Origin of the sequence: Chryseobacterium sediminis (assembly GCF_008386505.1) — a bacterium.
GTDB classification, from domain to species: domain Bacteria; phylum Bacteroidota; class Bacteroidia; order Flavobacteriales; family Weeksellaceae; genus Chryseobacterium; species Chryseobacterium sediminis.
In genome coordinates, this window is record NZ_VUNZ01000006.1 from 115,344 (window position 1) to 156,775 (window position 41,432).

The window sequence follows — 41,432 nt, forward strand, 5'->3', positions numbered from 1 at the left end:
AGGACACGGCAGAGCAATCATCAGTCTTGAAAGCGAAGAAGATCAGCAGGTTTTGTTCGATCTTATTATCAAAGAAAAATTAAACGTTCGTCAGGCAGAGCAGGCTGCTGCTGCATTGAAGAATCCAAAGTCTCCCGCTGCAAAAAAAGCAAAAGTGGAACTTTCCAATAACTATAAAAAAGCCCAGAAGACCATCGCTGATATCTTGGACGTAAAAGTAGAGATCAAATCTTCTGGAAATGGTAAAAAAGGTAAAATTGTTCTGGACTTCAAAAATGAAGAAGAGCTGGAATATATTTTATCCCATATTAAATAATGAAGAAAATATTTTTCACATTTTTCTTGTGTATCGCTGCACTGGCCTATTCACAAGTAAATCCTATTGATACCGTTCGGATGCAGACTCCTCCGAAAGAAGAACCACGTGTGGTAAAACCAGGTAAAACGGAAGCAAAGATCATCGAAGATCTTGAAAAAGCAAATGGTCCCACAGTAAAAACCATAAAGCTGAATCCTACCAGAGCAGGATTATATTCTGCCGTTCTACCGGGATTAGGACAGTTTTATAATAAAAAATACTGGAAAATTCCGATTGTTTGGGGAGCCGTAGGAGCCGGAGTTGGTATTGCTGTATGGAATGACAACCAATACAAAAAATATCGTGAATACTACATCGCGAAACTTAACGGAACACCGAATGAGTTTGTGGACAGTCACCCGTTTTTAGATAAAAAAGCATTGGGGAACGCTCAGGACAGAGCGAAGAGGCAAAGAGATTACGCCATTGCGATTACAGGACTTATTTATATCTTGAATATTGTAGATGCCGTAGTAGATGCCCATCTTTACGAAAGCCGTCATGACCCGGATTTGGTTTTTAAACCATCGGTTATTCAGGATCAGTACGGGTACAGCGCTCCAAAAACAGGATTTAGTTTAAGTTATAGATTTTAAAAGACAACATATCTGCAAAAACTCCGGTTGAAAGCAGTATTTAAAATAAAAAAGATTATATGAAAATAGCATTAGTTGGTTACGGTAAAATGGGTAAGATCATTGATGAGATCGCGCAGAAAAGAGGTCATGAAGTAGTTGCCCGTCTGAAAGAAACCCCAACGGCTGAAAATCTTAATAATCCGGATGTTGTGATTGAATTCTCATTGCCGGAAGTGGCATTTGAAAACATTAAAGCTTGTCTTGAAAATAAAATTCCGGTGATCTGTGGAACTACAGGATGGCTGGATCAAAAAGAAGAAATAGAAAAACTGGCTGTAGAAAACGGTACTGCATTCCTATATGGTTCCAACTTTAGTTTAGGAGTCAATTTATTCTTTGCTTTAAACGAAAAGCTTGCCGATCTGATGAAAAATGTAGATGAATATTCCTGCCAGCTGGAAGAGATTCACCACATCCATAAAAAAGATGCTCCAAGCGGAACTGCGATATCTATTGCAGAAGGAATTATCCAAAACAACCCTAAATTTGATGCCTGGAAACTGGAAGAAACAGAAGGCAAACAATTAGGGATTTTTGCAGTACGTGAAGATGAAGTTCCGGGAACTCACAGCGTATATTACAGAAGTGAAGTAGACGAAATCGAGATCAAGCATACCGCTTTCAACAGAAATGGTTTTGCGCTGGGAGCTGTAGTAGCAGCCGAATGGATCAAAGATAAAAAAGGAAACTTCACAATGAAAGATGTTTTGGGGCTTTAATTTGTAACAAATTCTGTAAATTGCAGACCAATAAACAGAAAATGATGAATAGTGAATTGTAAACAGCGGACTGCTTTTATCATTTATTACTCATCATTTTTATCATAAGAATAGGCACAAAAAATTTATGAATTATTTTTTAACTTATACAGTATATGTCCTCATACTATCCGTATTGATGGGCGTTTCATCTTGGAAACTGTTCAAGAAAATGGGGTATAGCCCTTTATTTGCTTTTATCCCTTTCTACAACTATTTCATCATCCTGAAAGAAACAAAACATCCGAAATGGTGGGCAATCCTGTCTTATCTTCCGATTGTAGGACCAATCATGATGTCTGTTTTCCATCTTTACTTAGTGAAAAAGTTTGGAAAAACCCTTTTCAAAGATCAGATTCTTACAGTGATCCTGCCGTTTATTTATATGGCTGTGATTAACTATTCTAAAGATGTAGAGTTAGAAGATGAAAATGCAAACGACCTGTTCCTTACAGACGAAGAAAAAAACGATAAAAAGAAAGATACATTTGTAGGTTCTATTACCTTCGCGGTAGTTTTTGCAACTATTATCCACGTTTTTGTAACGCAGCCTTTCGGGATTCCTACAGGATCTATGGAAAGAACATTACTGGTGGGTGACTTCCTTTTTGTAAACAAATGGAGCTACGGGTACAGACTTCCAATGCGTCCGGTAGCAATCCCTTTCCTTCAGGGGACCATTATGGATACAGGACAGAAAGGTAATCCGAAAGACGATCCAAAATCTTACGTAGACGCAGTTAAGCTTCCTTACACAAGAATTTTACAATTCAACAAGCCACAGAAAAATGATGTGGTAGTTTTCAACTATCCTCAGGATTCCGTACATACAGCGATCGACAGAAAAGATCCTTACGTAAAACGTTGTGTTGCTACAGCAGGTGATACTTTTGAAATGAGAGCCGGAAGACTTTTCGTAAACGGAAAGCCGGAAACTGTTTTAGGAGATCAGGAAGTACAGCACAGATATATTGTGACAACGGATGCTCAATTAGATATCCCAACTTTATATAAAGCTTATGGATTTTTACCGGTTCAGGAGTTTCAGCAGGATAACGGAGGATTTATTTATGGTTTTCAGGGGCTGACAGATAAGACGGCCAAAGAAATTAAAGAACTTCCTCATGTTCTGGATATGAAAGAAGAAGTTTCAGCAAAAGGTGAAGCTGCTGTATATTACAGAGATGAAGCCAAAACTAAGATTGATACTACACAGTCTATCTTCCCAATCAACAAACCTTGGAATCAGGATTGGTATGGACCGCTTAGAATTCCTAAAAAAGGAGATGTTGTGGCCATCAATCAGGAAACACTTCCAACCTATCAGTGGATCATTTCTGAATATGAGCATAACAGCTTAGAGAAAAAAAACGGGAAAATCTTTATCAACGGGAAAGAAGCCAGCCAGTATACTATTCAGCAGGATTATTATATGATGGTGGGGGATAACAGAGATGCTTCATTAGATGCAAGATTCTTTGGTTTCGTTCCGGAAGAAAATATTGTCGGAAAACCAATGTTTACATGGATGAGCCTTCAGGGGGCTTTTGCTGACAGCAGTTCTACTTATCAGGCGCCATTTAAAATCCGTTGGGAAAGAATGTTCAAAGCAACCAATACAGGAGAAGCCAATAAAACCTCTTACTGGTGGATTGCAGCGATGATTCTTATCTTATTCTTCGGATGGGAGTATTTCGTGAAATTATTCAGAAAGAAAAAAACTGAAGACGACTAATAGAAAAATTAAACTTAAAATAGAATGAAGTATTTGAAAAAATACTTCATTTTTGTATTATGAATATGAAGAATGTATTATTGCCGGCATTTTATTTGCCCCCAATTTCATGGTTTTCAGTGCTATTAAATCCTGAGAATGAAATTACATTGGAACAGTTTGAGAGCTTTCCCAAGCAGACTTATAGAAACAGAGCGAATATCTATGGAGCCAACGGAAAACTGTCCTTAATAATTCCTATCCATCATAACGGGAAAAGAGAATTTAAAGATGTTGAAATCTCATACCGTGAAGATTGGAGAGCCCTTCATTGGAAATCAATAAAGACAGCATATCAAAGTTCTCCTTACTTTGAATACTATGAAGATAAATTCAGAAAAATATTTGAACTTCAGGAAAAGTACCTTCTTGATTTTAACCTTAAAGGCATAGAAATCATCCAACAGATATTAAAAACAGAAAAGGCACACTCTTTGAATGAAGAATATATCAAAAATCCTGAAAGTATTAATTTCAGAGAAAAGTTTTCGGCAAAGCTTCCTTCCGAGTTTCAGATGGAAGAATATTACCAGACATTTTCTGATAAATTAGGATTTTTGGAAGACTTGTCGGTTCTTGATCTTCTATGTAATAAAGGTCCGGAATCGCTTATGTATATAAAAAATATAAAACAATCATATTAGCATACCATCGCTATTAATGAAATTTTCAGCATAAAGCAGGTGAAGTTGGCGATGGGTATATCTCTTTAAAAAATAAATTTCAACATATGAAAAAGGTATTATTAGCTGCAGTTTTTTTAGCAGGTTTTAGTTTCTCTTTTGCACAGGAATCTAAAGCTAAAAGTATTGATCCAAACGAAGACAAAGATCTGATGACATGGTATCATAAGGACTTTACCACTTCAAAAGTGTATGGAGTAAATACGGCAAATGCTTATAAATACTTAGAATCTAAAGGACTGAAGCCTAAAACCGTTGTGGTAGGAGTTTTGGATAGTGGAGTACAGGTAGACCATCCCGGATTGGTAAAGAATCTTTGGTCAAATCCTAACGAAATTCCCGGAAATGGTAAAGATGACGATGGAAACGGATATATTGATGATGTACACGGTTGGAACTTCATAGGAGGTAAAAACGGTGATATTGATATCGACAACATGGAAGTGACAAGAGTTGTTGCCAAATACAAACCTGTCTTTGAAGGTAGTGATTCTACTAAGAATAAAGCAAATCAGGCTCAGATGAAAGAAGAGTTTGATATGTATATGAAGGCCAAAGATATGTTCAATAAAAAAAGTATCGAGGCTCAGCAAAATTTCAAAACCTATTCTATGCTGAACGAGCTGATTCCTAATATGGTAAAATTATTAGGAGGTAAGCCTGTAACAGCTGAAACACTTTCAGCGATTAAAGCCCCTACAGACCAGAAAGATGCAATCGCATTGGAATTCCTGGGCCAGATTTCTCAAAGCCCTGAGTTCAAAGGGAAATCTTCCGCTGAATTTGAAAAAAAGATGAAGGAAGAGATGAAGGAGGCAATAGACCATTTTGCTCCGGCAGCAAAACAATACGATCTTTCATATGATCCTAGAAAAGAGATCGTAGGTGATAATTATGATGACTATTCTGAAAAAAGCTATGGTAACAATCATTACGAAGGACCGGATGCAGAACATGGAACTCACGTAGCAGGAATTATCGCAGGACTTCCACAAGGAAAAGAAATTCAGTATGGGGTAGCTTCAAAGGTTGCTAAGATCATGTCTGTAAGAACAGTTCCAAATGGTGATGAAAGAGATAAAGACGTTGCTAATGCTATCAGATACGCAGTAGATAACGGAGCGAAAGTTTTAAATATGAGCTTCGGGAAACCTGTTTCCCCGGGTAAAAATGTAGTTTGGGATGCTTTTAAATATGCTGAAGATAAAGGGGTGCTTTTAGTAAAAGCTGCAGGTAACGAAAATGAAGATGTAGCAGAACACTTGGCATATCCTACCAATTTTAAAAATGTTACGGATGAAAAACCATTTGTAAGCAATGTTCTTGTAGTAGGAGCAAGTACCAATAAAAACAGCGCTTTGAGAGCAGATTTTTCTAACTACAATAAAAAAATGGTAAATGTTTTCGCTCCTGGAGAAGAAATTTATTCTACCGTTCCTAAAAACGAATACAAATACCTTCAGGGAACTTCTATGGCTTCCCCTGTTGTAGCTGGTGGAGCTGCTGTTTTATTAGCATATATGCCAGATCTGAAACCTTATCAGATCATTGAAGCACTTGTGAAAAGCAGCAATCCGAGTACTGCAAACGGATTCACAGACCAATCGCAGGCAGGAGGTGTTATCGACCTTAAAAAAGCCGCAGAATATGCTTATACCAATTTCTACAAAGGAAAGCCGTCAGGCACTGCTAAGCCTTCGAAATCTGTAAAAAAGGCTGTTAAAAAATAATTTATCTCCCTGTTTTTAAGGAGAAACCATAAAAAGTCCGAATTTTTTTCGGACTTTTTATTTTTTATTTTAAATTTTGGCACGGTTTTTTGTAACTTTATAATAACAAAATAATAAACAACAAAATGAAAAAGTTACTACTTGCAGGGATGTTGGGAACATCACTTTTTGCAGTTTCGTGTTCCTCTGTTAACAAAGCAGCTACATCTCAAAATCAAAGAGCCGACTTCTTGAAAATGAAAGGAGACTGGCAGATTGTAAGCATTGATTATGATAAAGGTTATAAAATTAAACCTTTTGATGAAGGTGCAGACGCACAGTGTTTCGTAGGAAGCCACTGGAGACTAATTCCTAATAACTGGACAGGAGCATATACTTTAAATGGCGGTGGAGATTGCCCGGCGATTACACAACCTATCAAATTTGAAGTAAAAGGTGGTAATACATTTATGTTTAAAAAAATTGCTTCAGGTACTAAAGCAAAACAAAATACTGCCGGTTATACAATGACGTTAATCAACCAGGCTACAGATCAGTTTTCACTTGAGCAAGATGTTCCTTTTGAAGGAGGTAATGTAAAAGTAGTTTACAACTTCCAGAGAACAGGAATGAAATAATTTATCAACATAAAAGATCAAAAAAAATGAAATTTACAAAAACATACGTAGGAGCCCTTTTCTTGTCATCAGCATTATTATTGACAAGCTGTGAAGCGGTTCAGAATTCAAATCACCAACAAAGAGGTACAGCAGTAGGTGTTGCTTCAGGAGCAGTACTTGGAGGTATCTTAGGTAACAATGTAGGAAAAGGAGGAAATGGAGCTATTGGTGCTGTATTAGGAGGTATTATCGGTGGTGTAGCTGGTAATGTTATCGGTAACAAAATGGATAAGCAGGCTAGAGATATTAAAGAAACTTTACCGGGTGCCCAGGTAGAAAGAGTAGGAGATGGTATTAAAGTAACAATGAATGAAAGCATCGTTAACTTTGCATTCGACTCTTCAAATCTTACTTCTGTTGCACAAACTAACCTTGATAAACTAGCTGAGGTATTAGCGAATAACCCTGATACCAATATCAATATCTACGGACATACAGACAGCGTAGGTAAAGACGCTTACAACATGGCATTGTCTCAAAGAAGAGCGGATGCTGTAAAAGCTTATTTAACAGGAAAAGGAATTGCATCAAGCAGAATGTTCACAAAAGGTGAAGGTAAAAATATGCCGGTTGCAAGCAATGATACTGATGAAGGAAGAGCTAAAAACAGAAGAGTAGAGTTTGCGATCACTGCAAATGAAAAAATGATTAATGATGCCAAACAAGGGCAGTAATTAATTTTACATATAAATATTTTCGTAAAAGACCGCCTAGGCGGTTTTTTTTGTATTTTTAGGCTGGAAATTTTGAATTGATTACTTTTGCACTTGAAACAACATAAATGAAGAAATATTTAAAGCTGCTCCGCGTAGAGCAATGGGTGAAAAACCTTTTTGTATTTGTCCCGCTCTTCTTTTCAGGTAATATTACTAACGTAGACCTGCTTCTCAAAAGCATTTTTGCATTTGTTATATTTTCACTTGCTGCAAGTGTAGTGTATATTCTGAATGATTATAATGATATTGAAGCAGACAGAAAACATCCTGAAAAAAGAAGAAGACCCCTGGCTAGCGGTGCTATTTCAAAAGCGAAAGCTATAGGAATTCTGATCGGTCTGGTCATCACGGATATTGTTCTTGTATTTTTTACACAACTCTATTTCCATGAGCTGCTTTGGAAGTTTGCCATCATCATAGGTTTCTATGTAGTAATGAATCTTGCCTATACATTTAGGCTTAAGCATGTTCCGATCATCGATATTTTTATTATTGCGATAGGATTTGTACTTCGTGTATTGGCTGGAGGTTATATTACCGGAATCAGTATTTCACAATGGGCAATCCTCTTAACATTTGTATTGGCACTTGTACTGGCCATTGGAAAAAGGAGGGGAGAATTGATCAACGCACAGGTTTCAGGAAAAACAAGAAAAGCATTGGACGGGTATAACGTTCAGTTTGCAGACATTGCATTATCTATTTCAATTACGCTGGCTATTGTGTGTTATCTGATGTTTACCCTGTCACCGGAAGTTCAGGAAAGATTCCATGAAAGAGTTTTTTATACGGTAATCTTTGTAGTTTTTGCCCTATTAAGATACCTTCAGCAGACTTTGGTTTACAACAGAACGGAATCTCCTACAAAGATTGTGTATCGGGACCGTTATATACAGGTTACCCTATTACTTTGGGTGGCTGCATTTTTAATTCAAATTTATTTTAAGAAATGAAGCCGAATTTCACACAGAAAGTTACAAACTGGGGTAATTTCCCGGTAGTGGAGAAAGAAATGAGATCAGAGGACAGTTTCAAAAAAATAAAAGAATTTGTACTCAATCACAACGAGATTATTGCCAGAGGAAACGGAAGATGCTATGGAGATGCCTCGTTGGGAGAATCTATATTTTCAACAAAAAAATTAAATAAGTTTATCAATTTTGACCGTTTAAACGGAGTGATAGAATGCGAATCCGGAGTGCTGCTTTCAGATGTTCTGGAAATTGCGGTTCCGCAGGGATATTTCCTGTACGTTACTCCCGGGACGAAATTTATATCAGTAGGAGGAGCTATTGCTTCTGATGTTCATGGGAAAAACCATCATGCAGAAGGATGTTTTTCAGAATATGTGATTGAATTTAAGCTCATGACGGAGAATGGAGAAATTATTACCTGTTCCAGAGAAGAAAACTCAGAGAAATTCTGGGCTACCATTGGTGGAATGGGACTTACAGGGATTATTCTTACAGCAAAATTTAAGCTTAAAAACATAGAATCCGCATACATTCGTCAGGAAAGTATCAAAGCAGAAAATCTGGATGAAATCTTTAAACTGTTTGATGAAAGTGAAAACTGGACTTATACTGTTGCATGGATTGACTGCCTTCAGAAAGGAAAAAATATTGGAAGAAGTATTTTGATGAGAGGGGAACATGCCTTCCAACACGAACTTCCCCAAAGTTTTTCAAAAACTCCTTTGAGATTAAAGAAAAAATTGTCACCTACAGTTCCTTTTTATTTTCCGGGATTTGTACTGAATGCACTTACGGTAAAAATATTCAACTGGTTATACTATAAAAAGCAGGCGAAGAAAGAAGTTAAGAATTTTATTGATTACGAAACATTTTTCTATCCTTTGGACGCTATTAATGATTGGAATAAAATCTACGGGAAATCCGGTTTTATACAATATCAGATGGTGATTCCTAAAGAAACGGGAAAAGAAGGAATGAAAAAAATCCTTGAAACGATTGCCAATAGTGGGAACGGATCATTCTTAGCGGTTTTAAAACTTTTTGGAAAACACAATCCGGAAGCTTACAACTCATTCCCGGTGGAAGGGTATACGCTGGCCTTAGATTTTAAAGTTAATTCAAAACTAAAAAAATTGGTAGATCAGCTTGATGCCATTGTTCAGGAGTTCGGAGGAAGAATTTATCTTACCAAAGACAGTATGAGCAGATCATCACTTACCAATTATCTGAAAAATATTCAAAATCCTAAATTTGTGTCTTTACAGCACAAAAGAATCATAAATAACAACTCATAATGATAGTTCTGGGAAGTACATCTGAAGTAGCACAGGCTTTTGTGGAAAAAGCACTTCAGGAAGGAGAAAAGTTTGAAAAAATCTATCTTTTTACCTCAAATAAAGAAACTACAGAACGGTTTGCAAGACATATAGATGTGAAGTTTCTGCAGCAGGCAGAAGTTATTGAACTGGATCTGACTAAAGAAATTGATTACAACAGATTTGATAATATCAATTCAAATGTATTATTTTGTGCCGTAGGATATTTAGGAGAAGGAACAGAAGAAGGTCTGTATGATAACAGGAATACGGAACGCATCATAGACATTAATTATTCAAAATTGGTTCCCGTAATGAACTATTTTGCACATAAATTTGAAAGCAGAAGATCCGGGACGATCATCGGGCTTTCATCAGTAGCAGGAGACAGGGGAAGACAGAGTAATTTTATCTATGGAAGTGCAAAAGCAGCGTTTACAGCCTATTTGAGTGGTTTGAGAAACTACCTTTTTGATAAAAAAGTCCATGTTCTTACCATAAAACCAGGGTTTATGGCAACCAAAATGACAGAAGGCCTGCCGTTAAATCCGAAACTTACAGCAACACCGAAGCAAGCGGCTGCCTGTATTTATAAAGCCTTCAAAAAGGAAAAAAACGTGGCATATGTTTTGCCGATTTGGAGTATTATTATGATGATTATCAGGAATATCCCTGAATTTATATTCAAAAAATTAAAGCTTTAAAAAGAAATGAAAAAATTGTATTGTTTTGATTTTGACGGAACTTTGACCTATAAGGATACTATGTTTATGTATCTTAAATTCTACGATTCTACAAAATACCGGATACAATTTTTAAGACACGTACCCCTCTTTATCCTGTTGAAGCTGAAGCTGGCAGAAACGGAAAAAGTGAAAAAAAGCTTTATCGGATCTATTTTAAAAGGGCAGACTCAGGAAAAAATCGAAATGAAGTCTAAACAATTCTTTGAACTTCATTATCCTAAAATTGTGAGGGAGAATGCATTGGACTTTATAAAAAATATCGATAGGAATAATACACAAAGTTTATTAGTAACCGCATCCTTAGATATTTGGGTAAAGCCTTTCGCTGAGGAACTTAAAATGGAGCTTGTTTCTACGCGGGCAGAGTTTAAGAACGGAGTTTTCACAGGAAATTTTGTGGGAAAAAACTGCAACGGAAAAGAAAAACTTGTAAGAATTAAAGCAGAAATTAACGATTCCAGGTACGATAAAATTATTGCATTTGGAGATACTTCAGGAGATCGGCCAATGTTGAAATGGGCAAATGAGGGACATTACCAATTTTTTCATTAATTTTGGGAGATAAAATTGTAAAAAATGAAAAGCCTGTTAATTGCATGTGCGGTAATCTTCATGAGTTGTGCCAATGTACCATCTCAGAAGTCTTCTGCCCCACAGGAAAATGCGGAACTCCTTGTTTCTGAATCTCAGGGAGGAACTGATAAACCTGGCTTTAAGATAATTAAAGACGAAAAAGAGTTTCGTAACATTATCGCAGGAAGTTTTGGTACCGCAGATCTTGGAAAAGATTCCTATGTAAGCTATCCGAAATTTCCGAAGAATAAAAAAGTTGTTATATACAATTTGGGAACCTTCAGGTCAGGAAGTCACAAAATTGAAGAAATCAAAAGCGTATCTGTGAAAAATCAGATTCTCTATGTAGAAGTTCCGGCCGGAGAACCTTCTGGTGGGATGGAAATTCAGGTGATATCCAGTCCGTGGTTTATTTTTACTGTTCCCACAGATTATAAGTTTACCTCCGTAGAATTAAAATATTCAAAATAATAATGGATAAAGTATATTTAGATAATGCCGCAACCACTCCGCTTGCAGAAGAAGTTATAGATGCAATGGTGGGCACTATGAAGATGAATTTCGGAAACCCGTCTTCAACGCACAGCTTTGGCCAGGAAGCAAAAATCCTTATTGAAAATGTAAGAAGACAGGTTGCAGACTATCTTCATGTAACTCCTGCTGAAATCATTTTTACTTCCTGTGGAACCGAATCCAACAATATGATCATCAAATCCTCGGTAGAACACCTTGGAGTGGAAAGAATCATCAGTTCTCCTCTGGAACATAAATGTGTTTCTGAAAGCATTCTGGATATGAAAAGCAGAAAAGGAGTAGAAGTAAGCTACATCCGCCCGAATGAAAAAGGAGATATTGACCTTGCAAAATTAGAAGAGCTTTTAAAAGCTTCAGATAAAAAAACATTGGTAAGCTTAATGCACGCCAACAATGAAATCGGGAATATTATTAACCTTAAACAGGTTGCCCAGCTGTGTAAAGAGCATAATGCACTTTTCCACTCAGATACTGTACAGACGATGGCTCACATGAACCTTGATTTCTCTGATATTCCTGTAGATTTTGCTTCCTGCAGCGCCCACAAGTTTCACGGGCCGAAAGGAGCCGGATTTGCATTTATCAGAAAAGCTACAGGGTTAAAAGGTATTATCACCGGAGGACCTCAGGAAAGAAGCCTTAGAGCCGGAACAGAAAATGTTTGCGGTATCGTTGGATTAGGTAAAGCATTAGAGCTTTCACTGAACCATATGGAGGAATATACCAACCATATGCAGGACATCAAAAATTACGCGATTGAAAGACTTTCTGCAGAAATTGAAGGAATTAAATTCAATGGTAGAAGTGCTGAAAAGGAAAACAGTCTTTATACCGTTTTAAGCGCGTTATTACCTTATAAAAACCCATTGATAGGACTTCAGCTGGATATGAAAGGTATTGCCATCTCTCAGGGAAGTGCATGCTCATCTGGAGCTTCCAAACCTTCAATGGTAATGATGATGGTGCTTTCTGAAGACGAAATGGATCACTGTACACCATTACGTATCTCTTTCAGCCATATGACGACTAAAGCAGAGATTGATACATTAGTGAATGCATTGAAGGAAATTTCAAGCGATTACACTATAGAAAAAACTAATGTTGAGCATAGATAGTCTTGTGCTTTAAATATCGTAATTTTGAACATCCAATAAGGATTAAAAGAAAAATAATATTAATTAAAATAAAAGAAACAAAAATGGCTTTAGAAATTACAGACAGCTCATTTCAGGATACGGTTTTAAAATCAGATAAACCGGTATTAGTAGACTTCTGGGCAGTATGGTGTGGACCATGCAGAACTTTAGGACCAATCATCGAAGAAGTAGCATCAGATTTTGAAGGTAAAGCAGTAGTTGGGAAAGTGGATGTAGACAACAACCAGGAAATCTCAATGCAGTATGGTATCAGAAATATTCCTACAGTTCTTATTTTTAAGAACGGAGAGGTAGTAGATAAATTAGTAGGTGTGGCTCCAAAAGAGGTAATCGCTGAAAAATTAAGCGCTCACTTATAAAAAAATAAGTTTGATAATGAATGCCTTCCAGTATTGGGAGGCTTTTTTTTGAAAATAATTTGCAGATAACAAAAAAAGGTGTAATTTTGCAACCACGAAAAAGAAACGAAGTTCTTTAAAAAATGATCCGGTAGTTCAGCTGGTTAGAATGCCGCCCTGTCACGGCGGAGGTCGCGGGTTCGAGTCCCGTCCGGATCGCAAAAGTTTTCTCAATTTACTTTAAAAAAATTGATCCGGTAGTTCAGCTGGTTAGAATGCCGCCCTGTCACGGCGGAGGTCGCGGGTTCGAGTCCCGTCCGGATCGCAGAAGTTTTCTCAATTTACTTTAAAAAAAATTGATCCGGTAGTTCAGCTGGTTAGAATGCCGCCCTGTCACGGCGGAGGTCGCGGGTTCGAGTCCCGTCCGGATCGCAACTATTTAACTTTAAAAGTATAAAATGCTGTAAATATATTTTACAGCATTTTTTGTTTTTAGACTTGTTCTAAAATTACCTTTCAGGGTGGGGTATTAATAGAGAGTGTAAGTTAAAATACCTGTCATAGAAATATTAGAACATTTCAGCATTATTTTAGTGATGACCTTAATAAGGTTTGATAAAATAATTTTAATTTAAATTCCATTTAAAAAAACGGAAACATCATTTTCTCTACCCAGTCCCAGCTTCGATTTTATTTTGGTTTTGTAGACACGTATCGTACCTGTGGTGGTATTTTCAAGAGCAGAAATTTCTTTGGAAGACAAGTTCATTCTGAAATACTTACAAAGCTTTAATTCTTTATCTGTTAATGAGGGATATAACTCTTTGAGCTTATTTAAAAACTGCTTGTTTTCTAGACTGCTCTCATTAAGGAGGTTGTTATTTTTTTTATCAATTTGTATCAGATTACTCACTTTTAGAAAAAGATCTTTCATCATCTGTTCAGAATCTGTACTTGGTGATTTTCTGATCTTTCTCAGATTATCAAGAAATACCTTTTCTGTCTCTATCTTAAGGTTGAGGTTTTGGTGCAGGTTTTTAATTTTTTCTTCCTGAAAGTTTATATTCTGCTCCAGTAATTTTTTCTTATTCTCCAGCAGTTCCTTTTCTTTTCCCCTAAGAAGTCTTTCTTTTTTTGCCCTGTACCGGATATTCAGAAAAATCAGAATAAAAAGAAGTACAGATATTAAAGCCAAAATAATAAAAAGCATATTTTTCCTTCTCTGAGTTTTAACTTCATATTGATACTTATCATCAGCACTTTTAATAATCTCGTTATTTAGAATATCAGATAAATTCCTAATATTTTCATTACTTTCCTGATTAAAGGTGGCATTCAATAAAACAAGTTTTTGAGAAACAGCTTTTAAAGGCTGTAAAGCATTGGTATTAGAATAATATTTTTGAATGATTTCATTAACCTCAATCTTATCATGGGTATTTTGTAGTTTCGGTTCAAAACTTATGAAAAGATCAATGGTTTTTTTTTGATTTTCTGTTTGCCCGGTAATGGTATAAAGATCAAATAATTTTTTTAATGATTCTATTGCATAAGGATAGATTTCTTTATGAGCGCTTTTTTGATACTCTAAATTTTGAAGAAAGAACTTTTCAGCAGACTTATATTCTTTGATCTTAAAAAAATAAGAACCCAGATTAAGTTTCATTAAATAAAGCAAATTTAAATCCTCAAATCTCTTATTGGATTTTCCCTCTAAAATTTCAATTCCTTTCTGTGTATTTTTTATGGCCTGTACTGATTATTTAATTTGTCATCCACCATCCCAAAATTATTATACATGGAAGCAATGTAGAGCTTTTGTTTTGGCTTGTAGCTTTTTAGCGCCTTAGTGAAATAATATTTTGCTTTTGTATAGTCTTCCTGATTATAATAAAGTCTGCCTTTTAGGTGATATAGATGAGAAAGGTAATACTGAGTTTCTAAATCTGTTTTTATAGCATCGTCAATAAATTTCATAGCCAGCTGAGGTGAGGAATTTTCAAACTGGAAAGCTAAATTATAATAGCAGGATATTGAAAGAAAGTCATACCTGTTATTATTCAATTTTAAAAGGTTATATACAATAGGAACTTGTTTAATATGTGTTGGTTGGTAAAATAGTTTTAAATATATTGAACTTAACAGGTATTTTTCATCCTTTGTTTTTTTATACTTGTCTGCTTCACCTTTTTGAAGCGCTGTCAATTTCTGAAGATCACCTTTAATGAATATAGTCTTCCGATCTATATCATAAAAATATTTATTGTTTTCAGCAACAGTGTTATTCTGACACGATATAAACAAAAAAAACATCCCTATTATTAATGCGTATTTCATGATAGAAGTTTTAACAATATAAACCAATGTAATTAGAGTAACCTTTCAATAAGTAAAATTACAATAATTATTATTAAATATTAATTATTGTTGTAAAATTCACATATAACTCTAATAAAAACAATGAGTTTTTCATGATTTTAAATGCTAATGGTTTGAGAAATACAAATCGCTTGTTTCCAGTTGTTTATGTTTTAGTTTCATAACATATTCTGCCTGTAAAAAATGATTTTACTAACAATTTTTAATAAAGAAAATTAGATATTTATGAAACTCTTGATATTTCTTTGCAATACAAACATTAAGGAAGTTTGTGTATTCGGTCAAAAAAAAGATCGGAATAAAATAACTTAAAAAAAATCGGGATGTATGGGTAAAAAATAAATATTCTTTCATTGTTTCCTTTATACAATTTTTTTCTTGAAGAGCTGGAATATGCAATGAGTATCAATTTTATTAATCTTAGAAATATGATGCATAAAATTCAGGGTTATTGAAAAATATGTATAAACAAAAGGAAAAATTAGTAAAATATTGAAAAATAAAAGCGTTATGCTGAAAACACATTAAGAATGTGCTTAGCACATATATTATGTGCTATTTATTTGGTTGCTTTGTAGTATAAAACAAGATGATACTTAAACGATGAAAAAACACACCGCTTTAGCAGTAATTTACTTACGCGTTACCCCCGCCAAATAAGATTTATATCGAATCATAAAACAGAACTTTATTATTTATTGCAATGCAAAATTATGCATAGCATACAATAGTATTGTCATAAGTAAGATTATATAATTTGGATAGTGGAAATACATAAAAGAATAAAATCAATCAGAGAAATCAAAGAGATCTCTCAGGATGCCATAGCATTTGAACTAGACCTTCATCAGTCACAATACAGCAGAAGAGAAAAAGGAGATATCCCTTTTAGTGTCAATGAAATAGAGAAGATTGCGGCTTTTTTAGGAGTCAGGGTTTCTGAATTGTATGGAGAAGAGCTTTTTCAAAATTCATTGGAATCAGATAAAATGGCTTCAGGAAGTCATGGAATAATTTCCTGTAAACTACTGGAACAGTTTGAAATTCTAATGAAAGAAAAAGAAGCTGTCATTGCTATGCTGAAAGAGAGAATCGAGGCCTTAAAAAAGAAATAGGAAAGCAAGAATTTAGGTTCTATAAAATATCAAACAATGAAAAAAAACAAAAATTTATTATTAACATTAGGTGTATTATGTATCAGAATGCCAGTGTTTTCACAGGCAGGTATTAATACTTAAAAGAGGCTTCTTGCCATCAAATGGAATTCTATACTTACATGTAAGAATAAACACAACCTCGCAAAGTGCAACACCAGATATTTCCAAAGAGAATACTGGCTCTGATAATAAAGACCTGGTAAATATTTATAATCATGGAAATGTGGGTGTTCTTAATAAACAACATAACAATATAAAATATAAAACAAAATGAAAAAAAACATTATCTTAACAGCTTTATTAAGCTCAGTTTTAGCTTTTTCACAAGTGGGAATTGATACTACCAATCCACAGGCAAAATTTCATGTAGATGGCGCAAAGGACAATCCGGTAACGGGAGTGCCAACTACTACACAACAACTCAATGATTTTACGGTAACTTCTGATGGATTAGTAGGAATAGGGACAACGGTTCCAAATGCCCCACTCACATTTCCCAGAACAACAGGAAAGAAAATAAGCCTTTTTAATAGCCCATTATCTCCATCCAACGATCATGAGTATAATGGATTTGGAATGGAGTTGGGACATCTTATTAATCAGATTTCCGGAACAACTGGGGATTTTACCTGGAGAGCAGGGACCAGTCCAACCACATCCAATATTTTAATGGTACTTAATGGAAATGGAAATCTTGGATTGGGAACTGGAACTGTTGCAGCTGCCAATTTGTTAACAGTGAACGGAGGAAAATTTCAATATACAGATGGAACACAAGGGGTAAATAATTTGTTGGTAAGTGATGCCAATGGAGTTGCAAGCTGGAAAGCAATAGCGCTAAATTTTAATTTTGCTTCATTGGGAGCTGGGGCTAGTATCCCGGCTAATAATGGTACCAATTTTACATATACAACTAGTTTTGTAGATCTTCCTGTAGGAAAATGGATAGTGACACCAACAATGCTTCTCACGAAAGGTGGTAGTACAGGAGCTACGGAAACCTGGTGGGTGCGTACTACTTTCTCAGACAATCCTGCGAATGTTACATTAGCAACATGTGCTTCTGGAGATATTGTCACTACAAATAAGTACATAAGTGGTTTATTACCTTCTTCATCAAGTTATTCTATGCTTAACGGATTTGTTATCATTAATAATACTTCTGGAGCTACTAAAAGATATTATTATATGGCTGGATATGTAGACACAAATGGTACAGGAAGTTTACAAGGATTTGGAGGGTTCTCTTGGGGAGAAAATAATATATCATTTCAACGTATTAATTAATAATTATACCCCCCTGGTTGCATAAAACAGATGATTTAGAAGGCTTTCGTAATAGTAACAGAGACAATGTAAAGCTTAAAATGAAAAAAACTATTGTTTTAACAGCTGTATTAAGCTCAGTTTTAACCTTTTCACAAGTGGGCATTGATACCCAAAATCCTCAGGCAAAATTCCACGTAGACGGTGCAAAAGATAATGCACCTACAGGAGTCCCAACAGCATCGCAACAGGCTAATGATGTTGTAATAACTTCTGCAGGGAATGTTGGGATAGGAACTGTAACGCCAGCAAATAAGCTTACAGTAAAAGGAGGAAAATTCCAGTATACAGACGGAACAGAAAATAATAATTTCGTTTTGACTGCAAATCCTTCAGGAATAGCTAGCTGGAAGCCGATAGGACTGACATTGAATCCAGGGACACTTGGTGCTGGGGTAGATATTCCAAGTACTGTTACAGCTAATAATTATTATGATACGGGATCTTATGTAGATCTCCCTCCCGGAAAATATATGGTAACCTGTATTATGCTATTGTCTAAAAGAAATGTTGCTACTGGCGGCTCAGATATAACGGCACCTAATGAAACCTGGTGGTTGCGTACTACCTTTCAGGATATTCCTTCGGTCTATACGGGGCCTTCAGTGGATATTATGGGAACTAATACATTGATTAGCGGGTTATTGTCATCAAATTCATATTATTCGCTTATCAATGGCTCTGTGATCATAAGTAATACGTCAGGTACTACTAAAAGATACTACTACTTTGCGGGTGGTATTTCAGCATCCACCGTTAATGCTACAGGAAGCTTAAAAAGCTTTGGAGGAAATGTGTTTGGTGAAGACAATATCTACTATCAGGCTGTCAATTAACACAATTTTAATATAAAACTTACATTTAGATGAAAAATTTAATTTTATCAGCAGCACACGGAAGATAATGTCAATATTTTAACAAGTGATGCTAATGGCGTTGCCAGTTGGAAACCATCATCATTATCTCGCAATTATGCTGCACTCTCAGCCATGGGTGTGAGTGTTCCAAGTTACAGGGACCTTTGTTGATATTCCAGCTGGTAAATGGCAGGTAAGCGCCTCGATGCTTATGGGTAAAGGGGGAACAGGACTTATCTGCTTGTGGATACGTACAAATTTTTCTGATCGCTCTACGACTTTGGCTATATCCCGGATATTATTAGTTCAACAACTAAGTTCAGTGGTTTGTTACCTCCGGTATCAAAATATAATCTATTGAATGGAACTATAGTTATTAGCAATACTTCCGGTGCTACGAAAAGATATTACTATTATGTAGAGTCTATTAGTAATGCTAATGCAACAGGAAATTTAGCATTTTTTGGAAGCGGAAGCTCCGTATGGGGGAGACAGCATCATTTATGAGCGTATAAATTAGATTATATATAGTAGAAATGCTACTGGAATTTTAAATGACGTTGATGATAGCATAAGTATAGACAGCAATCAAAGCCAAATTATTTATCAGGTAATTTAATCATAGTTTTAAATAATTCTATGAAGTAAAAATGAAAATATTATTTGAACATGTATAATGTTCAAGAAAAAACAAACAAATGATCAGAGAGGATTTATAATTCCCTTAGGAAATCAGCGTAAAAGCTGATTTCCTTTTAACAAAATTTAAAAAATGAGAACAAAAAAATTCACAGATATTCATATAGGTACTATGATCAGGGATCGTATTTCAGAATGTGGAGTTGAAATGCACCGCATGTGCAATTTTTTTAATTGTGGAGAAAATGAAATAGAGGAGATGTATTCTCAGAAAAGTTTTGATTCTGAAATCTTATTGAAGTGGTCCAAACTATTACAATATGATTTTTTTAGAGTTTATTCTATGCATCTTATTCTTTATTCTCCACCTTGTTCTTTAAGTCCCAATAATAATGCAGACAGTAAACTGCCAAAGTTTAGGAAAAATGTATATACTCAGGAAATGATAGAATTTATTCTTGAGCTTATAGAAAATAAAGAAAAAACAAAATTACAGATCATAGAAGAATACGGAATTCCTAAAACGACTTTATTTAAATGGATTACTAAATATAATGAAACAAGAACCTCTCATTAATTTCCAGTTGTAGGTTTATCTGAAAAATTTCTTAATCCAGCACCAAAATAACACTAACAAATATGAAAAAAAATGAAAAAATCCCAGCCTAACTATAAAAAGATTTATAGAGATATTATTCTTAAAAAATATCCTGAAAAAATGAATATATGTAAGTTGATATTGGAGAAAACAAATTTCTCAATGCTTGATGTTATTAATATTAATAATATGATATTCGGTACAAATAATAAAGACATATTGATTAATAATCAAAAGTTTAAGTCATATGACGAGTCTACCGTATTGTATATTTTAGACTATCAGAGAAAAAACAGACTTAATAACAGCCAGGTTGCCAATCATTTTAAGCTTAGCAGGAATAGTATAGCAAAATGGAAAAAAATATTCTCAGCTTAGACATATTCATAGAATTAATTGTAAAAAACATGTCATAATTTTTTTGGGTTGTTCCCCTTTATATGATATAGCATTTTATATTTTCATAAGTTTTATAATAAAGCAATGAGTATAAAGGGGTTAATTAATTTTACATGCATGACAGAAAAGTGCTATTGTCATTATAAGCTTAGCAGAAATAATATAGTGAAATGGGAAAATATTTTCAGATGAAGCATAACATATAGAATTAATTAAAGAAAGATCATATCATAGTTCATATTAGTTGCCCTCCCCTATACAATATATATTGTTATTCATAAATGTTTGAGAAAACGATTGCTATAGGGGTTTTTTAATTACACTTCATGCTAATGTTGATATGAAAAAATTGATATTGATAGGAATGTGTTGTTTTTCTCACTATATGAAATATTTATAATACAGTATAAAAATTCTTACATATTTTATATTAGCATTATTGCAATAACAAATGCAGAGGATTGATGGTTAAATAAAAACATTTAGGATTCATAATAAATTTTAATACGGACATTTTAGTTTCCAGAACGGGGTTATTGCAATAATTTTTTAAGAATGAGATTATACGATTGATAAAAAAAACTTTGAAAAACTGAAGAAAGAAGTAATTGTGCTTACAAACGGCTGAGAAGCTCATCCTATTCTCAGCCACTTTCTTCAAAAAAATATTAAAACTCTAAATAACCTTTTTATTTAATGAACTTCAAATTTTATTTTTTTGTAATAGGGCTGTTCAGTTCTTTTTTTTATTGCCAGGTAGGTATCAATACATCAGATCCCACAGCAACCCTGGATGTGAATGGTAATACGAGAATAAGAACTGCGTTAGTTCTGCCAGACACGGAAAGTGCAAATAAGATTATGGCATTCGACAGCAATAATCTTGTTAGTACAATAGACCTAAACCGTATTTTTAGTAATTCCCCTAATGGGCAGACGATTATAAAAGGCTTGGGTGGAGCGGGTTTTTCTGTTTTGCCTTTAAGTTTATTATCCGGATGGCAGAAAGTGAGTTTCCCTGTACTGGAAATTGATGAAGGATTAAATTTCAACAGCACCAATCAGGAATTTACGGCCCCGAAAACGGGAATTTATAATCTATATTTTTTCTTAGACATGGCTTCTCTTTCATCTGCTTCTACATTGGGAGCTGGAATTTTCAAAGTGGACGGTACAACAGGCATTACATCATTGCTTTCAGAAGAATCATTCTTAAATATAAGTGTACTGGGAATTAATGTTTCTTCACCTGTAAGAAAAACGCAAACTATTGTAAAACTTAATGCGGGAGACAAAATAGTTTTCGGGATGAAAGCCCCTTTATTGGATATAGGATTATTTGCTAATTCTAAAGCATCATTTACAATTTGGAGAATGAAATAATCAGTATATTATTATTTTGTATGAATCAGATTGTCAGTTGTATTTTTTATTACAATTTTTAATGTAAAAACATTAGTAAAATTATTAATTTTATTTTTGTCATTGGAAATCCGGTTTTTAAGGAGTGGCAGTGAAATAAACTACAATATTTATTTGCGGAAAACAAAAAAATCTCTATCTTTGCCCCACTTAAAAATTGATCCGGTAGTTCAGCTGGTTAGAATGCCGCCCTGTCACGGCGGAGGTCGCGGGTTCGAGTCCCGTCCGGATCGCAACTATAATATGAAAGTAGTATAAAATACTGTAAAATATGTTTTACAGTATTTTTTTTGTTATAAAGTGTGGAAATTGATCAGGTGTAAAAATTGGATGGAAAATAACATCCGTATATCCCGGTCGGTTTATGGTCCTTTTTAATAGTTTTATTTTTAGAATTTTGTCTCAAAATGTTAATTTATATTTGAATAAAAATTAACATGCAGTATTAAAAATATTAATAATAATTATTACCTTCGCCCAATAATAAAAGCCACCGAATGTTGAATTAATGGAAATGATATTTTAGGTTTATTTGTATATGGGGGACATTTTTAAAATCAGGGAGTTAAGGTATATACCCAGGTGGTCGGTTTTTTTTATCGACATTTCAGTTATTTTCTTTTCTGTTTTAATTTCATATTTGTTCTTAAAAAGTCTGGAGGTAAAACTTAACTTTATTGAGTATCAAAATGAAAAAATATTTTCAGTAATTGTTGTTAATATTCTATTTATACTTCTGTTCAAAACATATGCGGGAATCATAAGACACTCTACTTTTTTTGATTTTTGTAAAATTTTGTGGTCTTCGGGTAGTGCCCTTATTGTATTACTGGGACTGAATTTTATATCTGGACTGGCATTGGGTAAACCTGTTTTTTTATATCCGGTTCTGTTTTTATTTTTCTTTATTTCTATTTTTCTGATGTTCTTTTTCAGAATGATAACCAAACAGTTTTTCTCTATATTTATGAATTCTAAGGATATTCCATCTAAAGAAAGGGTTGCTGTTGTAGGAATAGGGGAGGCTTCTGTTTCATTAGCGAATGCCATTATTCACAATCCTGATCACCCATACCAGCTGGCAGGATTTCTTAGTGCCAGATCAGATTCTAAGAAAGCGATGCTGTTAGGTCATAAGATTTATAATAAAAAGCAATTTCTTAAAAATAATAATCTAAGAGAACAGTTTGATGCCGTTTTGATCAAAGATATGATGACAAAACGGGAAATGGAAGAATGGACAGCTCTTGCATTGAACAATGGATTGAAAGTTTTAAAAGCACCTGTGGCCAGCATAATAAAAGAAGATGAGGTTGTAAAAGGCATCCGACCGCTTAAGATTGAAGATTTACTCAATCGTCCAGCCATTAAAATAGAGTGTGAACAGGTAAAGAGTTTCCATGTTAATAAAACCATTTTAGTAACCGGAGGCGCCGGGTCTATAGGAAGTGAAATTGTAAGACAGGTTGCTCAATTGAATGCTTCGCTTATTGTGATAGTTGACCAGGCAGAATCTCCTTTATATGAACTGCAGCTTGAATTATTGGAGAAATTCCCAAACCAAAGATTCAAATTTGTATTGGCGGATATTTCAAACTACTCCAGAATTGAAAAACTGTTTGATGATCATCAGTTTTCGATAGTTTATCATGCTGCGGCATACAAACATGTACCTTTAATAGAAGATAATCCTCATGAAGCTATTTTTGTGAATATTGGAGGAACTAAAAACTTGGCTCTTTTATCAAAGAAATATAACGTTAATCGTTTTGTGATGGTATCTACGGATAAAGCTGTAAACCCAACAAACGTAATGGGAGCTTCTAAAAGGGCTGCTGAACTTTTTGTACAGTCATTGCAGAATTCTCCGGAAAACACAACAAAATTTATTACAACGCGTTTTGGAAATGTCCTTGGTTCCAATGGGTCTGTAATACCGCATTTCAAAAAACAAATTGAAAAAGGAGGTCCGGTTACGATTACTCATCCTGATATTATACGTTATTTTATGACTATTCCGGAAGCTTGCGAATTGGTACTTCAGGCAGGAACAATGGGACAGGGAGGTGAGATTTATGTTTTTGATATGGGTAAACCGGTTAAAATCCTGGATTTAGCGGAAAGAATGATAAAACTATCAGGATATACTCCGGGTGTTGATATTAAAATTGATTTTATAGGCTTACGACCTGGTGAAAAGTTATATGAAGAGCTTTTAACTGATAACTCCACGACTATTCCTACCCATCATGAGAAAATTATGATATCCAGAGATCCATTGATGGAGTTTGAAGATATAGAAACTTTGTGTCAGCAAATTATTCTGTCAGCAATGAATAAAGACAGTTTACAAATCGTAAAAATATTAAAAATCATTGTGCCGGAATTTATAAGCAATAATTCGGAATTTGAAATTCTGGATAAAATATCTGAGCATGAAGCATATGGGTAAATTATATGAATGAAATCAATAAAAAAAGTAGTTGAAAATAATAATTTTCGTTATTTTGTTTTTAAACGGAATGAAAATTGCTAGAAAAAGAATTGATCTAAATATAGGGAATTAAATACGCTTCACATAAGTGAAAAACTAATACCATTGTAACTTAAATAAAATTGAAGTTAACTCAAGTAGACTTAGAATAAAAAAACATATGAATAAAACTATTATTACATATATAATATTGTTATCGGTTATGTTATTATCATGCAGACCGAAACAGAATATGGTATATATGTCAAAACATAATATGGAAGAGGAGGTTGCAAAAGCAAAGTTTCAGGGTTTGCATATTCAGGAAGGGGATGTACTTCTCATTCTTGTTTCTGCACTGGATGAAGTTGCTGTAAAACCTTTCAATCTTAATACGGTTAATAAAGTAGGGAGTGTATCAACGACAGGTAGTAATCAGTATTCGCAACCAAGTGAATATTTAGTGAATGAAGAAGGATATATTTCTTTTCCGGTTTTGGGGAATGTATATAGTAAAGGAATGACACAGGTTCAGCTAAAGCAGGAGCTTGAAACCCGCCTGAAGAGATACCTTACAGATCCATTGGTAACCATTACTCTGAAAAATTTCAATGTAAGTATTTTAGGTGAAGTGAAAGTTCCGGGGCAGAAAGAAAGTGTTTCGCAAAAAATTAATATTTTTCAGGCTCTTGGTCTTGCGGGCGATATGACGGATTTTGGAGACCGTACGAATGTAAAGCTTATCCGTACAGACGATAGCGGTGCAGACCAAATTGTTCAAATTGATCTTACCAGATCGGATATTGTGAGTTCGCCGTACTATTATATGAAACAGAATGACATATTATATGTACAGCCGGACAAAAACAAGCAGGTTCAGGCTAACTCGAATCCAAACAGAGCCCTTACATTCCAGATCATAGGTGCATTACTGACAGCTGGTACACTTATTATTGCTTTAACACGACGATAAAATATGCAGCAGAAAGAACTTCAACCAAAGGAGGAAAAATTAAACTTAAAGAAAGCCATTTTAAAATATCTTTATAAATGGCCATGGTTTGTAGCCTCTATTATAATCTGTGTAGCCGTTGCTTTTATTTATCTAAGGTATAGCATTCCTAAATATCAGTCAAAAACTACCCTTAAATTCGATAAAAAACAAAATGACCTTACTTCTGCTCTAGCTGATCTTGATAATCTTGGGATAGGCCTGGGGAATTCTGATGAACTGAAAGGTGAAGCCGCAATTGTTAATTCGCGGCCGTTATTGATGCAGGTTGTACAAAATCTTAACCTCAATGTAGAATATTTCAGTGCAGGAGATATTAAAGATTCGCAGTTATTTGGTAGAGCGCCTATTACAGCAAAGGTATTGAGCTATACTAAAGAAAAATTTGTCAAAGTTGAATATACATTAACGGATTTAAAAGGAGACCAATTTATACTTCACAGTGCAAAGAAGAAGGATGTTAAGGGAAAATTTAATGCTCCTGTAGCGTTGGATTTTGGAACTGTTGTATTTCAAAGAAATTCAGACTTTGCTGTTAAGTCAAACTATAAAGTTGCTTTTTCAAGCCCAATTGAGAAAATAAAAAAACTGGAAAAAACAATCCAGATCAATATTCCTGATGAAAAGGCGATGTTGATGGAAATCAGCCTTGTAGGATCACTTCCTGAAAAGTCTGAAGCTATTCTTAATGAGGTAACAAAACAATATAATCTGGATGGCCAGAGAGATAAAAATTTACAGGCCCAGAATACTCAGGAATTTATTGATAAGAGATTGGAGGTGATAACCAAAGATCTTTCCGGGGTAGAAAACCAGAAAGAGGATTTCCAGAATCGTAACCGTATTGTAGATTTACAAGCACAGGCGGAACTGGCATTACAGAATACAAGTGAAAATACTAAAGTTCTTCTTCAGCAGCAGGCTCAGTTGGATCTTCTGAATTCTCTTTCAGGCGAGGCTTCAAAAGGTAATAATCAGCTTATGCCATCTAATCTTGGACTGAATCCTTCACTGGAGCAATCTATATCTCAGTATAACTCATTAATTATCAGTAGAAATAAAACCCTGAAGCAGGCTACTAACGAAAACCCTGCTGTTATAGAAATGAACAGGGAAATTGCTTCTTTAAAGGAAGTTATACGTGATAATATCAATGAGCAAAAACAGACGGTACAAATAGGTATTTCTCAACTGCAGAATCAAATCAAGACCAATAATAATGTGATTGAAAAGGTTCCGGGGCAGTCTAAAGTATACAGAGGGATTGAACGTCAGCAAAATCTTAAAGAACAGTTATTCTTGTTCCTTCTTCAAAAAAGAGAGGAAAACGCGATTAATCTTTCAGTAGATGTTCCAAAAGCAAAAATTGTAAACCCTGCATTTACGGAAGATATTCCGGTATCGCCTAAAAAAGAGATCATTCTTCCAGGTGCTTTACTACTGGGAATTTTAATTCCTTTTGGTATATTCTATCTATTATTCATTTTGGATGATAAAATATACAGCAGAGAAGATATTAAAGAACGTTCAGGACTTGGTGTACTGGTGGATATTCCTTCTCTTACAGATTCGGAAAACCATTTGGTGCAGAAGAACGACTTCTCAGAGTTGGCTGAAGCCTTCAGAGTACTGGTTTCCAACTTAAAATTTGTGTTGCCGGTAAAAGATACAGCCAAAGTGGTTATGGTAACTTCTTCCGTAAAAGGAGAAGGGAAAACTTTGGTATCAGTGAATCTTGCCCTTACCATTGCCAATAAAAATGCAAGAGCGCTTCTGATTGGTTCAGATATCAGGAATCCTCAGATTCAGAGATATGACAGTGAGCCTGTTAAAAGAAAGGGGCTTACAGAGTTTTTATATGATGAGTCCGTAAAGGTAGAAGAGCTTATTCATACCTCAACAACGAATCCTTCATGTGACGTTATCTATGCCGGAGCTATTCCTCCCAACCCTCAGGAATTGTTGTCTAACGGACGTTACCAAAAGCTTATCGAACAGATGTCTTCTCAGTATACTTATATTATTATTGACTCTGCACCGCTAATGCTGGTTTCTGATACATTAAGTATTGCAGATACAGCCGATGCGACATTGTATGTGGTACGATCAGGAGTATCAAAAAATATACTGTTAGATTTCGCCAACGATTTGGTGAGAGATTCAAAACTATCCAATGTATCCTTTGTGATTAATGATGTTTCAAGACGAGCAGGTGGATATGGATACAACTATAGCTATGGTTATGGTTACAGCCAGACGAAAGACAAAAAAAGTTGGTGGAGTAAAATTTTCAAATCATAGAATAGAAATGAATAAAATTTTAATTACAGGTGGAGCGGGTTTTATTGGCTCTAACTTAACGGAGTATTTTTTAAATAAGGGTTATGAGGTAGTGTGCTTAGACAATTTTGCAACAGGACACCGTCATAATATTGCACCTTTCCTTGAAAATCCGAACTATAAACTCATTGAAGGGGATATCCGTGATTTGGAAGTTTGTCAGAAGGCGGTGGAAAATGTAGATTATATTCTGCACCAGGCTGCACTCGGTTCAGTTCCAAGATCTATTAAGGATCCTATTACAAGTAATGATGTGAATGTATCAGGGTTTCTGAATATGCTTATTGCTGCCCGCGATGCTAACGTAAAACGCTTTGTATACGCTGCTTCATCTTCTACTTACGGAGATTCAGAATCATTACCTAAGGTGGAGGATGTAATTGGAAAACCCCTGTCACCCTATGCGATCACTAAGTATGTAAATGAATTATATGCTGATGTATTCGGGAAAACTTACGGGATGAAGTGTATTGGACTGAGATATTTCAATGTATTTGGGAGAAGACAGGATCCGAACGGGGCTTATGCTGCTGTAATTCCTTTATTCGTAAAACAGTTAATCAATCACGAATCTCCTACTATCAACGGAACAGGAGACTACTCACGTGATTTTACCTATATTGACAACGTTATTCAGATGAATGAGCTGGCTATGCTTACTGAAAACCCTGAAGCAGTGAACACTGTTTATAATACTGCAGTAGGAGACCGTACCACATTGAATGATCTGGTAGGATATCTTAAAAAGTATTTAAGTGAATTCGATGGAAAGATTGGTGAAGTAGATGTTATTCATGGTCCAAACAGAGTTGGAGATATCCCTCACTCTTTGGCATCTGTTGAAAAAGCAGAAAAATTATTAGGTTATAAGCCAAGCCATACGATAGAAAAAGGATTAAAAGAAGCTATCAGCTGGTATTGGGAAAATTTAAAATAAATAAGCTTAAATTGATTCTTTGTGGAAAAACAATATAAAATTGCCGTAATTGGATTAGGATATGTAGGTTTGCCTTTAGCAAGATTATTCGCAACAACATATCCGGTTGTAGGTTTCGATATCAATCAGAAAAGGATTGAAGAATTAAATACAGGAACCGACAGTACTCTGGAAGTGGATGACGATGTGCTAAAAGCAGTCTTAAAATACAATAACCCTTTTAGCCAAACTGCTGAAAACGGATTGTACTGTTCTGCAGACATCAATGATATTAAGGATGCAAACATCTATATCGTGACGGTTCCTACGCCTGTTGATAAACATAACCGTCCGGATTTAACCCCATTATATAAATCTTCAGAAACTGTAGGTAAAGTATTATCTAAAGGAGATATTGTTATCTATGAATCTACGGTTTATCCCGGGGCTACAGAAGAGGAATGTATTCCCGTTCTGGAAAAGGTGTCTGGATTAAAATTCAATCAGGATTTCTTTGCAGGGTATTCACCGGAACGTATTAATCCTGGTGATAAAGAACATACTGTTGAAAAGATCTTAAAAGTTACCTCGGGCTCAACACCTGAAATCGGGGAAATAGTAAATAATTTATATCAGTCTGTAATCATTGCGGGGACTCATTTAGCTCCAACAATCAAGGTTGCAGAGGCTGCCAAAGTAATAGAAAATTCGCAAAGAGATATTAATATTGCCTTTGTAAACGAATTAGCAAAAATATTCAATCTTTTAGATATTGATACTCATGCTGTATTGGAAGCAGCAGGAACCAAATGGAACTTTTTACCTTTCAAACCGGGGTTAGTAGGAGGACACTGTATTGGTGTAGATCCTTATTATCTGGCTCAGAAAGCTCAGGAAAATGGTTACCATCCGGAGATTATATTGGCCGGACGCCGTCTTAATGACTCCATGGGACAGTATGTAGCTTCCGAACTGGTAAAAACAATGATCAAAAAGAAGATTACGATCAATGGTGGTAAAGTATTGAATTTAGGAATAACATTTAAAGAGAACTGTCCGGATGTACGTAATACCAAAGCGGTAGATGTTATTCAGGCACTTGAAGATTATTCTTTACAGGTTACTACTTATGATCCTTGGGCTAAACCTGAAGAAGTAAAACATGAGTATGATCTTAATGTCGTAAATGAAATTCCTGATGAAAAATTTGATGCAATTATTCTTACCGTTGCCCACAAAGAATTTATGGGGATGAATCTGAATAATTATCTGAAAGAAGGAGGAATTATTTATGATGTAAAGGGAGTTTTGAAAGAATGTGACTCAAGACTGTAATATTTATTGCTTAAAATTATGAAAAAGAAACATCTGATTGTTTTTGGAACAAGACCCGAAGCTATAAAAATGGCTCCCCTGGTAAAAGAATTTCAAAAAGAAGAATCATTTGAGACTAAAGTTTGTGTTACAGCTCAGCATAGAGAGATGTTAGATCAGGTTTTAAGTTTTTTTGATATCAAACCGGATTATGATTTAAATTTAATGAAGCCCGGTCAGAATCTATATAACCTGACTGCTGATATTATTACCGGAATGAAATCTGTTCTGGAAGATTTTGACCCAGACTATGTGTATGTACACGGAGATACCACTACTACAATGGCAACCAGTATTGCGAGTTTTTATTCCGGTGCCAAAGTATGCCATGTAGAAGCGGGATTGAGAACACATGATAAAAGATCTCCATTCCCTGAAGAAATTAACAGACAGGTAGCAGGACGTATTGCAGATTATCATTTTGCCCCAACAGAACAGTCAAAGCAAAACTTATTGGCTGAGAATACCAAAGAGGAAAATATACTGATCACGGGAAATACTGTGATAGATGCATTATTCTTTAGTTCTGCAAAAGTGGAGCATATAAATAATACAGAAATAGATACCCTTAAGGCCAGTATAGATCTGTCTAAAAAAATAATATTGGTTACAGGACACAGACGTGAAAATCATGGACAGGGATTTATCAATATTTGTGAAGCGTTAAAAGAAATAGCCATCACCAATCCTGATGTTCAGATTATCTATCCTGTACACCTGAATCCCAATGTAAAAGGTCCTGTATATGACATTTTATCTGATGTCAAAAATATAATCCTTATAGAGCCTCTGGCATATCCTGCTTTTGTATGGCTTATGAATCAGTCTCATATGATCATTACCGATTCCGGAGGTATACAGGAGGAAGCTCCAAGTCTTGGGAAACCGGTACTGGTAATGCGCGATACCACAGAAAGACCTGAAGCGGTGAATGCCGGGACGGTAATTCTGGTAGGTACAGATAAAAATAAAATTATCTCAGAAGCACAAAGTTTATTAAGTGATCCGGTACGTTATCAATCTATGAGTGAACTTCATAATCCTTATGGTGACGGAACTGCATGTGAGCGCATTGTAAATTTTATAAAAAGTAAATAAATGAATATATCTTCTCTGGTAAAAAAGAAGATGTTTAAAGAAACTTTAACGTACTCCATAGGAAGCTTTGGATCAAAGATTCTTTCATTTTTATTAGTTCCTTTTTATACCTATTTTCTTACCAAAAAAGAATTGGGAGAATATGACTTACTGCTCACAACAATAAGTCTTTTTGCGCCATTGGTGTCTTTACAGATCTCTGATGCTACCTACAGATGGCTAATTGACAAAGAATATATCAGCGAAACCGAGAAAGCCAAAATTATGACCAATTCTATCATAACATTATGTATAGGGTATCTTATTTTTTGCTTAGGGTTTTCCATTTATGTCTTTTTTAACAGCTTCCAGTATCAGGGATATTTTATAATACTTATTTTCCTTAATTGTTTATTGCCTTTATTACAGAGTATTCTGAGGGGACAGGGAAATACGAAACAGTTTGCTATCAACGGGATTTTAACCACTTTTTTAATTGTGGTTTTTAACATCATTTTCATTTACCTGTTAAAATTAAATGTTGAAGGTGTTTTTATTGCCAATATTGTAGCTTACACTGTTGCATGTATTATGATTTTATATAAAGTAAAAGTAATTCAGTATTTCAAATTTAAATACTGGGATCCTAAGCTTATAAAATCAATGGCATCCTATTCTTTACCTTTGATTCCCAATTTAATGAGCTGGTGGGCTATATCTTCTGCCAGTAAATTCATCATCCTACATTATATGGGTGCTGAAGGAAACGGGTTATATGCAGTAGCAAGCCGTTTCCCTGCATTACTGTTAGTGATCAATTCTGTTTTACTGTTGCCACTACAGGATAGAATTTTAAAGGAGGAAAATGATGCTACTTTTAATAGATTACTGGGGAAGTTCATTATGTTTGAAATGGCTTTGGCCTTCATCTTAGGAATATTATCACCTTTAATGACGAAAGTTCTGGTTTCAAAAGAATATTTTGAAACCTGGCAGTATATGCCTTATTTATATTTGGGAGTAGGATTCAATGCGATTGCAGGTTTTCTGGGATTAAAATATCAGAAAGAAAAAAATACATTGAAAATTACTTTGACAACACTGCTTGGCGCTGTTGTATCCATAGTATTAAGTATTATTCTCATACAATATATCGGGCTTCAGGGGATATCAATATCCTTTTTATTAGGGTTTTTAGTGGTTTTACTGGTACGATATATTGATATATACAAAAATGACATTCTTAACTTTAAGTTTTTTATCATTATATTATTACCAGTGGTTTCTTACTTAAGTATTTTAATAATTAAAAAAGCTATCTTATGTTTTTAGTTGGAAAATTAAATAGAATTCTCGATCAGATCAAATTTAATAAAACCAAAAAAAGATTAAAACATTTTGGTGAGCTGAATGACATAAATCCCAATATAAGGTTATTATTTCCTGACAGAATTTCAATTGGCTCATATGTATATATTGGTCCTAATGCGGACATTAACGGACTTGGGGAAGTCGAAATAAGCAACGGAGTAATCATTGGTCCTAACCTGATCATTCATTCTGCTAATCATAAGTTCAGAGACTCTAAATTTATTCCCTATGATGAAACTTTTGAATTCAGAAAAGTTAAAATTGAAGAAAATGTCTGGATTGGAGGGAATGTGATTATTACACCTGGAAGCCAAATTGGAGAAGGATCTATTATTGGTGCCGGATGTGTTGTTTCTGGAAAGATACCACCGCTTTCAATTGTAGTTGGAAATCCTTGTCAGGTAATTAAATCAAGAGACGCCGAGCATTATTACAGATTAAAATCTGAGGGTGCTATCTATTTGAAAAATAAATTATTAAAAAATATCAAGCCGAAAATATCATGAATATATCAATAAAAGGAGCATATGGTGATAGTAATTTTGGTGATGATTTATTAATGGTTGTGTTTGAAGATTTCATCAAAGCCAATATTAAAAACCAATCACTGAACTTTATAGGAGCTGAAAATAATTATGTTTCAAAATTTTTAAGTGGTTCTTCATATAACAATAATCAGAAAGATGACCTGTTAGTATATGGAGGCGGGACACAGTTTTTCTCTTTTATAGAAAAATCTACGCTTACAACGAAAATAAAGAATAATATTGCTAAAAGCCCTGTTAAAATATTAAAAAAGGTATTTCAGAAAATTAGCTCCGGGAATAATGAAGTAGCAGCTAATTATGAAAAAGCTTTTCTGGGTTTCGGATTGGGTCCGTTTAATAATAATGTTCAGGCTATAGAATTTGCAAAGAATCAATTAAAAGATTCACTGTTTACAGGGGTCAGAGATCAGGTTTCTTATGATTACTGTAATGACTGGAATATCCAATCATTCTTAGGAGCAGATGTGGTATTCTCATCTTATTTTTATAAATATATTCAAAACGTCTCAAAGGCAGAGGATACCAATAAAATAGGAATCATTGTGAGAGACTGGGAATGGAAGAATAGTCCGGCTGATTATCAGGATCAGTTGATTAGTTTTGTAAATTCCAACCCACAGCTGGATGTAACATTTATTGTATTTGCAAAAGATAAAGACCCGAAATGGTTAAAAAGGATACAAAATTATAAAAGTATCGTCTGGCATCCTGAAACGATGGGAATTAATGATTTTATTGAAACTTTAAACTCATTTTCTACATTTATTACAGCACGTTACCATGGGGCAATCATTGCCGGTTTGTTGGGAAAGAAGGTCATTTGTGTTGAAATAGAACCTAAATTAAGGATTCTTACAGAGCAGATTCCTTCATTTGCTTTATGGGATGATCACTTTGATATCGGGAAACTTGGAGAATTAGTACAATCAGAGTTAGAAAATGATCATCAAAAGTCTATTTCAGATCTGAGATCGAAAGCGGATGATATGTTGAATCAATTTGTGAAAAAATATAACAGTACATTTAATGGAGAATAAAGAAATTGTAATAGTTCATAAAACCTGCGTTTCGGATTACCCTCCTTTACTGGCTTTTATAAAGTATCTGAATAAAAATGGATACAAAATACATCTTGTTTTAGGTTTTGAAAAAGGAAACTTAATAGATGAGCTGAACAGTCTTTGTTATAAAGTTCATTTAACCCAAATAAAACCTTCATCCAACAAGTTTTTATACTGGTTTAAGATCAGAAAAACTTTTTGGAAAATTATATATGAAAACCAGTATCAGGATAAACTGATCTGGATTCCTGCTGCGGATACCACACTGGCGTTAGGTAAAAAGCTGTTGTCATTAAATTATGTGCTTAATTTATATGAGCTGTTTGATTACGCACCAAGGTACATAAAAGGACTTGAAAAATTTGCAAAAAATGCAAGACTGGTTATTTGTTCTAATTTAGACAGAGCCAATATACTTCGGGTTTGGTGGAAACTGAATAAAACTCCGGAAGTTATTCTGAATAAACCTTATTCTGAACTGTCTGAAAGAAACCTTCCTTTGACGGAAGAATTATCAAACCTATTGGAACCTGTTAAAGAGAAAAAGAAAATTATTTATCAGGGTGTTATTTTTCCTGAAAGAGAATTGGAAGGAATCTGCCGTTATATCAATCAGTCAGAAGACTTTGCACTGATCATAATGGGGAAGGAAACAGACTATTTGAAAAAACTGCAGACTATCTGCCCTTCCATCATTCATATTCCGTTTGTTGCCCCTCCTTATCATTTGCATGTAACAAGTCATGCGGATATTGGTATATTAACATACGATCATTCTTCTCTGAATAATATATTTTGTGCCCCAAACAAATTATGGGAGTTCTCTAACTTTTCTATGCCTATGATAGGAAATGATATTCCGGGACTTATTAATACGATTGCGGCCAACAGAATGGGAGAGTGTATTGATTTTCAAAGAGAAGATCTTGTATCAGATACCCTGCAGAGCATCTTGGAAAATTATACAGAATATTCCAGAAATGCTAAATCATTTTATACCAGTTATAATTATGATCTTGAATTAGATCGTATCATGCAGAATTTGTAGAAAGAGAGAAATGGACCCTATTATAAATGCATTTGATTTAAGATTTACACTTGTTTACATGAGTGTAGCACTTTTTGCAATCATTTTGATTAATGAATATGTTTACAGAAGAAAGAATTCTGATGATGTTCAGAATTTTTTATTATTATTTTATGCATTGGTAATGATATTGCTGATAGGGATCAGGGATAAAAAAGTAGGTTCGGATTCAGAAAGATCATTGGTCTATTTTACCGGAGCTAAAGTTGTAAGATCCTTAAGCGAACTAAAAGATATAGGGACCTATTTTATTTCAATGTTTGCCCGTAAAATTAGTGACAACTATAAAGTGTTTTTTACATTAAATGCCACTTTATATGTAACACCTATTATTATAGGAATACGAAACTTAACACAAAAAAACAGGTTTCTTATTTTCTTTATTGTGGTGAGTATGTTCTTCTTTAAAACGATGGGTATTAACACAACCAGACAGGGAATTGCATTCTCTTTCTTTTTTTTGGCAGTTACCTATTTTGATAAGAAGAAATGGTTATCCATTGTATTCTTTTTTGTTGCATTTTTCAATCACGCTTCCATTATTATCCCTATTATGGTTTTCATTCTGTCTACCAGGATTAATAATCTTAAAGTTATATTTTCTATTTATGCAGCAGCTACGGTATTGTCTTTAGTGAATTTTAACCTTAACGAACTTTTAGGTAAAATACCGGTGATCAATATTTTGGTAGAAGAAAGATTAGATCAATATTATTCTAAAGGAGCTAAAGTTGCTTACAAAACAGGTTTTAGGGTAAACTTTTTTGTATTCAATACCATATTTGCAGTGATTGGATATTATACACTTAAAAGCATTCAAGATATTGAGGAGTATTTAAAGTATAAAAGGTTCTATGTAACATATATGCTCACCTCTGCTTTTTTCTTTCTTATGTTTTCGGCAGCTTTTAGTGACCGTTTTGGGTTTTTATCATGGATCTTCATTCCTTTCCTGATATATCCGTATACGCAAACCAATCAGAAAATAGGAGTTATCAATCTGTTTGGAGTATTTTTTATTTGTTTTTTCCTGTTTTTAATTTTTAATTTAAAATAATGATATCAGTAGTAATCCCTTTGTATAACAAAGAAAGATATATTAAGGAAACCATCCGTAAAGTGTTGAATCAGACTTTTCAGCATTTTGAAATCATTATTATTAATGATGGAAGTAAAGATAATGGTCCGGATATTGTCAATGAAATTGATGATCAGAGGGTAAAATTATTTAATAAAGAGAATGGAGGCGTTTCTTCGGCCCGTAATGTAGGGGTTGAAAAATCTCAATTTGAATATATTGCTTTTTTGGATGCAGATGATGAGTGGTTACCCAATCATTTGGAGGAAATCAATAAACTGATTACCCAATATAAAAATGAAGCAGATGTTTTTGTCACGAATTTTGCAAAAAAGTATTCTGAAGAAAATATTGTTGAGAACAGAAAACAGGATGAACTTAAAGAAGGAATTGTTAAAGATTATTTTAAAATAATACTTAAAAAAGGATTAATACATACCTCTTGTGTATGTGTAAGTAAAAAAGCCCTATTAAAAGCGAAATTGTTTGATGAGCGACTATCCAGAGGAGAAGATATAGATCTGTGGGGGAGATTAGCCAGAGAAAATGAAATTGCCTATTCCCCTGTAGTCACAGAATTATACTTACAGGAAGCTGAAAACAATAGCGGAGGAAAGTCAGATATTACAAAGTCTATACTCTACCATTTTGATTTTTCTTCCGTAACATCTGTGGACGAAAAAAAATATTTTAAAAATTTACTCTACAGAAAATATGCATCATTATTGAAGAATATTGATTTTGCAAACTTTATTAAATTAATGATTAAACAAGGTTTTTAAATGAAAGAGAAAGTATATCAATTATTACCTGATTTTCTTCAGAATTTTATGGTCTATATCTATAACAGACAGGCGTATAAAAGAAGATATGGAGGCGAGTATAAAAACTTCAGGAAAGAAAAAAAAGAAAACCGCACACTATCATTAGAAGAATTAAAAGAATATCAAAAAAACAGATATTCAGAGTTTATAAAATTTGTAATTCAAAATTCAGAGTATTATAAAAATTCTATTGGTAATATTGAGCATGTGGAATCTATTGATAATATTTCCAGCCTGCCAATCGTTAATAAAGAAGTACTCCGTAATAATATTGGATCTATAACAGTAAAAACATCTGAACAATTAGAAAAATCCAAGACAGGAGGTACTACGGGAAAATCCCTGGAAGTGAAGTTCTTTTTCAGAGACAGTCAGGAAAGATTTGCTTTTTTAGATGATTTCAGGTCTAGATTCGGGTATGAACTTGGGAAAAAGACAGCATGGTTTTCCGGTAAAAATTTACTGACATCCAGAGATGTTAATAAGAATGTGTTCTGGAAAACAGACTTTGTACATCATGTTCGTTATTATTCCACATTTCATATCAAAGATGACTATCTTAAATATTATGTAGAAGATTTAATCCGTTTTGCGCCTGAATATTTAGTAGGATTTCCCTCCACTATATTGGAAATTGCCAAATACGGGATTGCGAACGGCTATGATTTTCCGGAAAATAAGGTGAAAGCAGTCTTTCCTACAGCTGAAACTATTACCGATGAAACGAGATATTATATTGAGAAATTTTTCAAAACAAAACTCTATAACCAATATGCTTCGTCTGAAGGTGCCCCTTTTATCATTGAATGTGAAAAAGGAAATCTTCATTTGGAACTGCAAACTGGTGTGTTTGAAGTTTTAGATGAAAACAACCAGCCTGCACAATCAGGAAGGTTAGTGGTTACTTCATTTAATACGGCTGCCACTCCGTTGGTAAGATATGATATAGGTGATTCCATAACACTTGAAGACGCTGATAAAAAGTGTACCTGCGGAAATAATAATCCTTTGGTAAAAGAAATTTTAGGAAGAATTGATGATTTCATCTATTCGGTTGAAAATGGGAAGATCAATCTAGGAAATGTCTCCAATACTTTAAAAGATACAAAAGGGATTATCAGGTTTCAGGCAGTACAAAATAAGTTGGATGAACTTGAGCTATATGTAGTTATTGATAAGGAAATCTATTCAAAACAGATTGAAAAAGTATTTCTTTCAAACTGGAGAGACAGAGTAGGAGATGTTATGAAAATACAGATTAACTATGTAAATGAGATTCCTGTAGAAGGCAGTGGAAAATTTAGAATCGTAAAAAATAATATAAAAGATTTATTATGAAAATTTTAAAATCGTTTTTAATATTGGGTCTGTCAACCTTTTCTATTATTTGTTGTTCTCAGAAAAAAGATAAGGTTACAGTTGATAAATCATTAATACTAACTCAGAATATTGCTGTTCAGACCAATGATTTTTTCAAAATCGAAACAATTCTTCCAAAAGGATATGTGAAAGATGGATCGGTAGACTATACAGCATATATTCAAAAAGCTATTGACGGGAATAAAAAAGTCATAATGCCGGACTTTCCATTAATGACAACTGGGGTTTTTGCACAATCAAACTCACAAATATATTTTCAGAAAAATTCTTCTTTGGTACTAAAGCCTACAGCTGATGTAAGATATCAGATTATAAGTTTACATGGAGTTGAAAATGTTAAAATCTATAATCCTACATTAATAGGCGATCGTGATAAGCATTTGGGCTCTAAAGGTGAATGGGGATTTGGTATTGATATCAGAAGCTCAAGAAATATAGACATTTTTAATGTCAATATCTCGGATTGCTGGGGAGACGGGATTGTGGTGGTAAAGACCATGAGAAATATCAGAGCTGGTATTGCTAAAGAAACATTATTTGCAACAGAGAATATAAATATTATAGGTGGAATTATAAATAATGTAAGAAGAAATGGAATAACAATTGCAGGAGGTAAAGATGTACTGATAAAAAATCTGTTAATTACAAACATTAATGGAACGAATCCTATGGCAGGAATTGATATTGAGCCGGATGATAGTTCTAATATATTAGAAAATATTAATATTGAAAATGTTAAGATAAATAATGCAAACGTAGGTATAGATTTACATTTAGGACAATATGGTAATCAGAATATATCAAAATCTGTCACCATTTCCTGTAACAATATCTCAGTTGAAAATGCCAATGGAGGAATTTATATAGCTGGATACAAAACTAAACCTAATATTAAGGAAATGACAGGTTATTTTAAAGTAGATAATTTAGCTACCAATAATGTGACAAAACCTTTTGAAAAAAGAGATCAGTTTGGATTATATCCAATGATTCAGATGAACAATTATAAGTTTAATGTCAATAATAAAATTGATAGTTCTAAAGAATCACTTTTAAAGAATGTTAAAGATAATAGTAAATTAAAATATTAATGAAATCATCTAATCAGATTAAAATTAAGTAGAATAGATGACACACGGTATTCAATACCAATAAACAGCTGGCAAGATCAACGATGAGTTCGCGCAGGTTGGTTTTCGCTGAAAGCTGTTAACTCTCAAAAAACACTTAAGATCACCGGGAAATTAATGATTTCCAGGACAGTAATGATGCATTGTTAATCCAAACTAAGTTTCTGTTTTAATGAAGTTGGATTAGTACGGCTCATAAAATATTATATTGTATTTTTAAAAATCACAAATTTGTGAATTGTAAATAAATGAGTAAAAAAATAACAACACACAAAAGATTTATGAAAAATTTATTGATTAGTTCTAAATTTATAGAAATAATAATAAAAAAAATGGAAGAAGTTGAAAACTAAATTGATACGGATTACAACAGTGCCTCTTTCTTTAAAGATTCTACTGAAAGGGCAGCATCGGTTTATGTCAGAACATTTTGATGTAATAGGCGTTTCATCACCAGGTAAGGAGCTGGATGAGGTGAAAAAAGATGAAGAAATAGACGTAATAGCGATTGATATGTCCCGTAAGATTACTCCTATTAAAGACATCAAATCTTTATGGAGTACTTATCGGTTTTTGAGAAGGGAGAAACCACAAATTGTTCATACCCATACTCCTAAAGCGGGTATTGTAGGGATGTTGGCGGCAAGAATGGCAGGAGTTCCTCATAGGCTGCATACAGTAGCAGGTTTACCATTGATGGAGGTAACAGGTGTGAAACGTCAGGTTCTAGATTTTGTTGAAAAATTAACCTATGCTTCTGCAACCCAGGTATACCCCAACTCAAAAGGGCTGTCTGATTTTATCATTAAGCACAAATATACAGATAAATACAAGCTTAAAGTAATCGGAAATGGTTCATCAAACGGAATTGATACCTCATTCTTTTCGCCCGAACAAGTTTCAGAAGATCAGAAAACTCTTCTAAAAAATCAATTGAAAATAGAAGATACGGATTTTGTTTTTGTGTTTGTAGGACGTTTGGTAGGAGACAAGGGAATTAATGAATTGATAAAAGCTTTCTCGGCTTTAAATAAACAAGAAAATCAGCAGCGTTCAAAATTATTACTGGTAGGTTCTCTGGAACAGGAACTGGATCCGTTATTTCCAGATACATTAAATGAAATAGAAAATAACCCGGATATTATCTCTGTAGGTTTTCAGAAAGATGTTCGTCCTTATTTTGCGATTTCTGATGCACTGGTTTTTCCTAGTTATCGTGAAGGTTTCCCTAATGTAGTAATGCAGGCCGGAGCAATGGAATTACCAAGTATCGTTTCTGATATCAATGGATGTAATGAAATCATTGTAGAAAATGAGAACGGAGTTATTGTTCCTGTAAAAGACAGTGAAAGCCTTAGAGAAGAAATGGAGAAAATGCTCTCAGACAAAGAGTATTATCAGAGATTAAAAACGAATGCACGACCGATGATTGAAGACCGATTTGAGCAGTTTGTGCTTTGGAACGCCATATTAAGCGAATATAAAAAATTGATCAAAGAAAGAGAATTTCGTGCTTAATATTAAATAAAGTGCGTAGTACTTTAAGTTATATTTAAAAATGCCCGAATAGGTGGATTTATCATCTTAGAATTGGATATTAAAATAAATATTTCTACATAATAAGAATGTTGATTTTGTGTGTGTTTTATAATTGACTTTTTATATGTTCTAAGTATAATCTGTTAAAAGGGTTCTTAGAGTAGTTATATCTGAAATTTTTATATTTGAAAATGTGTGTTTTACAAATAGCTTTAAAGAAAAGGAATAGGTTCCTTTGGAAAAACTAAAAAAAGCTATATATTTGCACCAGTTAAAAACAAACGCTCTCAGATTGTTTATTAAAAGTGATTTATTGGTCGCTTACAAAATAAGAGAGTAGTGCAAAGCAGATGGATAGGACTTTCCTGAAAATCAGAAGTTCCACCCGGATTGCAAAAGTTTTGTCAATTTACCTTAAAAAAATTGATCCGGTAGTTCAGCTGGTTAGAATGCCGCCCTGTCACGGCGGAGGTCGCGGGTTCGAGTCCCGT

The 41,432-nt window shown here is 34.2% G+C and carries 39 protein-coding genes and 4 tRNA genes (1 of these 43 only partly in view); 41 read left to right on the plus strand and 2 right to left on the minus strand.

Features of this window, described 5'->3' with window-relative positions; all coding sequences use genetic code 11:
- The 18 genes from FW780_RS21405 to FW780_RS21490 form a co-directional block, all read left to right on the plus strand.
- Positions 1 to 316, plus strand: partial view of a ParB/RepB/Spo0J family partition protein gene (locus FW780_RS21405; protein WP_034697457.1) — the end only. The gene continues 575 nt to the left of window position 1, outside the view; 316 of the gene's 891 nt are visible here — the last part of the coding sequence; its start codon lies off the left edge, out of view; its stop codon occupies positions 314 to 316.
- Entirely contained in the window at positions 316 to 954 is a 639-nt protein-coding gene (locus FW780_RS21410; protein ID WP_149835620.1) for a DUF5683 domain-containing protein, read from the plus strand. The genes FW780_RS21405 and FW780_RS21410 overlap by 1 nt, the downstream gene beginning before the upstream one ends.
- A 59-nt stretch (positions 955 to 1,013) precedes the next feature.
- Entirely contained in the window at positions 1,014 to 1,715 is a 702-nt protein-coding gene (dapB, locus tag FW780_RS21415) for a 4-hydroxy-tetrahydrodipicolinate reductase (RefSeq protein ID WP_149835621.1), read from the plus strand.
- Between the two features lie 127 nt (positions 1,716 to 1,842).
- Positions 1,843 to 3,489, plus strand: coding sequence for a signal peptidase I (gene lepB / locus FW780_RS21420; RefSeq protein ID WP_149835622.1), 1,647 nt, complete (start codon positions 1,843 to 1,845; stop codon positions 3,487 to 3,489).
- Positions 3,490 to 3,548: 59 nt separating this feature from the next.
- Positions 3,549 to 4,172, plus strand: coding sequence for a WbqC family protein (locus FW780_RS21425; protein WP_394353395.1), 624 nt, complete (start codon positions 3,549 to 3,551; stop codon positions 4,170 to 4,172).
- Between the two features lie 86 nt (positions 4,173 to 4,258).
- A complete protein-coding gene (locus tag FW780_RS21430) occupies positions 4,259 to 5,941 on the plus strand; it encodes a S8 family serine peptidase (RefSeq protein WP_149835624.1) in 1,683 nt (560 codons plus the stop codon).
- A 125-nt stretch (positions 5,942 to 6,066) separates the two neighbouring features.
- On the plus strand, positions 6,067 to 6,558 hold the full coding sequence (locus tag FW780_RS21435) for a lipocalin family protein (RefSeq protein ID WP_149835625.1): 492 nt from the start codon (positions 6,067 to 6,069) through the stop codon (positions 6,556 to 6,558).
- 26 nt (positions 6,559 to 6,584) lie between these two features.
- Positions 6,585 to 7,274, plus strand: coding sequence for an OmpA family protein (locus tag FW780_RS21440; protein WP_149835626.1), 690 nt, complete (start codon positions 6,585 to 6,587; stop codon positions 7,272 to 7,274).
- A 107-nt stretch (positions 7,275 to 7,381) separates the two neighbouring features.
- Positions 7,382 to 8,269: a decaprenyl-phosphate phosphoribosyltransferase gene (locus tag FW780_RS21445; protein WP_149835627.1), complete on the plus strand. Its 888-nt coding sequence runs from the start codon at positions 7,382 to 7,384 to the stop codon at positions 8,267 to 8,269.
- Positions 8,266 to 9,585, plus strand: a complete 1,320-nt coding sequence (locus FW780_RS21450) for an FAD-binding oxidoreductase (protein ID WP_149835628.1) — start codon at positions 8,266 to 8,268, stop codon at positions 9,583 to 9,585. Before FW780_RS21445 ends, FW780_RS21450 begins: the two co-directional genes overlap by 4 nt.
- Positions 9,585 to 10,310: an SDR family NAD(P)-dependent oxidoreductase gene (locus tag FW780_RS21455; RefSeq protein WP_149835629.1), complete on the plus strand. Its 726-nt coding sequence runs from the start codon at positions 9,585 to 9,587 to the stop codon at positions 10,308 to 10,310. The genes FW780_RS21450 and FW780_RS21455 overlap by 1 nt, the downstream gene beginning before the upstream one ends.
- A 6-nt stretch (positions 10,311 to 10,316) precedes the next feature.
- Positions 10,317 to 10,904 carry an HAD family hydrolase gene (locus FW780_RS21460; protein WP_149835630.1) on the plus strand — a complete coding sequence of 196 codons (588 nt, stop codon included), beginning with the start codon at positions 10,317 to 10,319 and terminating at the stop codon, positions 10,902 to 10,904.
- 24 nt (positions 10,905 to 10,928) lie between these two features.
- Complete coding sequence (locus tag FW780_RS21465; RefSeq protein ID WP_149835631.1) at positions 10,929 to 11,396, plus strand: hypothetical protein; 468 nt, start codon at positions 10,929 to 10,931, stop codon at positions 11,394 to 11,396.
- 2 nt (positions 11,397 to 11,398) lie between these two features.
- The gene (locus FW780_RS21470) at positions 11,399 to 12,574 is read left to right on the plus strand and encodes a cysteine desulfurase family protein (protein ID WP_149835632.1); all 1,176 of its coding nucleotides are present in this window, start codon (positions 11,399 to 11,401) and stop codon (positions 12,572 to 12,574) included.
- 83 nt (positions 12,575 to 12,657) lie between these two features.
- Positions 12,658 to 12,975 (plus strand): thioredoxin, encoded by a 318-nt coding sequence (gene trxA, locus FW780_RS21475; protein WP_027374941.1) that lies wholly within the window; start codon positions 12,658 to 12,660, stop codon positions 12,973 to 12,975.
- Between the two features lie 124 nt (positions 12,976 to 13,099).
- Positions 13,100 to 13,173 (plus strand) — tRNA-Asp (locus FW780_RS21480).
- 32 nt (positions 13,174 to 13,205) lie between these two features.
- Positions 13,206 to 13,279 (plus strand) — tRNA-Asp (locus FW780_RS21485).
- A 33-nt stretch (positions 13,280 to 13,312) separates the two neighbouring features.
- Positions 13,313 to 13,386: transfer RNA gene (locus FW780_RS21490), tRNA-Asp, on the plus strand.
- Between the two features lie 199 nt (positions 13,387 to 13,585).
- On the opposite strand, the gene FW780_RS21495 is transcribed toward FW780_RS21490, so the two are convergent.
- The gene (locus FW780_RS21495) at positions 13,586 to 14,620 is read right to left on the minus strand and encodes a helix-turn-helix transcriptional regulator (RefSeq protein ID WP_149835633.1); all 1,035 of its coding nucleotides are present in this window, start codon (positions 14,618 to 14,620) and stop codon (positions 13,586 to 13,588) included.
- A 77-nt stretch (positions 14,621 to 14,697) separates the two neighbouring features.
- Positions 14,698 to 15,291, minus strand: coding sequence for a hypothetical protein (locus tag FW780_RS21500; protein WP_149835634.1), 594 nt, complete (start codon positions 15,289 to 15,291; stop codon positions 14,698 to 14,700).
- An 806-nt stretch (positions 15,292 to 16,097) separates the two neighbouring features.
- Between FW780_RS21500 and FW780_RS21505 the strand changes: the two genes are divergently transcribed.
- The 23 genes from FW780_RS21505 to FW780_RS21610 all read left to right on the plus strand — a co-directional run bounded on the left by FW780_RS21505 (position 16,098) and on the right by FW780_RS21610 (position 40,920).
- Complete coding sequence (locus FW780_RS21505) at positions 16,098 to 16,448, plus strand: helix-turn-helix domain-containing protein (protein ID WP_167510773.1); 351 nt, start codon at positions 16,098 to 16,100, stop codon at positions 16,446 to 16,448.
- 312 nt (positions 16,449 to 16,760) lie between these two features.
- Positions 16,761 to 17,777 (plus strand): hypothetical protein, encoded by a 1,017-nt coding sequence (locus FW780_RS21510; RefSeq protein WP_149835636.1) that lies wholly within the window; start codon positions 16,761 to 16,763, stop codon positions 17,775 to 17,777.
- An 80-nt stretch (positions 17,778 to 17,857) separates the two neighbouring features.
- A complete protein-coding gene (locus tag FW780_RS21515; protein WP_149835637.1) occupies positions 17,858 to 18,652 on the plus strand; it encodes a hypothetical protein in 795 nt (264 codons plus the stop codon).
- A 378-nt stretch (positions 18,653 to 19,030) separates the two neighbouring features.
- Positions 19,031 to 19,180 (plus strand): hypothetical protein, encoded by a 150-nt coding sequence (locus FW780_RS22550; protein ID WP_167510774.1) that lies wholly within the window; start codon positions 19,031 to 19,033, stop codon positions 19,178 to 19,180.
- 265 nt (positions 19,181 to 19,445) lie between these two features.
- A complete protein-coding gene (locus FW780_RS21520; protein WP_149835638.1) occupies positions 19,446 to 19,889 on the plus strand; it encodes a transposase in 444 nt (147 codons plus the stop codon).
- A gap of 72 nt (positions 19,890 to 19,961) precedes the next feature.
- Complete coding sequence (locus FW780_RS21525; protein ID WP_149835639.1) at positions 19,962 to 20,288, plus strand: helix-turn-helix domain-containing protein; 327 nt, start codon at positions 19,962 to 19,964, stop codon at positions 20,286 to 20,288.
- Between the two features lie 717 nt (positions 20,289 to 21,005).
- Entirely contained in the window at positions 21,006 to 21,692 is a 687-nt protein-coding gene (locus tag FW780_RS21530) for a hypothetical protein (RefSeq protein ID WP_149835640.1), read from the plus strand.
- Positions 21,693 to 21,890: 198 nt separating this feature from the next.
- A tRNA-Asp gene (locus FW780_RS21535) sits at positions 21,891 to 21,964 on the plus strand.
- A 305-nt stretch (positions 21,965 to 22,269) separates the two neighbouring features.
- Positions 22,270 to 24,183, plus strand: a complete 1,914-nt coding sequence (locus FW780_RS21540; protein WP_149835641.1) for a polysaccharide biosynthesis protein — start codon at positions 22,270 to 22,272, stop codon at positions 24,181 to 24,183.
- 283 nt (positions 24,184 to 24,466) lie between these two features.
- Positions 24,467 to 25,177, plus strand: a complete 711-nt coding sequence (locus tag FW780_RS21545; protein ID WP_241676966.1) for a polysaccharide biosynthesis/export family protein — start codon at positions 24,467 to 24,469, stop codon at positions 25,175 to 25,177.
- A 3-nt stretch (positions 25,178 to 25,180) separates the two neighbouring features.
- Entirely contained in the window at positions 25,181 to 27,517 is a 2,337-nt protein-coding gene (locus tag FW780_RS21550) for a GumC family protein (protein ID WP_149835643.1), read from the plus strand.
- Between the two features lie 7 nt (positions 27,518 to 27,524).
- On the plus strand, positions 27,525 to 28,493 hold the full coding sequence (locus tag FW780_RS21555) for an SDR family oxidoreductase (RefSeq protein WP_149835644.1): 969 nt from the start codon (positions 27,525 to 27,527) through the stop codon (positions 28,491 to 28,493).
- Positions 28,494 to 28,514: 21 nt separating this feature from the next.
- Positions 28,515 to 29,807 carry a nucleotide sugar dehydrogenase gene (locus FW780_RS21560; RefSeq protein ID WP_149835645.1) on the plus strand — a complete coding sequence of 431 codons (1,293 nt, stop codon included), beginning with the start codon at positions 28,515 to 28,517 and terminating at the stop codon, positions 29,805 to 29,807.
- Positions 29,808 to 29,825: 18 nt separating this feature from the next.
- Entirely contained in the window at positions 29,826 to 30,944 is a 1,119-nt protein-coding gene (wecB, locus tag FW780_RS21565; protein WP_149835646.1) for a non-hydrolyzing UDP-N-acetylglucosamine 2-epimerase, read from the plus strand.
- Positions 30,945 to 32,255 (plus strand): lipopolysaccharide biosynthesis protein, encoded by a 1,311-nt coding sequence (locus FW780_RS21570; RefSeq protein ID WP_149835647.1) that lies wholly within the window; start codon positions 30,945 to 30,947, stop codon positions 32,253 to 32,255.
- Positions 32,246 to 32,800 carry an acyltransferase gene (locus FW780_RS21575; protein ID WP_149835648.1) on the plus strand — a complete coding sequence of 185 codons (555 nt, stop codon included), beginning with the start codon at positions 32,246 to 32,248 and terminating at the stop codon, positions 32,798 to 32,800. The genes FW780_RS21570 and FW780_RS21575 overlap by 10 nt, the downstream gene beginning before the upstream one ends.
- A complete protein-coding gene (locus FW780_RS21580; protein ID WP_149835649.1) occupies positions 32,797 to 33,879 on the plus strand; it encodes a polysaccharide pyruvyl transferase family protein in 1,083 nt (360 codons plus the stop codon). The genes FW780_RS21575 and FW780_RS21580 overlap by 4 nt, the downstream gene beginning before the upstream one ends.
- A complete protein-coding gene (locus tag FW780_RS21585) occupies positions 33,869 to 34,951 on the plus strand; it encodes a glycosyltransferase family 4 protein (RefSeq protein WP_149835650.1) in 1,083 nt (360 codons plus the stop codon). Before FW780_RS21580 ends, FW780_RS21585 begins: the two co-directional genes overlap by 11 nt.
- Before the next feature lie 10 nt (positions 34,952 to 34,961).
- Positions 34,962 to 36,047, plus strand: coding sequence for an EpsG family protein (locus FW780_RS21590; RefSeq protein ID WP_149835651.1), 1,086 nt, complete (start codon positions 34,962 to 34,964; stop codon positions 36,045 to 36,047).
- Complete coding sequence (locus FW780_RS21595) at positions 36,047 to 36,850, plus strand: glycosyltransferase family 2 protein (protein ID WP_149835652.1); 804 nt, start codon at positions 36,047 to 36,049, stop codon at positions 36,848 to 36,850. Before FW780_RS21590 ends, FW780_RS21595 begins: the two co-directional genes overlap by 1 nt.
- Positions 36,851 to 38,230 (plus strand): phenylacetate--CoA ligase family protein, encoded by a 1,380-nt coding sequence (locus FW780_RS21600; RefSeq protein WP_149835653.1) that lies wholly within the window; start codon positions 36,851 to 36,853, stop codon positions 38,228 to 38,230.
- A complete protein-coding gene (locus tag FW780_RS21605; protein ID WP_149835654.1) occupies positions 38,227 to 39,363 on the plus strand; it encodes a glycoside hydrolase family protein in 1,137 nt (378 codons plus the stop codon). Before FW780_RS21600 ends, FW780_RS21605 begins: the two co-directional genes overlap by 4 nt.
- 456 nt (positions 39,364 to 39,819) lie before the next feature.
- Positions 39,820 to 40,920 (plus strand): glycosyltransferase family 4 protein, encoded by a 1,101-nt coding sequence (locus FW780_RS21610; protein WP_149835658.1) that lies wholly within the window; start codon positions 39,820 to 39,822, stop codon positions 40,918 to 40,920.
- Positions 40,921 to 41,432: the final 512 nt, after the last annotated feature.

Coding starts and splice junctions, on each gene's coding strand:
- FW780_RS21410 (WP_149835620.1), top strand. CDS start 316: ATGAAGAAAATATTTTTCACATTTTTCTTGTGTATCGCTGCACTGGCC.
- dapB (WP_149835621.1), top strand. CDS start 1,014: ATGAAAATAGCATTAGTTGGTTACGGTAAAATGGGTAAGATCATTGAT.
- lepB (WP_149835622.1), top strand. CDS start 1,843: ATGAATTATTTTTTAACTTATACAGTATATGTCCTCATACTATCCGTA.
- FW780_RS21425 (WP_394353395.1), top strand. CDS start 3,549: ATGAATATGAAGAATGTATTATTGCCGGCATTTTATTTGCCCCCAATT.
- FW780_RS21430 (WP_149835624.1), top strand. CDS start 4,259: ATGAAAAAGGTATTATTAGCTGCAGTTTTTTTAGCAGGTTTTAGTTTC.
- FW780_RS21435 (WP_149835625.1), top strand. CDS start 6,067: ATGAAAAAGTTACTACTTGCAGGGATGTTGGGAACATCACTTTTTGCA.
- FW780_RS21440 (WP_149835626.1), top strand. CDS start 6,585: ATGAAATTTACAAAAACATACGTAGGAGCCCTTTTCTTGTCATCAGCA.
- FW780_RS21445 (WP_149835627.1), top strand. CDS start 7,382: ATGAAGAAATATTTAAAGCTGCTCCGCGTAGAGCAATGGGTGAAAAAC.
- FW780_RS21450 (WP_149835628.1), top strand. CDS start 8,266: ATGAAGCCGAATTTCACACAGAAAGTTACAAACTGGGGTAATTTCCCG.
- FW780_RS21455 (WP_149835629.1), top strand. CDS start 9,585: ATGATAGTTCTGGGAAGTACATCTGAAGTAGCACAGGCTTTTGTGGAA.
- FW780_RS21460 (WP_149835630.1), top strand. CDS start 10,317: ATGAAAAAATTGTATTGTTTTGATTTTGACGGAACTTTGACCTATAAG.
- FW780_RS21465 (WP_149835631.1), top strand. CDS start 10,929: ATGAAAAGCCTGTTAATTGCATGTGCGGTAATCTTCATGAGTTGTGCC.
- FW780_RS21470 (WP_149835632.1), top strand. CDS start 11,399: ATGGATAAAGTATATTTAGATAATGCCGCAACCACTCCGCTTGCAGAA.
- trxA (WP_027374941.1), top strand. CDS start 12,658: ATGGCTTTAGAAATTACAGACAGCTCATTTCAGGATACGGTTTTAAAA.
- FW780_RS21495 (WP_149835633.1), bottom strand. CDS start 14,620: ATGAAACTTAATCTGGGTTCTTATTTTTTTAAGATCAAAGAATATAAG.
- FW780_RS21500 (WP_149835634.1), bottom strand. CDS start 15,291: ATGAAATACGCATTAATAATAGGGATGTTTTTTTTGTTTATATCGTGT.
- FW780_RS21510 (WP_149835636.1), top strand. CDS start 16,761: ATGAAAAAAAACATTATCTTAACAGCTTTATTAAGCTCAGTTTTAGCT.
- FW780_RS21515 (WP_149835637.1), top strand. CDS start 17,858: ATGAAAAAAACTATTGTTTTAACAGCTGTATTAAGCTCAGTTTTAACC.
- FW780_RS21520 (WP_149835638.1), top strand. CDS start 19,446: ATGAGAACAAAAAAATTCACAGATATTCATATAGGTACTATGATCAGG.
- FW780_RS21525 (WP_149835639.1), top strand. CDS start 19,962: ATGAAAAAATCCCAGCCTAACTATAAAAAGATTTATAGAGATATTATT.
- FW780_RS21530 (WP_149835640.1), top strand. CDS start 21,006: ATGAACTTCAAATTTTATTTTTTTGTAATAGGGCTGTTCAGTTCTTTT.
- FW780_RS21540 (WP_149835641.1), top strand. CDS start 22,270: ATGGGGGACATTTTTAAAATCAGGGAGTTAAGGTATATACCCAGGTGG.
- FW780_RS21545 (WP_241676966.1), top strand. CDS start 24,467: ATGTCAAAACATAATATGGAAGAGGAGGTTGCAAAAGCAAAGTTTCAG.
- FW780_RS21550 (WP_149835643.1), top strand. CDS start 25,181: ATGCAGCAGAAAGAACTTCAACCAAAGGAGGAAAAATTAAACTTAAAG.
- FW780_RS21555 (WP_149835644.1), top strand. CDS start 27,525: ATGAATAAAATTTTAATTACAGGTGGAGCGGGTTTTATTGGCTCTAAC.
- wecB (WP_149835646.1), top strand. CDS start 29,826: ATGAAAAAGAAACATCTGATTGTTTTTGGAACAAGACCCGAAGCTATA.
- FW780_RS21570 (WP_149835647.1), top strand. CDS start 30,945: ATGAATATATCTTCTCTGGTAAAAAAGAAGATGTTTAAAGAAACTTTA.
- FW780_RS21575 (WP_149835648.1), top strand. CDS start 32,246: ATGTTTTTAGTTGGAAAATTAAATAGAATTCTCGATCAGATCAAATTT.
- FW780_RS21580 (WP_149835649.1), top strand. CDS start 32,797: ATGAATATATCAATAAAAGGAGCATATGGTGATAGTAATTTTGGTGAT.
- FW780_RS21585 (WP_149835650.1), top strand. CDS start 33,869: ATGGAGAATAAAGAAATTGTAATAGTTCATAAAACCTGCGTTTCGGAT.
- FW780_RS21590 (WP_149835651.1), top strand. CDS start 34,962: ATGGACCCTATTATAAATGCATTTGATTTAAGATTTACACTTGTTTAC.
- FW780_RS21595 (WP_149835652.1), top strand. CDS start 36,047: ATGATATCAGTAGTAATCCCTTTGTATAACAAAGAAAGATATATTAAG.
- FW780_RS21600 (WP_149835653.1), top strand. CDS start 36,851: ATGAAAGAGAAAGTATATCAATTATTACCTGATTTTCTTCAGAATTTT.
- FW780_RS21605 (WP_149835654.1), top strand. CDS start 38,227: ATGAAAATTTTAAAATCGTTTTTAATATTGGGTCTGTCAACCTTTTCT.
- FW780_RS21610 (WP_149835658.1), top strand. CDS start 39,820: ATGTCAGAACATTTTGATGTAATAGGCGTTTCATCACCAGGTAAGGAG.